The 57671-nt window shown below is 49.9% G+C and carries 56 protein-coding genes, 4 pseudogenes, 1 riboswitch and 1 other annotated feature (1 of these 62 running past the window's edge); of the genes and pseudogenes, 14 read left to right on the forward strand and 46 right to left on the reverse strand.

Annotation, left to right across the window (positions count from 1 at the left end; genetic code table 11):
- Nucleotides 1-175 precede the first annotated feature (175 nt).
- The 7 genes from F560_RS26395 to F560_RS0101330 form a co-directional block, all read right to left on the reverse strand.
- Nucleotides 176-310, reverse strand: a complete 135-nt coding sequence (locus F560_RS26395; protein WP_019003890.1) for a hypothetical protein — start codon at nt 308-310, stop codon at nt 176-178.
- A gap of 107 nt (nt 311-417) precedes the next feature.
- On the reverse strand, nt 418-1290 hold the full coding sequence (locus F560_RS0101305) for a M56 family metallopeptidase (protein ID WP_019003891.1): 873 nt from the start codon (nt 1288-1290) through the stop codon (nt 418-420).
- Nucleotides 1287-1712, reverse strand: coding sequence for a BlaI/MecI/CopY family transcriptional regulator (locus tag F560_RS0101310; protein ID WP_019003892.1), 426 nt, complete (start codon nt 1710-1712; stop codon nt 1287-1289). The genes F560_RS0101305 and F560_RS0101310 overlap by 4 nt, the downstream gene beginning before the upstream one ends.
- Nucleotides 1713-1748: 36 nt before the next feature.
- Nucleotides 1749-2063, reverse strand: a complete 315-nt coding sequence (gene qoxD, locus F560_RS0101315) for a cytochrome aa3 quinol oxidase subunit IV (protein WP_019003893.1) — start codon at nt 2061-2063, stop codon at nt 1749-1751.
- Nucleotides 2056-2679, reverse strand: a complete 624-nt coding sequence (gene qoxC, locus F560_RS0101320; RefSeq protein ID WP_019003894.1) for a cytochrome aa3 quinol oxidase subunit III — start codon at nt 2677-2679, stop codon at nt 2056-2058. The genes qoxD and qoxC overlap by 8 nt, the downstream gene beginning before the upstream one ends.
- A 26-nt stretch (nt 2680-2705) precedes the next feature.
- On the reverse strand, nt 2706-4646 hold the full coding sequence (gene qoxB, locus F560_RS0101325) for a cytochrome aa3 quinol oxidase subunit I (protein ID WP_019003895.1): 1941 nt from the start codon (nt 4644-4646) through the stop codon (nt 2706-2708).
- A gap of 14 nt (nt 4647-4660) precedes the next feature.
- Nucleotides 4661-4969 carry a hypothetical protein gene (locus F560_RS0101330; protein ID WP_019003896.1) on the reverse strand — a complete coding sequence of 103 codons (309 nt, stop codon included), beginning with the start codon at nt 4967-4969 and terminating at the stop codon, nt 4661-4663.
- Between F560_RS0101330 and F560_RS22185 the strand changes: the two are divergent.
- Nucleotides 4960-5691 (forward strand): annotated as a pseudogene (locus tag F560_RS22185) (cation diffusion facilitator family transporter); the annotation flags it as partial. The gene F560_RS0101330 and the pseudogene F560_RS22185 sit on opposite strands and share 10 nt — an antisense overlap.
- Nucleotides 5692-5793: 102 nt before the next feature.
- Here the strand turns inward: F560_RS22185 and F560_RS0101340 are convergent.
- Together F560_RS0101340 and lspA are read right to left on the reverse strand one after the other, a co-directional pair.
- Nucleotides 5794-6459 carry a cytochrome c oxidase assembly protein gene (locus F560_RS0101340; protein ID WP_245554793.1) on the reverse strand — a complete coding sequence of 222 codons (666 nt, stop codon included), beginning with the start codon at nt 6457-6459 and terminating at the stop codon, nt 5794-5796.
- 322 nt (nt 6460-6781) lie between these two features.
- Nucleotides 6782-7237: a signal peptidase II gene (gene lspA / locus F560_RS0101345; RefSeq protein WP_019003899.1), complete on the reverse strand. Its 456-nt coding sequence runs from the start codon at nt 7235-7237 to the stop codon at nt 6782-6784.
- Nucleotides 7238-7636: 399 nt separating this feature from the next.
- On the opposite strand from lspA, the gene F560_RS0101350 reads away from it, so the two are divergent.
- Nucleotides 7637-8824, forward strand: a complete 1188-nt coding sequence (locus tag F560_RS0101350; protein ID WP_019003900.1) for an IS256 family transposase — start codon at nt 7637-7639, stop codon at nt 8822-8824.
- A gap of 167 nt (nt 8825-8991) precedes the next feature.
- Here the strand turns inward: F560_RS0101350 and F560_RS0101355 are convergent, their stop codons facing one another.
- From F560_RS0101355 to F560_RS0101370, 4 genes are all read right to left on the reverse strand, one after another.
- Nucleotides 8992-10221: a D-alanyl-D-alanine carboxypeptidase family protein gene (locus F560_RS0101355; protein ID WP_019003901.1), complete on the reverse strand. Its 1230-nt coding sequence runs from the start codon at nt 10219-10221 to the stop codon at nt 8992-8994.
- Between the two features lie 226 nt (nt 10222-10447).
- Nucleotides 10448-10633, reverse strand: a complete 186-nt coding sequence (gene tatA / locus F560_RS0101360; RefSeq protein WP_019003902.1) for a twin-arginine translocase TatA/TatE family subunit — start codon at nt 10631-10633, stop codon at nt 10448-10450.
- Nucleotides 10634-10660: 27 nt separating this feature from the next.
- Nucleotides 10661-11851 (reverse strand): ZIP family metal transporter, encoded by a 1191-nt coding sequence (locus tag F560_RS0101365; protein WP_019003903.1) that lies wholly within the window; start codon nt 11849-11851, stop codon nt 10661-10663.
- A gap of 17 nt (nt 11852-11868) precedes the next feature.
- Entirely contained in the window at nt 11869-12915 is a 1047-nt protein-coding gene (locus F560_RS0101370) for a multicopper oxidase domain-containing protein (RefSeq protein WP_026298031.1), read from the reverse strand.
- A 197-nt stretch (nt 12916-13112) separates the two neighbouring features.
- Between F560_RS0101370 and mntR the strand changes: the two genes are divergently transcribed.
- Together mntR and F560_RS0101380 are read left to right on the forward strand one after the other, a co-directional pair.
- Nucleotides 13113-13571: a transcriptional regulator MntR gene (gene mntR, locus F560_RS22190; RefSeq protein WP_019003905.1), complete on the forward strand. Its 459-nt coding sequence runs from the start codon at nt 13113-13115 to the stop codon at nt 13569-13571.
- 97 nt (nt 13572-13668) lie between these two features.
- A complete protein-coding gene (locus tag F560_RS0101380; protein ID WP_026298032.1) occupies nt 13669-15774 on the forward strand; it encodes a heavy metal translocating P-type ATPase in 2106 nt (701 codons plus the stop codon).
- A gap of 42 nt (nt 15775-15816) precedes the next feature.
- Here F560_RS0101380 and F560_RS0101385 read toward each other — a convergent pair whose 3' ends face one another.
- The 3 genes from F560_RS0101385 to F560_RS24405 form a co-directional block, all read right to left on the reverse strand.
- Complete coding sequence (locus F560_RS0101385; RefSeq protein WP_019003907.1) at nt 15817-16182, reverse strand: ArsR/SmtB family transcription factor; 366 nt, start codon at nt 16180-16182, stop codon at nt 15817-15819.
- Nucleotides 16183-16263: 81 nt separating this feature from the next.
- Entirely contained in the window at nt 16264-17331 is a 1068-nt protein-coding gene (locus F560_RS0101390; RefSeq protein WP_019003908.1) for a copper resistance D family protein, read from the reverse strand.
- The gene (locus tag F560_RS24405; protein WP_019003909.1) at nt 17331-17912 is read right to left on the reverse strand and encodes a copper resistance CopC family protein; all 582 of its coding nucleotides are present in this window, start codon (nt 17910-17912) and stop codon (nt 17331-17333) included. The genes F560_RS0101390 and F560_RS24405 overlap by 1 nt, the downstream gene beginning before the upstream one ends.
- Nucleotides 17913-18068: 156 nt before the next feature.
- On the opposite strand from F560_RS24405, the gene F560_RS0101400 reads away from it, so the two are divergent.
- Nucleotides 18069-18548: a PCYCGC motif-containing (lipo)protein gene (locus F560_RS0101400; protein WP_019003910.1), complete on the forward strand. Its 480-nt coding sequence runs from the start codon at nt 18069-18071 to the stop codon at nt 18546-18548.
- A 7-nt stretch (nt 18549-18555) separates the two neighbouring features.
- On the opposite strand, the gene F560_RS0101405 is transcribed toward F560_RS0101400, so the two are convergent.
- The 14 genes and pseudogenes from F560_RS0101405 to F560_RS0101455 all read right to left on the reverse strand — a co-directional run bounded on the left by F560_RS0101405 (nt 18556) and on the right by F560_RS0101455 (nt 27507).
- Nucleotides 18556-19599 (reverse strand): flavin-containing monooxygenase, encoded by a 1044-nt coding sequence (locus F560_RS0101405; RefSeq protein ID WP_026298034.1) that lies wholly within the window; start codon nt 19597-19599, stop codon nt 18556-18558.
- 52 nt (nt 19600-19651) lie between these two features.
- Nucleotides 19652-20383, reverse strand: coding sequence for a response regulator (locus tag F560_RS0101410; RefSeq protein ID WP_019003912.1), 732 nt, complete (start codon nt 20381-20383; stop codon nt 19652-19654).
- Nucleotides 20384-20875: 492 nt separating this feature from the next.
- Nucleotides 20876-20983 carry a phosphatase domain-containing protein gene (locus F560_RS26555; protein WP_425393266.1) on the reverse strand — a complete coding sequence of 36 codons (108 nt, stop codon included), beginning with the start codon at nt 20981-20983 and terminating at the stop codon, nt 20876-20878.
- 22 nt (nt 20984-21005) lie between these two features.
- A complete protein-coding gene (locus tag F560_RS26480; protein WP_026298035.1) occupies nt 21006-21188 on the reverse strand; it encodes a hypothetical protein in 183 nt (60 codons plus the stop codon).
- A gap of 19 nt (nt 21189-21207) precedes the next feature.
- Nucleotides 21208-21678: an ArsI/CadI family heavy metal resistance metalloenzyme gene (locus F560_RS22205; RefSeq protein WP_425393267.1), complete on the reverse strand. Its 471-nt coding sequence runs from the start codon at nt 21676-21678 to the stop codon at nt 21208-21210.
- Nucleotides 21679-21702: 24 nt separating this feature from the next.
- Nucleotides 21703-21876, reverse strand: a pseudogene (locus F560_RS26140) (thioredoxin-disulfide reductase); the annotation flags it as partial.
- Between the two features lie 122 nt (nt 21877-21998).
- Nucleotides 21999-22418: an arsenate reductase (thioredoxin) gene (gene arsC / locus F560_RS26145; RefSeq protein WP_026298036.1), complete on the reverse strand. Its 420-nt coding sequence runs from the start codon at nt 22416-22418 to the stop codon at nt 21999-22001.
- 72 nt (nt 22419-22490) lie between these two features.
- Nucleotides 22491-22814 (reverse strand): annotated as a pseudogene (locus F560_RS26150) (response regulator transcription factor); the annotation flags it as partial.
- A 21-nt stretch (nt 22815-22835) separates the two neighbouring features.
- On the reverse strand, nt 22836-23894 hold the full coding sequence (arsB, locus tag F560_RS0101430; protein WP_019003915.1) for an ACR3 family arsenite efflux transporter: 1059 nt from the start codon (nt 23892-23894) through the stop codon (nt 22836-22838).
- An 18-nt stretch (nt 23895-23912) separates the two neighbouring features.
- On the reverse strand, nt 23913-24236 hold the full coding sequence (locus tag F560_RS0101435; RefSeq protein WP_019003916.1) for an ArsR/SmtB family transcription factor: 324 nt from the start codon (nt 24234-24236) through the stop codon (nt 23913-23915).
- 164 nt (nt 24237-24400) lie between these two features.
- The gene (locus F560_RS0101440) at nt 24401-25195 is read right to left on the reverse strand and encodes an arsenite methyltransferase (RefSeq protein WP_019003917.1); all 795 of its coding nucleotides are present in this window, start codon (nt 25193-25195) and stop codon (nt 24401-24403) included.
- A 78-nt stretch (nt 25196-25273) separates the two neighbouring features.
- Nucleotides 25274-25834 (reverse strand): RNA polymerase sigma factor SigZ, encoded by a 561-nt coding sequence (gene sigZ / locus F560_RS0101445; RefSeq protein ID WP_019003918.1) that lies wholly within the window; start codon nt 25832-25834, stop codon nt 25274-25276.
- A 77-nt stretch (nt 25835-25911) separates the two neighbouring features.
- A complete protein-coding gene (locus F560_RS0101450; protein WP_019003919.1) occupies nt 25912-26967 on the reverse strand; it encodes a flavin-containing monooxygenase in 1056 nt (351 codons plus the stop codon).
- A 102-nt stretch (nt 26968-27069) separates the two neighbouring features.
- Nucleotides 27070-27507, reverse strand: a complete 438-nt coding sequence (locus tag F560_RS0101455; protein WP_019003920.1) for a MarR family winged helix-turn-helix transcriptional regulator — start codon at nt 27505-27507, stop codon at nt 27070-27072.
- A 74-nt stretch (nt 27508-27581) separates the two neighbouring features.
- Here F560_RS0101455 and F560_RS26155 point away from each other — a divergent pair.
- Nucleotides 27582-27751, forward strand: a pseudogene (locus F560_RS26155) (IS1595 family transposase); the annotation flags it as partial.
- 1001 nt (nt 27752-28752) lie between these two features.
- Nucleotides 28753-29124 carry an iron chaperone gene (locus F560_RS0101460; RefSeq protein ID WP_019003921.1) on the forward strand — a complete coding sequence of 124 codons (372 nt, stop codon included), beginning with the start codon at nt 28753-28755 and terminating at the stop codon, nt 29122-29124.
- A gap of 342 nt (nt 29125-29466) precedes the next feature.
- On the opposite strand, the gene F560_RS0101465 is transcribed toward F560_RS0101460, so the two are convergent.
- The 4 genes from F560_RS0101465 to F560_RS0101480 form a co-directional block, all read right to left on the reverse strand.
- Nucleotides 29467-30477, reverse strand: a complete 1011-nt coding sequence (locus tag F560_RS0101465; RefSeq protein WP_019003922.1) for a zinc-dependent alcohol dehydrogenase family protein — start codon at nt 30475-30477, stop codon at nt 29467-29469.
- Between the two features lie 12 nt (nt 30478-30489).
- Nucleotides 30490-31494: an alcohol dehydrogenase catalytic domain-containing protein gene (locus F560_RS22210; RefSeq protein WP_169449877.1), complete on the reverse strand. Its 1005-nt coding sequence runs from the start codon at nt 31492-31494 to the stop codon at nt 30490-30492.
- Nucleotides 31495-31703: 209 nt separating this feature from the next.
- Entirely contained in the window at nt 31704-32789 is a 1086-nt protein-coding gene (locus F560_RS0101475; RefSeq protein ID WP_019003924.1) for an NAD(P)H-dependent flavin oxidoreductase, read from the reverse strand.
- Nucleotides 32790-32969: 180 nt separating this feature from the next.
- A complete protein-coding gene (locus F560_RS0101480; RefSeq protein WP_019003925.1) occupies nt 32970-34193 on the reverse strand; it encodes an MFS transporter in 1224 nt (407 codons plus the stop codon).
- Between the two features lie 287 nt (nt 34194-34480).
- On the opposite strand from F560_RS0101480, the gene F560_RS26560 reads away from it, so the two are divergent.
- The 5 genes from F560_RS26560 (at nt 34481) to F560_RS24810 (ending at nt 40717) form a co-directional block, all read left to right on the forward strand.
- Nucleotides 34481-34744, forward strand: a complete 264-nt coding sequence (locus F560_RS26560) for a heterocycloanthracin/sonorensin family bacteriocin (RefSeq protein ID WP_169449878.1) — start codon at nt 34481-34483, stop codon at nt 34742-34744.
- Between the two features lie 188 nt (nt 34745-34932).
- On the forward strand, nt 34933-36903 hold the full coding sequence (locus tag F560_RS0101485) for a putative thiazole-containing bacteriocin maturation protein (protein WP_019003926.1): 1971 nt from the start codon (nt 34933-34935) through the stop codon (nt 36901-36903).
- Nucleotides 36900-38843, forward strand: a complete 1944-nt coding sequence (locus F560_RS0101490; RefSeq protein WP_019003927.1) for a TOMM precursor leader peptide-binding protein — start codon at nt 36900-36902, stop codon at nt 38841-38843. Before F560_RS0101485 ends, F560_RS0101490 begins: the two co-directional genes overlap by 4 nt.
- Nucleotides 38844-38868: 25 nt before the next feature.
- The gene (locus tag F560_RS0101495; RefSeq protein WP_019003928.1) at nt 38869-40449 is read left to right on the forward strand and encodes a SagB family peptide dehydrogenase; all 1581 of its coding nucleotides are present in this window, start codon (nt 38869-38871) and stop codon (nt 40447-40449) included.
- Nucleotides 40450-40603: 154 nt separating this feature from the next.
- Nucleotides 40604-40717, forward strand: a complete 114-nt coding sequence (locus F560_RS24810; protein WP_019003929.1) for a hypothetical protein — start codon at nt 40604-40606, stop codon at nt 40715-40717.
- A 99-nt stretch (nt 40718-40816) separates the two neighbouring features.
- On the opposite strand, the gene F560_RS0101505 is transcribed toward F560_RS24810, so the two are convergent.
- From F560_RS0101505 to F560_RS0101525, 5 genes are all read right to left on the reverse strand, one after another.
- Nucleotides 40817-42961 (reverse strand): MMPL family transporter, encoded by a 2145-nt coding sequence (locus F560_RS0101505; RefSeq protein ID WP_019003930.1) that lies wholly within the window; start codon nt 42959-42961, stop codon nt 40817-40819.
- A gap of 28 nt (nt 42962-42989) precedes the next feature.
- The gene (locus tag F560_RS0101510; protein WP_019003931.1) at nt 42990-44135 is read right to left on the reverse strand and encodes an NAD(P)/FAD-dependent oxidoreductase; all 1146 of its coding nucleotides are present in this window, start codon (nt 44133-44135) and stop codon (nt 42990-42992) included.
- Between the two features lie 5 nt (nt 44136-44140).
- Complete coding sequence (locus tag F560_RS0101515) at nt 44141-44872, reverse strand: methyltransferase domain-containing protein (protein WP_026298038.1); 732 nt, start codon at nt 44870-44872, stop codon at nt 44141-44143.
- Nucleotides 44865-46016, reverse strand: a complete 1152-nt coding sequence (locus F560_RS0101520) for a type III polyketide synthase (protein ID WP_019003933.1) — start codon at nt 46014-46016, stop codon at nt 44865-44867. The genes F560_RS0101515 and F560_RS0101520 overlap by 8 nt, the downstream gene beginning before the upstream one ends.
- Before the next feature lie 148 nt (nt 46017-46164).
- Nucleotides 46165-47673: an FAD-dependent oxidoreductase gene (locus F560_RS0101525; protein WP_019003934.1), complete on the reverse strand. Its 1509-nt coding sequence runs from the start codon at nt 47671-47673 to the stop codon at nt 46165-46167.
- A gap of 361 nt (nt 47674-48034) precedes the next feature.
- Nucleotides 48035-48278: a binding site (T-box leader), on the forward strand.
- A gap of 46 nt (nt 48279-48324) precedes the next feature.
- Between F560_RS0101525 and F560_RS0101530 the strand changes: the two genes are divergently transcribed.
- Nucleotides 48325-49506 (forward strand): aminotransferase class I/II-fold pyridoxal phosphate-dependent enzyme, encoded by a 1182-nt coding sequence (locus F560_RS0101530; protein ID WP_019003935.1) that lies wholly within the window; start codon nt 48325-48327, stop codon nt 49504-49506.
- A 3-nt stretch (nt 49507-49509) separates the two neighbouring features.
- On the opposite strand, the gene F560_RS0101535 is transcribed toward F560_RS0101530, so the two are convergent.
- The 4 genes from F560_RS0101535 to F560_RS0101555 form a co-directional block, all read right to left on the reverse strand.
- The gene (locus tag F560_RS0101535; protein WP_019003936.1) at nt 49510-50676 is read right to left on the reverse strand and encodes a KamA family radical SAM protein; all 1167 of its coding nucleotides are present in this window, start codon (nt 50674-50676) and stop codon (nt 49510-49512) included.
- 173 nt (nt 50677-50849) lie between these two features.
- A riboswitch (cyclic di-AMP (ydaO/yuaA leader) is annotated at nt 50850-50992 on the reverse strand.
- Nucleotides 50993-51031: 39 nt separating this feature from the next.
- Complete coding sequence (locus F560_RS0101540) at nt 51032-51814, reverse strand: DUF6492 family protein (RefSeq protein ID WP_019003937.1); 783 nt, start codon at nt 51812-51814, stop codon at nt 51032-51034.
- A gap of 78 nt (nt 51815-51892) precedes the next feature.
- Complete coding sequence (locus F560_RS0101545) at nt 51893-52294, reverse strand: GNAT family N-acetyltransferase (RefSeq protein WP_019003938.1); 402 nt, start codon at nt 52292-52294, stop codon at nt 51893-51895.
- Between the two features lie 407 nt (nt 52295-52701).
- Nucleotides 52702-53463, reverse strand: coding sequence for a MerR family transcriptional regulator (locus F560_RS0101555; RefSeq protein ID WP_019003940.1), 762 nt, complete (start codon nt 53461-53463; stop codon nt 52702-52704).
- Between the two features lie 140 nt (nt 53464-53603).
- Between F560_RS0101555 and F560_RS22215 the strand changes: the two genes are divergently transcribed.
- On the forward strand, nt 53604-54524 hold the full coding sequence (locus F560_RS22215) for an MFS transporter (RefSeq protein WP_019003941.1): 921 nt from the start codon (nt 53604-53606) through the stop codon (nt 54522-54524).
- Between the two features lie 74 nt (nt 54525-54598).
- Here F560_RS22215 and F560_RS0101565 read toward each other — a convergent pair whose 3' ends face one another.
- The 3 genes from F560_RS0101565 to F560_RS0101575 all read right to left on the reverse strand — a co-directional run.
- Entirely contained in the window at nt 54599-55426 is an 828-nt protein-coding gene (locus F560_RS0101565) for a carbohydrate ABC transporter permease (protein ID WP_019003942.1), read from the reverse strand.
- 13 nt (nt 55427-55439) lie between these two features.
- Nucleotides 55440-56315 (reverse strand): carbohydrate ABC transporter permease, encoded by an 876-nt coding sequence (locus F560_RS0101570; RefSeq protein ID WP_051088281.1) that lies wholly within the window; start codon nt 56313-56315, stop codon nt 55440-55442.
- A gap of 64 nt (nt 56316-56379) precedes the next feature.
- Nucleotides 56380-57671, reverse strand: the 3' portion of a protein-coding gene (locus F560_RS0101575) for an ABC transporter substrate-binding protein (protein WP_019003944.1). 73 nt of this gene lie beyond the right edge of the window; 1292 of the gene's 1365 nt are visible here — the last part of the coding sequence; its start codon lies off the right edge, out of view; the stop codon is at nt 56380-56382.

A 57671-nucleotide genomic window follows, 5' to 3' on the forward strand; every position in this document is an offset into this window, starting at 1 on the left:
GAACTTTGTTATCTCGTCAATAACAATTTCCATTTTGAGGTGCTGAATTCCTTTTAATTATGCTCAAAACACCCTGACTTTTTCAGGGGAAACTAAATAAAAAATGACGGGATCGTAATTGAATTTGCCTCCGCATCGTACCCTCCTGGTCTCATCTTATTGTAATCGCGGCGCTTTATTCCCCCCTATCCGTTTGCATGATTTCGATTCGATCGTTTGATTTTGGCGATTTAACCGATTTTGAAATACCAATCGACAACACGATGACCGCGATAATGACAAAGCCGAAAAATACGGAAGCTTGCAGCACAACAAAACCTCCATTTCTTCTATAAAAACTACAGATTATAGTTTAAATGATGATGCAATCCAACGTCAACGAAGACGGTCCCGTTCCGAAGGACACGTCTTCAACTGCTACACACAACCATAGATGAAGGTAGTTGTCATGATAACCAAAACCACTATGGAGGGTAACAATGTTTTTCTTTCAAAGAACGGAACATTGATTATGGTTTGCGGATCGATTAACTGCTTTAGCCGGTAATTGACGGATTCGTTTGCGAAATGAACTGCATAAGCCTGAGGCTTAGCCGGATCAATCTTCAACATCTTAAGCAGCACATGGGCAAGCTGAATCTCGCTCCCCATGCGAAATATTGCATATCGATCCGCAAGCAGTTCCATCCATACTTTATAATGATGGACCAGACCTTTGATCACCGGAAGAAAAGCAAGACATTCGGCGATAATCGACAATATTAAAATCTGTAAAGGATGGCGGTATTTATAATGGTACATTTCATGGAAAATAACGGATTCCAATTCTTGTTCGTTAAACATCTCAACGCTTCCGGTGGAAAGGAGAATCTTTGGCCGGAAGAATCCTGCGGTCATCGCAATACATGCCGAGTCAGAAACGACCTCAATCCTAAGGTTTTCTTTCTTGTACTTTTCGCTAAAATATTCGGTCATTACAGGGTTGCTATTTGAGTCAACATAGCACTTCCACCTCTTGTACGACCTCACCTGCTGTATAAGTTGCTTACCAAGCACCAACAATGAAAATAGAACAAATCCGTTAAGCAAAAGCTCCCACAGAAGATGATTTGAAAAAGAATCGACAATAACTGCCATGATCAATCGAAACAAATTGGGCTTCAGCGGAACGTCTTGAATTTGATGAACAACGTTATAACCCAATTGAACAATGACCGAAAACCCGAGAATGAAAATCCATAATAAAGCGACCTTGGGTTGTCCTGGAACTCTCCATGCTATACGACTCATGATCTTCTCTTCAATTCATTCAATTTTTGTTCAAGACGTTCAATTAATCCAGGGTCCGCTTTATCCAAATTATCAATCAGATGGCTGACCACGAGAGGGCCAAAGTCTTCAATCAATCCATCGGTTACGACTTTCGTTTGCTCCAAAATAAATTGTTCCTTATTCTGTGTTGGAGAAAACAAGGTTAACCTCGTTCTGCCTTTGCCCCTTGATTCTTTAATCAAGTGTCCTTTGTCTGCCAACCGAATCATGACAGTCATGACGGCATTCAAGGATATCGGGTTTTCACTATTCAATATTTCATGAACTTGCTTGATCGTAAGTTTCCCTTTTTCCCAGAGCACTTCCATAATTTTCGCTTCCAACGAGCCGAAAAAACGATGAAGTCCTTCCTCATTCAAGTGGATCGTCTTTACTTTCAATGCTTGTACCTCCTATCTCCGCCTTCATTCATTTTATCATGAATGTCCCGCAGACATAACCCATACCGAACCCGCCGCCACGGTGATGGCAATGAAAACAGCGAAGAGAATCGTACCGGTCTGAATCCTTCCGTTTGAGGTCTCAGTGATATGCATAAACATGAGAAGCTGCAAGGCTGCTTGCAAGAACGCAAAAATATAAATGACGTTCATGATCACTTTTGCAGGCAGTTCGGATTCAAATGCTACCCACACAGCGAGCAGCGTCAACACGATGGAGAACAGATAACCCACAAAATGCTTGAAAGGAAAAGTTCGTTTATTTTGGACAGCAGCTTGCGGTTTAGCCATGACTCATCACCATCCCTGACAAATAAACGCTAGTGAAAATAAAAATCCAAACGACATCAAGGAAATGCCAGTACAAGCTAGATATAAACACTTTGGCGGATGTTTCGGGAGTTAACCCTCTCTTCGCCAATTGAAGCATAATAAGCCCGATCCAGCCAATGCCGAAAGCGACATGAACACCATGCGTTCCGGCCAGCACAAAAAAAGCAGACCAAAACGCGCTCGTTCCGATAGTTGCCCCTTCATGCACATACTGCATGAATTCATAAATCTCAAAGCCAAGGAACCCTGCTCCAAGCGCTAGCGTTAACCCAAGCCAAACGTAAATGCCCTTTAAATTTCCGAGGCGCATTTGATGAATGGCTAATCCGCAAGTGAAGCTGCTGGTCAGCAGCAAAAAAGTCTGAGTCAACACGCCCTTCATTTCAAATAACTCTTGAGGAGTCGGGCCGCCGGCCGTTCTTCCTGTCAGAACCATATATGTGGCAAACAATGTGGAGAATAACGCGATCTCAGCACCGAGAAAAATCCAGAAACCGAGAATGTTCAATTTACCCGTTTCAGACCTGTACTCCAAAGGAAGCCCTTCATGTGTCTGTTGATGCGCATTTCCCATTTTTACAAACCTCCCTTGCTTTGAAATCATTGTTTTATGCTTGATAGATCCCTCTTGATCTCTTCCACACTGACGTAATACCCTTTGTCACATTCCAAAGAACGAAGAATCATGATAACGAGAACGCCAACAGCTCCAACGATGCCCATCCAGAACCATTCGAAGACAAGACCAAATCCGCTGATAAAGAAAAAGACGGACATCATAAACGGTTTACCCGAATGGCTTGGCATATGGATCGGCAAAATTGCATCATCTATCCTTTCTCTTTGTTTCTCTTTTTTCAATCTCCAAAAAGCATCTAATCCCGTTACTTTCGGAATTACAGCAAAATTGTAATGAGGCGGTATCGCACCGTCGGTAGCCCACTCCAAAGTCCGACCATCCCATGGATCCCCCGACACTTCTGGCTTTTGACGACGGATGCTGTAATAAATGTTGTAGACCAACAAGATGAAAGCGGCCCCCATCAAAAATGCGCCAATCGTTGCAACAAAGTTCAAGCTGAACCAGCCGCTCTCCGGATCATAGGTATAAATTCTTCTCGGCATACCGGCAAGCCCAAGGAAGTACATCGGCATGAAGCAAACGTTAAACCCAATCATGAACAACCAGAAGCACCATTTGCCGATTTTTTCGTTCAACTTATGCCCGAACATCTTCGGATACCAGTAATGAAACCCGGCAAAGCAGGCGAATACGGTACCCGCAATCAAAACATAATGGAAGTGCGCGACCAAAAAGTAAGTATTATGGTACTGATAATCCGCCGCAGCCATGGCCAGCATGACACCGGTCACGCCGCCAATGACAAAGTTTACGATAAAACCGAGCGACCAGAGCATCGGGGTGGTAAACTGGATCCTCCCTTTATACATCGTAAACAGCCAGTTGAATATTTTGACTCCGGTCGGTATTCCTATCGCCATCGTCGTAATTGAAAACACCGAGTTAACCAATGCGCCGGTACCCATCGTAAAGAAATGATGCACCCACACAAGAAAGCTCAATGCCGCGATTATGATCATTGAATATACCATGGCTTTATATCCGAACAGAGTTTTCCGTGAAAATGTACTAATGATTTCCGAGAAAATGCCGAACGCCGGGAGAATAACGATGTACACTTCCGGATGGCCCCACAACCAGAACAGGTTCGCCCAAAGCATGTCCAATCCTTCTCCGGACAAAGTGAAGAAATGGCTGCCGAAGAGACGGTCGAACGTCATTAGCGCAAGAGCAACTGTCAGGATAGGAAAGGCAAACACGATAATGATACTGGTTACCAGCGTAGACCAAGTAAAAATGGGCATCCGGAGCAAAGTCATTCCCGGTGCACGCATTTTTAAGATGGTAACAATGAAATTAATGCCGGTCAGCAAAGTCCCGATACCGGAAATTTGCAAACCAAGAAGATAATAGTTTTGTCCCGGTCCAGGACTAAGCTCATTGCTGGCAAGAGGCATGTAACTAGTCCATCCGGCAGATGGAGAGCCGCCGATGACAAAGGAAATATTAAACAACATGGCTCCCATGAAGAAGGTCCAGAAGCTGACGGCATTTAAATAGGGATAAGCGACATCTCGTGCCCCAATTTGCAGCGGAACAACAACGTTCATTAGTCCGATCAGAAACGGCATCGCCATAAAAATAATCATGATCGTTCCATGCGTCGTAAAGATTTCGTTGTAATGCTGAGAGTTTAGAAATCCTGCGTTCGGAACTGCCAACTGGGTTCGCATTATAAGTGCGTCTACGCCGCCACGGAAAAGCATCAAGATGGCAGAGATCAAATACATTATCCCGATTTTCTTATGATCGACAGTGGTAAGCCATTCCCTCCACAGCCAGCCCCACCTTTTGAAGTATGTCAATACGGACACGATCGCCAGCACCGTAACGGCTATCGCCACATCCGCTCCGTAAATAAGCGGATCGCCGGTGACAAAAAACTCATCCCACTTCATATGTCTTCCCCTCCTTAATGTGAACCCGTATGATTTTTCATGCTTTTGTCCATGCTGTTTTCATCCGGCAATTTGCCATTGGAATCGACTGTTCCTTTTGGTAGCTGCCCCAACCGTTCCCTTACGCGAATTGCATATTCGGGATCATTGACATGATTTACCCATTCCAAGTGAGTCGATGAAAAGGTCATCTCGGCGGCATGTCCTTGCAGCATCAACTGGTCATATTGTTCTTTGGTTAGTTTGGGCGATGTTTTTTGAGTTTCCTGAACCCATTTGTTGAAATCCTCTTTTGAAACCGACTGGACTTTAAGCCCTTGCATTAAGTTTGGTCGCCATGTGGATCGCCGCCAAACCGGCATCTCCGAACAAAACTTATGGTTTCTATCGGTTTGAAATATTGTCAGCCCTCTTCAATGGGATCACCTTGTTTGTCATTTCGGGATTCATTATCTGGGAAGCATATCAACGATTTTCCGAACCGCCGACCGTCGCCAGCGGCTCCATGATGTTGATTGCCTCGATTGGTCTTCTGGCAAACTTCATTAGTGCATGGGTATTGCTGAAGAAAAGCGATACCAAAGGAAATATCAACGTTCGCAGTGCATATTTACACATTATCGGCGATGCGCTTGGTTCTGTCGGCGCTATTATTGCCGGATTGCTGATGCTACTCTTCTCATGGTACATAGCAGACCCGATTATTAGTGTTATCGTTGCTCTTCTGATTCTGAAAAGCGCTTGGCGTGTCATTAAGGACGCCATTCACATCCTGATGGAAGGATCCCCCATGGCCGTAGATTCATCGGAGGTTAAAAAAGCGATGCAACAAATCGATGGTGTACTTGACGTTCATGATATGCATATTTGGTCCATTACATCCGGCCTGGACTCACTCAGCTGCCACTTGTTGATCGAGGAATCAAAAGATCACGAAGCAATATTGCGGCAAGCCGTTCACCTGATTGAGGAGCGTTTCAAAATTCTTCACTGTACCATCCAAGTGGAGAAGTCCGATTTGCATCACGGGAAACTGAAGGTATAGTCTTCCAATCCATCCAACGATAAAATCAATGCAAATGCCAAATGCCCTTGGCGACCCTATCAGAGATGCCAAGGGCATTTTTTTCGGTATCTTTGATTCGATTCAGACAGCCCCCGCGGTATCGTTGAAACCGGGGTCATCTTCCCGGGCGCGCTCGTGCCGGTACCAGCGCATGAAAACAATGAAAAGTGCGCTAATGTTGATGAACTCCTGAAGCAGCTTCATCGCGATTGCGCCAAGTTGCTGATCCGCCTGTGCACTCATTAAGTTGAAGAACGCCGGCCCCCCTTGAAATTCTGCCAAAATAGCTGCGGTATCTCCGGAAACGCAAAATTGCATGGCCTGTGCCCATACGATGGGATTGATGTAAATCGCGAAAAGCGGTTCATTTGCAAAAATGATCAATACGCACGCCGGTGTCAGCAGCAAACCGTTCGCAAAAATGTACCCCAACCGACGAAGCGGTGTCAGAAAGTCCCATTCCTGCACGGGACATTGAATGTGCCACCAATTTAACATTGCAGAAACGAGGAGCACGAATGAAAAGACAGAATTCATTTTGTAATTGATCATGAACCAGTCATGAATGCTTGGCATGTGATAAAACGAGAAAAGCAGATTAAAAAGAAACAGTCCGATCAGAGGGTTCATCAACACGCGGAAAGGGCGCCAGAACGTCCTGCTAAACGCCCATCTCCACAGCCAATCGGGAATGCCGTAAATCAACATCGTCGGAACAATAAAATAAGATATTGCCATATTGACCATATGGAACGTAAACATGAGGTGACCAAGGAGACTGAGCGGCCCCCCCCATTGTCAAATATAATAGAACAACCGCGAGAAGAAATGAGATCTGTCTCTTCATCGATACCGGCGTGTTTCCCCTGAATCGCGATCTCCACGGACCAACTACAAATGTATATAAAATGCCAATAGCCATCATCAGAACCAAAAACACTGGACTCCATAATTCGGTGAAGGAGAAATATTCCAATCCCAGCAATTTAGCAAGCCTCCTCCATAATCGAAAGAGGAGCATAGCCCCTCCCTTCTTTGTTCCCTACTTTTCGCTTGACGTTGATATACTCTACGTAACTTCCTTTTTCACCTTTCTCCATGAGCCTGCGAACAGGATGATACATCCGATGAAAATAAAGGAGTCCGCCATATTGAATATGGGATAGTCAATAAAATTGACTTCGATCATATCCACCACTTCTCCTCTTGCGAGGCGATCAGTAAAATTTCCGAATGCTCCTCCTAAGACGAGCGATAAGCCGTACGCAGCCGTTTTGTTGCTCCGATGCACTTTTTGAAGGTAATAAATTAGGAACACAATCGCAACAACAGTGAATAAAACAAGAAACCATGTTTGGTTTTGTAGAATGCCAAAGGCAGCACCTCGATTACGATGGGAAGTCAAAGAAATAATTCCATCTATCATTGAAATCGACTCGCCAACCCTCATGTTGCGAACGACGGCCCATTTAATCAATTGATCAATGATATAAACAAACAATGACAGGAGATAAAAATACAGCAAAGTTCCTCCTCCTTCTTCCCATTCTCGCTGAATACTTGGTGCATCATGTACTTCTTTTCCATCCTCTCCCAGCGTTGACTTGCCAATATCGATCCGATGGTGGGAAAGATAAATAATCTCCCTATAAAATAGGGAATTGAAATTGTACCGTTAAATAAAAAATCTGCCAATGAGAATAAAACGGTAAGAGACATGCCGATATAGATGACCCCATACCGAAGAACATATTTTTGCTTGCCTATTTTACGCTGTTGTTCCCATTTTTGCACAAATCTTTCACGTCTTTCACCCCAACGGATGATGTACAATAGTTTGTGTAACCAGAATTTGTGACCTGCAGGCGCAAAAAAAGTAGGGTATCTTGGAGTGTGCGTAAACCACAAGAAAGGAACCCTACTCATGACTACTATACACCAAGATATGCTCGCAGATCTATTTGAAAAACTTGTCACGCAGTTTATTAAAGAGAACCTGGAGTCCATCATGAAAGCTGAAATCAAAAGCTTCATGGAGAATGAACAAGAAAAGCCTAATAGTCGGAACGGATACTACCAGCGCTCTCTTCAGACCAAGTTCGGCACGATCGAGGATCTCCGTGTACCACGGGATCGGAACAGCGAGTTTCAAACGCATGTATTCGAACCTTACCAACGCCGAGATGGCTGGCTGGAAGAGGCGGTGATCCAAATGTACAAAGCCGGCATGGGCACGCGAGACGTCGCTCGCTTCATCGAGAGCATGTTTGGCAGCCACTATTCACCCACGACCGTCAGCAACATTACCGTGACCGTGCTGGAGGATATCCAGCAATGGCAATCCAGGCCGCTGCAGAAGCGCTATGCTGTCCTCTACTTAGATGGCCTGTATGTGAAGCTGCGACGCAGCCGTGTCAGCGGTGAGGTCGTCTATTTTGCCATGGGCATTGATGAGGATGGCCACCGACAGATTCTCGGATTTTACGTGGGCGGTCAGGAGAGCGCCAACGGCTGGCGAGATGTCCTCAAAGACCTGTACAAGCGCGGTGCCCAAGAAGTCCTTCTCGGCGTGTTTGACGGCCTGCCCGGACTCGATGATGCGTTTCGAGAGGTGTACCCGAAAGCCGACGTCCAACACTGCATTGTACACAAGGTGCGCTCGACGTTCCCCAAGATTCGCGTGCAGGATAAGACGGAGTTTCTGGATGATCTGAAAACGGTCTACCATGCACTCGATCATGAACTTGCCCTAGCTGCCTTCGACACGTTCAAGGACAAGTGGGGCAAGAAGTATCCGAAAGAAATTCAATCCTGGGAGGAGCAATTGGATACGCTGCTGACGTTTTACAAGTACCCGCCGCAAATTAAAAATGCCATCTATACATCAAATCCAATCGAGCGAATGAACAAAGAATTTCGTAAGCGACTGAAGCCGATGAACAGCTTAACCAATATCGACGCGGTGGAGAAGATCATTTACCTCGACATCATGGACTACAACGAGCGTTATGCTAACCGCGTCACTACTGGTTTCGGTCAGCCGGGTGTCAAGGAAAAGCTGGTACAGATGTTCGAGGAGCGTTATCCCACGACTGCAACATCGGTGGAATAAAAAACCAGCGCCCCGCCTACGCTTGGGCTATGTTCGCCAAGGTGTCAGAACATTCAAACACTATGCGTTCACGCAACCACTCCTGGATATATCTACTACGTTACACAAACTTCTTGACACTACCCCCCAACGTTTTCTACAGGAAATAAGAATTACAGATTAAATTATTATTCGTAATAACGGTTTCGTTTCAGGGACTTCTTTTTCCTTCTGATGGCCAAAATCAGCATAAACATGAATGCAAGTTGCAAAAACCATACCCCTGTTATTGCTATTGTCCAGGGAGATTTCCTGTCAGGTGCAGACGTCTCCATAATTTTCATCGGAAGTTCCGACAAATCTGGAACCTGTTCCTGTTCCTGCTTAACCGGATACAATGTGGCGATTGCTTCACTGGAAGAGATGAGCGGCGAGTTTTGAACATATAAACTTCCTTCATCGTCAACGGTTAAGACGGGATCAATTCCCTTATGAAGGGTAAGCCATATCGGCTCCTGTGAATAAAAAACCCTCTCTTTTTGGTTAATATTGAACGACTTCTGTTCACCCTTGGCCATAACGAGGCGAGATTCGAAATTTTCAAACCCATAATCCAATAACTCGGTCATATCGGCGTAAAGTTCATTATTGGACGATGCTTTCAGAATGACGCCTATCAACTCGGTATCTCCTCTTCGAGCGGATGAAACCAATGTAAAACCAGCCGCGTTCGTATATCCATTCTTGATTCCGTTGGCCCCTTCATAACTCCAAAGCAACTTGTTGTGATTGACGAGCTCCGATTTCCATTCCTTCCCGGTCCATGGTTTCGTTTTGGTCGAGACGATTTGCCGGAACAGATCGTTTTTCATCGCATATTTTGCTATAAATGCCATGTCCCTTGCCGTCGTATAATGGTTAGGATCAGGCAAACCATGAGGATTTGTAAAATGGGTTTGCGTTACACCGACCTTGTCTCTAACAAACTCGTTCATCCGAATTGCAAATTGTTCTTTAGAACCATCGATGTACTCCGCTATTGCAGTGGCAGCATCATTGCCGGAATTGACAAGAAGCCCGTAGAGCAAATTCTCTAGCGTCACCTCTTCCCCTTCCGCCAAGAACACTCTTGTTCCTTCTTCATATCGAGCTTCTTTCGAAACTTTCACAGTATCTTTAATATTCGATGACTCAATCGCCACTATTCCCGTGGCGATTTTGGTGATGCTTGCTGGATATAACCGTGTATCCGCATTTTTCTCATAAAGTATAGTTCCAGTCTTTGCGTCAATCAGTACGGCAGCTTCCCCTCGAACCCTGGGTTTTTCCTCACTCGCCGACACGGGTTCTATCAGAAAGAAAACGATCAAAATCGGAATGATAAACCGCCAAATTGCCATCATGTCTAGTCTGGTCAATAAAAGTCACCTTTTCATGGTGAAATCGAATTGTTGCTATCGCAAATATACTACAGATAATAGTTTAATATGCGTCATGATTTAGCGTCAATCATCGTTACATTATTTCATCAATTGTTCATACGAGATAAAAAAGCGAAGATCACCGACAATCGGAAATCTTCGCTTTGCGGCTCCACATTCAATATACCGCCGAGGCGTGGTGTTTTATTCGACAGTTATTGTTTCATTCAGCAGTTTCTTTCTTTGCAGGCAATTCATCTGGTTCCACAAGTTCTTTCGCGCCCGTTCTGAACTCACGGATTGTCGTTCCGATCGCCTTTCCCAATTGCGGCAACTTGGACGGACCAAAGAGCAACAACGCAATCAACACAAGCAGCAAGATTCCGGTCCAGCCTATATTTAAAGGCATTGAGAACACCTCCATCCATAAGTTTCATTAATTCACCAGCAGCGCGGTTACATACATCAGCACAATTCCTAAGCTCAGGCTTGCGAAATTCAGCCAGGACACTGACGGCGCACGTGATTTGATCGCTTCCCTTACGATCATTTTACAAATGACATAGATTACTTGAGCGATCGCCCCGGCTCCGATACCGAAGAATAATGCCGCAAGCGTATCGTTAAATACGAATCCGCCCGTCCATGTTCCGATAATGGCAGGAGCTCCTCCGAGTACGGCCAGACTCAAAAATGTCTTCCAGGTAGGACGATCTTTGAGCAAAGGCGCTGCAATCCCGATCCCTTCCGTGATATTATGAAGCGTGAAACCGATGATCAAGAAGGTTCCGAGCGCTGCTTCACCTGCAGCAAAGGCGGCTCCGATCGCCAATCCTTCCCCTAAGTTGTGAAGGCCAATCCCTCCGGCAATTTTATAAGCGACTTGTTTCCCCGTTCCGCCACCCTTCCGTTCATTGGCCTGGTCGACGGCCAGCAGGAACAAGAAACTTAAAAGCGCCCCAAACCATACCAAACCAGTGCCTTGAAATACGCCCGGCGCTTCCGCCCCCAATTCGAATCCTTCTTCGAAAGTATCGACCACCAGGAAGAACAACAGCCCGACTGTAAAAGCCAAAATCGCTTGAATGCCCCGATCTGAAAATCGTCGCATAAAGGGGAACCAAAGAAGCCCTAGTCCTACAGGGACGACACCGACATAAAAACCAATCAGCGCATATTGAGCAAATCGGGCCGCGTCCGGTTCCGGCGTCTTGGCTGCCACGGGGACTTCACCTGAGAAGATTAATCCATTCGTTGTAATCAGCTTGATTTCATAAGGATCGCCTTCAACCCAACCATAGGGGATCGTAATTTCCGTTTGACCCAACCGTCCTATGGTCGGGCTCGGATGGAAGGCGGCATCCCAGAAAGAGTCATTGACAAGGACTTGGGCTATGGTGACTTCCTCGGGCCCCGAGTTAAGGACTTTGACTGTAAAACCTTCGTCGGTCAGAATGATTTTTTGAACATCGAGCGTTTCAATGGGTGCAACCGGTTCATCTTTTATACCGGTTCCCAGGTTCGAAATTAAATAAATAATAACTGCAAGAAGCACCAATGGGACGATGCCCCATACCCAACCTGCTCTCAACGGTTTCTTCGTCGATGAAATGACTTCCGTACGCATTCCTCAATCCCCCTTTCTTATCGTTTCGCTTCAAAAAAGCCCATCCAACCGAGTTCCGCAAATTCGCTTTGATGCGCGTGGAACATGTACTTGCCCGGCTCCGGGAACACCATTTCCAAAATGCCCCGTTGGCCCTGACATTGCATAATGGTATCCGTTATTACGGGTCTTGCTTCAGGATCCGCTCCAACTTCATAATATTTGAAAATATTCGCGTGAAGATGAAAGGAGTTTATCAGGTCGAATTCGGTGAAATTGCTTAAATAGATCCTAACGAGTTCGCCGACTTTGACTTCAATCGGCCATGCCTGATAGGCAAATGCGTAACCATTGACGGTATACACTTCGTTTTCGCCGTCTAAGTCCAAATCATAACCATTCATGACCATATTCAACTCGCGCGCCGGTTTTCTGGGTGTTTTCGGATCGATGATGAAGTTGCCGTACAGTCCCTTATGAATGTGTTTGGCAAGCGGCGGAATGTGGCAATGATAAACGTGCATCCCTGCCGGCTTCGCTTCAAATTCGTAAATAAATTCTGTTCCGGACGGAACCGGTTCAATCCCGTCCATGTTGGTCGGGTGAATCCCATGGAAATGGATGGAGTGCGGATGAACGGACCCGTTCCAAAATTTCACCCGAACGATATCTCCTTCCGTACAACGAATTGTAGGACCCGGGATCGTTCCGTTATAGGCCCATCCCGCAAACTTGATCCCTTTGGCAATTTCCACTTCGGTATCCATGGCGACAAGTTCATACTCCCGGACCGTTTTCCCGTCTGCCCGTGTACTCACTTTTCCATAATCGAATTGTGTGAGGGCCTTCATGGCCGCTTCCAGCCCCCGGGTTTTCTCCGTGCCCGGATTATAACCGTGTGCCATCGTCTGGTGCTTTTGTTGCTGCAGCGCAGAATGAACCTCATGTTTCTCCATGGCGCTTGCGGTTCTCCCAAACCAGGTTCCGGGGTTCAGCAGGCTGCTTCCCAATATTCCCAGAGCTCCAGCCGCTCCCCATTTTAATACTTCCCTCCGGGAAACAAGACGTTTCGGACCAAGTGCCATTACCTTCACCTTCCATTATTGTCTTAAGGAAATAAAGTTTGCCTTGCGCAAGTTTTTCGAGAAAAAAATATGGTGTGGTCAAAGGACAAAATGTTGCACTTGTGCAAAACATTGTTCATAATAAATATATGATACCCTTTCTTTTTTGTAAACCACTTTTTTAATACCACTTTTTTAATACCGAAGGATGGTTGAAAATGCGGAAACCGAACATGGAAGATCTTTTGGAAAAAATCCATCTGCTAACGGAGACGAAAGGCTATGCCAGAGTCGTTGATATCGCGGATCGACTAAAAGTCAGCCCATCTAATGTAACCCGCATGATTCAAAAACTGGATGAGCGCGGGTATGCCAAATACGAAAAATACCGCGGCATCACCCTGACTTCCAGAGGAAGTGCCATCGCCAAGGAAATGATCCGCAAACATCAATTGTTAGAGGAGTTTCTTCGAGTGATCGGCGTAGCCGAGGAATATATTTACGCGGATGTGGAAGGATTGGAACACCATATAAGCGGAAATACAGCATTTTGCATTTCGACTGTCGTCCGTTTTTTCGAACAGCATCCGGAAATAAGAAAAACGTTTCATCAGTACCGTCTCGCGCAACAATTGCGCCAAATTCCTCATCATAATCATTCTGCGCCTAACATATGAATAAATGCTCATTCAATAAATGATATTTGACAAAATCGACCTGTCAGGATTATTATATGAACAAACATTCATATATTTCCGAAGCGGGGAATGAAAGATGAAGGAATATCGGGTAAAGGGGCTTTCTTGCGGAAATTGCGCTCAAATGTTGGAACACCAGATTCAGCAGTTGGAAAACGGAGAAACAGCCAAGCTAAGTTTTAACTCGGGCAAGCTTCTGGTGGATGAAAGGGTTCCCCTATCCGAAGTTAAAGAAATTTTAAAGACCGACGGCGCATATCTCGTAGATGAAAGCGATCATCATGATGAGCACACAGAGCATGATCATGACGCACATGACCACAGTCATGGCAATAAAAAAATGTACCTTATGCTTGGCACATCGGCGTTATTGTATGCGCTGGCTCTTACATTGGACGTTCAAGTCGCTGCGTCAACCTTGATATTATTATATCTGACCGCAACAGCGATCAGCGGTTACACCACCTTTATCCGTGGTTTGAAAAACTTGTTGCGATTGAAATTCAACATCGATACGTTGATGACTATTGCCTTGATTGGCGCCATTTCCATCGGCGAGTGGAAGGAAGCAACTCTTGTCGCGATTTTGTTCGGTCTGAATGAATTGCTCGAAGGATTGGGCATGGAAAAGGCCCGCCGTTCTATGGAGTCCTTGTTGAAGGTAGCCCCGAAAGAAGCCACCAAACTGGAGAACGGCAATGAAATCACCGTTCCCATCGCAAAATTGGCGGTTAACGATATTGTAATCGTGAAACCGGGAGAAAAGATTCCTTCCGACGGTCAAGTCATCAGCGGCAAAAGCTCCGTAAACGAGGCTGCCATTACCGGCGAGTCCCTTCCCGTCGACAAATCTGAAGGCGATCCTGTATTCGGCGGCAGCATCAATAATGAAGGCGTTCTGCACATACGTATTGAAAAAGCGTACGAAGACTCTTCCCTTGCCAAAATTCTTCATTTAGTCGAGGAAGCGCAAGAGACCAAGACACCGACGGAGCTTTTTATCAATAAATTCGCCAAGTATTATACACCGCTTATCATGATTGTAGCTGCCTTGGTCATGGTGGTTCCTCCCCTGCTGTTTGACGGTGATTGGAGCTCATGGCTGTATCAAGGACTTGCGGTTCTGATCGTAGGATGTCCTTGCGCTTTGATCCTCTCCTCCCCGATCGCAATCGTATCGGGTATTGCCCGAAACGCGCGAAACGGAATCTTGATCAAAGGCGGCGTGTTTTTGGAGCAGTTGGGAAAACTCGATACGCTTGCTTTTGACAAAACGGGGACACTAACAAAAGGCGAGCCGTATGTCGAACAAACGATCGTGTACGATGAATCCAAGTTTTTTGAAGTCGCTGCGGCTATCGAGAAGTCTTCTTCCCATCCGCTCGCCAAGGCAATCATGAAGGAGATGTCCCGCAGGGGAATCGAAGCCAAGAGCGCGGATCAGATCGAAACGGTATCCGGGCGCGGTATAGTCGCCACCTATGAAGGAGCAAAATATTGGTTAGGCAATGAAAAAAGCATGGGGCACCTAAACATTCCCGAAACGGTTCAATCCTCCATTCAACAGTTGAAAGAGCAAGGCCTTACCCTCGTTCTTGTCGCCGATGATAATCAAGTGCTCGGAATGTTTGGAATCGCGGATGAAATTCGTGAAGAAAGCCGAAGCGTCATCACCCAGCTTCATCGCATCGGGATTAAACGTACCGTCATGCTGACCGGCGACCACCATAAAACGGCCGAGAAGGTCGCAAATGCTGTGGGCGTCTCAGAATATTACAGCGATTTGCTGCCGGAAGATAAAGTTGCCAAGGTGAAAGAACTGGCGGATCAAGGCGTTGTGGGCATGATTGGCGACGGAATCAACGATGCTCCTGCCCTCGCGACTGCGCAACTCGGAATTGCCATGGGCAAGGGAACGGATAGCGCTATTGAAACAGCAGATATCGTACTGATGCAGGATCATTTGGGTAAACTTCCCGAAGCCGTCACTGTCGGCCGCAGAGTGAATCGCATTATCCGGTTCAACATTGCGGTATCTTTGGGATTAAAACTTTTGGCGCTGCTCTTGACCATCCCCGGCTGGCTTACGTTATGGATAGCTATCCTTTCGGATATGGGGGCTACGATTTTCGTAACCCTGGTCAGTTTAACGATTCTGATCCAAAAGAAAAACCAACCGTGAAGAAGGAAAAGGAGCCGCTTGAAACGGCTCCTTCTTCTTGATTTATTGATGTTTCAGATGTTGCAACGTCTGAACGAATATTTCCTCGATATGCGAATCGTCCAACGAATAATACACGGTTTTTCCGGATTTTCTTCTTTTTACGATTCTAAGATTTCGAAGGTAGCGCAACTGATGGGAGATGGCCGATTGCCCCATTTCCAGAAGAACGGACAAATCGTGCACACATAATTCCTTTTGCAATAGAGCTCCGATCAGTTGAACCCGTGTTGGATCGCTTAGCGCCTTATAAAGCTCCGCAAGCTCCAAAGCGGTTGGTTTGTCCACCATCCTTTCTTTTATCGATGTCAAATCAACCTCCGATCCCACACAATATTCATCACATTCCTCAGCGGTTATTTTCTCCATTTGCCATCACCCTTCATTCATTTCCGTACTCTTATTGTCACCCATTATAACAAAGAATGCATTTTTTCGGAAAGATAACGATTAAGAGACCGAAATGAGGGCTGCTGCAAACGCCGCAATGACAAATAATATACCGCTTAGAAAAGCTCCAAACCCGGTGTGCCTTCTAAAACTTTGGACCATCAACAGCAAGGAAAGTAGCGCAAACGCCAGAAATAACCAAGACATCGGCTGGATCGTAAACTGCAACATATGATCAGGTTCAAAATTACCCGGATGCAAGAAACGAAAGACTGGAGAAACGGGGTTTTCCCTTAAAGTTTCCGATACATTATGAGGCGCGGCTTGTTGATTCATAAATCCGGTAACTGAATAAATCAAAAGGACCAGCGCACCTTCTTTTTTCGCCCAACCTCTTGGCTCGAAAGTACGATCATTTGCTATTTTCCTCTTCATCCACCAACCATTAAAGAAAGCGAAGCAGAGCAACGGAATGATCAACAGATGCTTGATGAGCAGCGCTTGTCCATACGGCAGCATCCAGGATTGAACATATTCAGGCGCAACCGAAACGGTCAGTATAAAACCGGACGCAAAGATCACAGACATCGAAAGTATGGCCATGGGATGAAACCAAGATAAAAAGGAAGCCCATCGTGATGATGGCAAAAACCAGCCTGCAACGAGAAGTGTTCCCGCCCATACGGAAACGGCATAAAAATGCAGCGTGTGCGATGCAAATCCAATCCATTCATACAAGGACGCTACGTGACTGGACCAACCCTGAGCAGCCATCAACGCCGTGATCAGGATGACGCTGGAGATCCAAGCTTTGTCGTTTTTTTCGGGTTCTCCAAAACAAATGATCAGGATCAGCAAAACGCCGAACAGAAGAGTCCATAAGTAAGCCTTTCCTTCTGTAAATTGCATCATTACATTCCGAAACGTCAATCCGAATCCGATGTCTTCCGCAAAAAACATGACAATGCGTAAAACCGGAAAAAAAGCCAGTACACTAATCCCGATTGCAGATAACAACAATACTTTTCGAGGAATCGCGATGGATGGAACGAATCGAACAAGAAGCAACCATCCGGTGATGATTGCAAAGCACAAGTACAGAGGCGGTTCGGCCAGCCAGTACCACATTACGATTTTTTCCTCCGGGCTATCGCGATGGATACTATGATCAGTCCGGCCACGATAGCGCTCGCAATAATCCAAGAATTGTTGTTTGCCTTCGGTTTTTCTGGTTGTGATTCTGTCACTGAGGCGCTTTTTTCCTCGGATGGACTCGCTGAAGGAGGAATGGCCGATGTAGCCGGTGAAGGCGAAACGGATGGAACAGGTTCCGGTTTTTCTGTTGGAGATTGCATTTCCACGTTAAAAGTATAAGAACCGTTAATGGGATGTCCGTCGCGCCCGACGATTTTCCAGTTCACGGTGTAAGAGCCCGAAGATAGCGGCTTTTTGAGCTTCCCTTTCATTTGTTCCTTCTCGATTTGAATGTCCGACACAGCGTATGAATTCCCATCTTGGTCTTTGACCTCAAAGGAACTGAGCGGTTCCACTTCTGTGTTAAAGACCATCAAAATTTCGGACACTTCGTCTCGAACGACTTCATTTGCAGCCGGTGAAGATGATGTTAATTTAGTATGCGCAAATACGCTATTGGGAAAACCAACAATAGACAACAGCAATATAACAGGTATGAGTTCTTTTCTTTTCAAAGCGATCCGCCTTTCGCCAATTATTCAACATTAATTATAACAGCAGCTTTAATTATTAATGGGTACGACTTTGTGAACAATGCACATATGTTCATCCCATCATATGAAAGTGGTGATATAATAAGACTAAAATATGTTTAAGGAGTGGCTGTTGCGGTGAAAAACCGTTCTCTTTTGTTTGGCGTCATCATAGTCACATTATTTGTTTTATCTGCTTGCGGTAATAACAAATCGGAACATGCTCAGCATCGGGCGGAAAATGGGGATTTGCAGGAAACAACCGCTTCCCTCAAAGATCTCCCCAGCTTCTTGGATGATTTGCCTAAACAAATCCAGACCGCTTATCAAACAGCAGCCGACGTTAAAGATGTACTTCCTTGGATCCCATGTTATTGCGGATGCGGTGAAAGCGCCGGGCATAAAAGCAATTTAAATTGCTTTATTAAGGAAATCAAAGAAGATGGTTCTGTCATTTGGGATGATCACGGAACCCGTTGCGGCGTTTGTATGGAAACCGCCATGATTACTTCGCAAATGGTGAATGAGAAGAAATCAACAAAAGAAATCCGGACTTATATCGATCAACTTTATCAAACCGGTTACGCTAAACCGACGCCAACTCCATTCCCGGCATAAATGGCTGCTATCTCAATATATGCTTAACAATGTAGGCTGCATCTTCCCCGACTCCGCCAATTAGTGCAGAGCCTCTTCGGTATTGCCATGGCAGTCCCAAAAAGAATAGTCCGGGAACAGGACTTACTCCGCGATCATGCACTGGCATACTTTTGTGATCCAATACATGTGGTATGTGAATCCAACTATAATCTCGAATAAAACCAGTTGCCCAAATGACATTTTTTATTTGCAATCGGGTATGATCCCGAAAGATGGCGATGTCAGAGGCAATGTTCTCTGTTCTTGCTCTTAAACGGACTTTACCTTGACGAAACCTATCCCGCAGTTCATAACCGAAGATCGGATCGCCCATCTTTTTGAGCCGTTTGCCAATGGCAGAGTTTACTCTGGCCCTAAGTATACCTGTTTTTTGAAACCACCAAAAAATGCTCTTCCCGAACAACTCCAATGGCATGAACTTCAGCTGATGCCCAAGTGATAATGCAACTTCCGTTTGATCCGATAATTCAACTGCAATTTGTGCCCCGGAGTTGCCAGCTCCCACAATCAGTACCTGCCCCTCTTGAAGTTGCAGTGGATTGCGATATTCCGATGTATGGAGTTGTCGAACTTCTTGCGAAATATTTGTTGAAAAATAAGGAATAAAAGGTTTTTGGAACGGACCTGTCGCAATAATGACCTTTTGAGCCAAATAGTCGCCTTTATTCGTAGTAACTTTGAACCCAAAAGCACTTTTCTTGAGCATTAAGATTTCTGTATTCACTTGGATTGGCAGACTAAAATGGATCGAGTATTGTTCTAAATAATCAGCAATCTCGTCCTTGGAAGCATAACCGTCAGGATCTCCTTTTAGTAATAATCCAGGCAGTGAACTATACCATCTTGGTGTAAACAGAACGAGCGAATCGTACCGTTTTCTCCAGCTATCTCCCACTGCTTTCCCTTTTTCAAGGATAAGAAAAGAAACCTTTGCCTGCTTTAAGTAATACCCGGCAGCCAGCCCGGCTTGTCCGCCTCCAATAATGATAACTTCAAATTCTTGCTGCAACATAAACACCCGCTTTGCTTAAACGTAATATTTACAGTGCAAAAGTCCGTGATCAAATAAACAAATCCTTTTGCACTTCGAGCTTATATCCGATCCCCCACACAGTCGTAATCATGGCGGCAGCTTCCGGCGATATCCGGTTCAGTTTCTCTCTGACGCGTTTAATATGAGTATCAACCGTACGAATATCGCCGAAAAAATCATATTTCCATACGTCTCTTAAGAGTTCTTCGCGTGAGAACACTTTATCCGGCGAGCTAGCCAAAAAATGTAACAGATCGTATTCTTTAGGCGTAAAATTGACCTCTTGGCCCCTGGCTGTAACCCGACGGGCGTCATGTTCGATAATCAGATGGGGGAAAACGATTTTGTTATTGCCGAAAAAGAAATCCTTAGATACAAACGCTGTGGCAGAAGATCGCCTCAAAATCGCTTTTATCCGGGAAACCACTTCGCGCGGACTAAACGGCTTGACGACGTAATCGTCCGCCCCTGCCTCAAAGCCTTGTACGCGATTCACTTCATCGCCTTTGGCTGTAAGTATAAGGACCGGTGTCGCTTTTTGTTGACGCAGACGCGCACATACCTCGATCCCGTCGATCCTTGAAAGCAAGAGGTCAAGTATGATTAAATCATAATCATATTGAATTGCTTTTTGAAGAGCAGTCCCCCCGTCTTCGGCTTCTTCAATGGAGTAACCCTCCTTCTCCAGATACAATCGCAAAAGACGGCGAATACGCTCTTCGTCATCAACAACCAAAATACGATTTCCGAACTCACTCATATGAAGTCCGCTCCTCCTTGAAGAGATGACCCCTTTTTCCCTCTGGTGCAGTACATCTTTTGAGTAAATTCCCTTCGGATACCTATGCTTTAATTCTATATTCATAAAAAACTATGAGCCATAGTTTAATTTGACAATATAATGACATGTTTAGTCTCTTAGAATGAAGCGAAACACTAGAATTCGGAATACTGACGCAATCTGTGAATTACATCGACCGAGGACGATCCCTTCCTTTCGTCATGTTTCAGAAAAACAAAAAAAGACACTACCCCGAACTCGTAGTATCTTCTGGATGACTGTAAGTAACCCGGCTTTCATTGTATAAATTCATGCAGAAGAGTCGCTCAGAAACTAAGACTCGGAGTCCTCTCCAAACAATTTCTTCAATGCTTCTTTTTGCACCGGCTGGAGATTGATGACCGGGCGAATACTCTTTGCTTTAGACTCGGCTTCTTCAATAGAGTCACATACCCCTAAAGCAAGCAACGTTCAAACAGCCACTGTCCCCGTTCTTCCTTTTCCTCCGCCGCAGTGGAATGCCACTTTTTTCCCTTGTCTATATGCATGTACGACTTTATCGATTGCCTGTTTGAACAAAACTTCTTGGGTCTGAGGATCATTATCGCCTAATGAAATTTGGATCCACTCCGCATTTGCAGACGGGTATGCATTCTGTCGCTTCTCCGCGCAAGTCGACGATAAAATCGACATTTTCCTGCTTTACCATGGCTTCGACATCTGCAGCTCCACCGAAAAATATTTTGTTTTCATGTAAAGACTGGTAGGTTTTTTCTAGTGTCATGAACGATTTCATCCTTTGGTCAGCATTTATTTTTCTGAAAAGAACCAAACTCAATAAATGTCGGTTCAGTAGGCGGAGTGCAGCAAAGGGATAAATCGCGCGGCTCGCTGGCAGATTCGAATTCCGAATCCTCTTTCGTGTAAAAAATCTCCCAGGCGTTCCCGTCCGGATCATAGACCCATACTTTATCCTGCACCGCGTAGCAGCACGTAGTGTTCATTTCGTCGATGAGCAACAAACCGGACTGCCGCAGCCGTTTCCCCATCGCCAGCACTTCTTCGGTATTGTCGACTTGAAAGCCGAGGTGATTAAGCACGCCCTTTTTCTCGAAAGGACGGACATTCAAAGAGAAATGCAGGGCCGGATAATCCAGCTCAAATTTCGCATAATTGTCTTTAACTTTCGTCGGTTCCGCCCCAAAAAAGCTACGGTAAAAAGCCAATGATTTCTGTAAATCGGTACAGTTGACAGCAACATGCATACGTTTAATCATTTTTGTTCCCTCCTGCTTGTTTTAAGACGATAGACTCCAGTCATGCACCCGACTGCCTTCAAGAAACTTCTCGTAATCCAGCGCCGCCATGCAACCCGATCCCGCCGCGGTGATCGCTTGCCGATACTTAGGATCTTGAACATCTCCGCAGGCAAATACGCCTTCTACATTCGTTTCCGTTGTGCCAGGCTTCACGGTTCCGGACCTTCAATGACAAGAGGTTCTAGATTAACAACGGGCTAAATAAATGGCTGCCTTTAAACCTGCCGGACCCGTTCCGATAATGACCGATTTATATATGCTTCACTCCCCTTAACTTATTTACCTTCGACTGCAAACTGCTTAATTCTTTCTTCGATCTGATCCCGCACACGCTGAAATACTTTCCATTTTTCTTCATCTGTGCCTATGGCCTTAGCCGGATCATCAAATCCCCAATGAAACCGGGTAACGTGCGGCGGTGTGATCGGGCATTTATCGTTGGCGTCCCCGCAAAGCGTTATGACGTAATCCGCTTTGTTCAAAATCTCCGGATTAATCACATCCGACGTTTGTTTGGAGATGTCAACCCCTTTTTCCGCCATTGCTTTGACGGCGTTGGGATTCAGACCATGCGCTTCAATGCCCGCGCTGTACACTTCGTACTTGTCACCGAGATATTTTTTTCCAAATCCTTCTGCCATCTGGCTGCGGCATGAATTACCGGTACATAAAAAGTAAACAATTTTTTTTGCCATGACATGAGCACTCCCCTGTTTGTTTGAAATTGGACTTCCGTTTATTTTTACCATATCCTCGACTTTCTGGAATAACTCCGGAAGAGAGAAGGGTTTTCTAAGAAACTGAATGTTCTCGATGCACGAGCAATCTTCTTCCTTCATGCTGGTTGTGACAAATAAAATCGGAGTGAGAATTACCTTTTGCCCGATCGTTTGACATAAGCCAAGACCGTTTTCTCCCCATAACTGGACACTTATAATCAGCAAATCATATTCAACGTCATGGACGTACTTCAAAAACAGTTGGTGGTTCTCAAAGCAATCGATTCTATACTCTCGTTGTTCCAGATTGTAACAGAGCAAGATCGCATGCGACGGCTCATCTTCTATAAGAGCAATGCGTTGGGTCACCATAAAAACTCACCTGACTCTCCGTCAGGATATTGTTTTAGGTTGGAAATACTTCCGCTGAAACCACAAAGCTACGTTGACCAAGGCAATCATGACTGGCACTTCCACCAAGGGACCAATGACAGCTGCGAAAGCTGCGTCCGAATGAATACCGAAAACCCCTACTGCTACGGCAATAGCCAGCTCGAAGTTATTGCTTGCAGCCGTGAAGGCGAGTGTCGACGTGACCGGATAATTCGCTCCCGATTTTTTTCCCATATAGAAAGAAATCAAAAACATCACCACAAAGTAAATCAACAGCGGGATCGCGATCCGGACCACATCGAGCGGCAATTGAACAATGGTATCGCCTTTTAACGAGAACATGACGATAATGGTAAATAATAAGGCAATCAGGGTAATGGGGCTGATTTTCGGAATAAAGACTTTTTCATACCAGGAACGTCCCTTTGCTTTCACTAATGTGAAACGGGTGATCATGCCCGCCAGGAACGGAATGCCTAAATAAATAAACACGCTTTTTGCCACTTCGGACATCGTAATGTCGACAACCATACCTTGCAGGCCGAACCACCCCGGTAAGATCGTCACAAAAATATACGTGTAAACGGAGTAAAACAACACTTGAAAAATCGAGTTGAAAGCGACCAACCCCGCGGCGTATTCGGTATCTCCTTTACACAAATCGTTCCAAACAATGACCATCGCAATACAACGAGCCAACCCGATCATAATGAGCCCGACCATATATTCGGGATATCCCCGCAAAAAGACGATCGCAAGGACGAACATGAAAATCGGGCCGATGACCCAGTTTTGCACAAGGGAAAGCCTTAATATTTTTCCGTTCCGGAACACGCGCCCCAACTCTTCGTAACGCACCTTCGCTAGAGGAGGATACATCATCAGAATCAGACCGATCGCAATGGGAATGGACGTCGTTCCCACTTGAAACTGATCAAGAAACGAAACGAAATTCGGAAACAGAGAGCCTGTTCCAATTCCGACAGCCATCGCGGCAAAAATCCACAAAGTCAAATACCGGTCCAGAAAGGATAATTGTTTTCCAGCCTTTTCACTCATTTCTTTTACCCCTTTTGTTTACTCGCATCTGACCAACAGCCCCTGCTTTTCCAATTCCTTTAACTTCTCGGACAAATCGGGCAAATGGTTTAAAGCAAAACCGGTTTCCTCCAATTTCTTCTCATTCAACGAATAAAACACCCATTGACTTTTGCGCGTCTCATGGACCAGTTCGGCCGTTTTAAGACGACTCAAATGCCTGGATATGGCCGGTTGGGAAATATTAAATATGGGAACCAGTTCACAGACGCAGCAATCGCGCGTACGCAATAACGAGATGATTTTCAACCGGGTCGGATCAGCAAGAGCTTTCAGCGTATCGGCCAATTTGTCGAATTCCATGGCCGCCTGTTCACCTCAAAATGAAATAGTTATATAACCATATTGTTATTTATATATGCAAAAAAGTCAATGCCTTCACTTAAAATGATATCCGGCGGGATCAGATTTTTTAGAACGATTGAACAAAAATGAAGCCGGCGCATTACTGCCGGCTCCTATATACTTTAGGCTTTTACCCCTTTAATGATCGCAGATGCGATGTAGTCTTCAATTTTAGCTCCGGGCAACCAATCTTTAATAAATGCTCTCGACTCGTCCTTCGTTTCAATCGTAACCTGGGTAAAACCGCTTTGTTCCAAGATCATCTTCAACTCATCAATAGGTGAGGCTCCCGAAATGCAACCGGAGTACAATGCATCCAGATCATTTTTGATTTCAGCCGGCAGCTCTGCATTCAACACAACATCGGATATGGCGAGCCGACCCCCTGATTTCAGCACACGAAATGCTTCCCTAAACACCTGCGGCTTATCCGGTGACAAATTGATTACACAATTTGAAATGATGACATCAACTGACTGATCGGCTACCGGCAAGTGTTCGATTTCCCCTAACCGAAACTCTGTATTGGAAAAACCGCCCTTTGACGCATTTGCACGGGCTTTGCTAATCATTTCCGGAGTCATATCCACGCCAATGACCCGGCCTGTTTCTCCAACCTGACGAGAAGCCAAAAAACAGTCGAAACCGCCGCCGCTTCCCAAGTCCAATACGACTTCACCAGGCTTTAACTCCGCGATAGCCTGCGGATTTCCACAACCAAGGCCGAGATTCGAACCCTCGGGAACGACGGACAACTCTTCGGTTGAGTACCCCAGTTTGGATGAAATCTCGGTTGGTGAGTCACAACATGCAGAAGACGTCGAACAGCAAGTCCCCGAATTCGATTCCTGCAGAGCAATTTGCTTATAACGGCTTCGGACATTTTGTCGGATTTGGTCTTTTGTAAGATCGCTCATCGTTTATACCTCCAGAGTAATATTAAAGTTCGTTGCGTAAAGGAAGACGATGAATTGTTCAAAGAGACGCAAAACATTCTAATTTCTTTCACAGGAATTGCATGTGCAGGTTGGATTTTTTTCTCTGTAGTCCAGAATATTCCCGTAACGATCTAACTCCAGGTGACAACAAGCAGAAATGAGCTCTTTTAATTTTTGTCTCCCCCGTTGAACCCTTGATTTGGCACCTGAAAATGAAATGCCCAATTTCTCGCTCAGGTCCTTTTGCGATAGACCTTCAAGCTCGGTTAATTCGATGGCCTCTCGGTATTTTTCCGGCAATTGACGAATCATCGGCCGCAAGCAATTGGCAAGCTCCTTGTTTAAATTCATATTGTCCGGCTCATTTGATTCAGGTAGTTCTTCAGGCAACTCTACGATCGGTTTATCTTTACGATAATAATCGATAATGGAATGTCTGGTGATTTGATAAATCCACGGTTGAAGTTTTTGTTCGTCTCGAAGACTATCCATCTTGGTGTATATTTTCAGAAAAACATCCTGCAATATATCTTCGACCTCATGCGCCCGATGGGTTCGGCGGAATATAAATGTTTTGAGCGGCTCGCGAAATGTACTCCATAAAGCCTCGATTTCCATACAATGCAACCTCCAATTGTGTGTTTCTTCCTAAGTACAAGGACGTGGCCATTCAAAAAAGGACGCAAAGACATCGTTTATCTCAAATGACGGATCAATTTTCGCACCACAAATTTTGCGTCAGGACCGACTCCCCTTAAGGTTGCGGAAGCAATCGACCGTTGACCTTCGAGACCTACGTAATAAAGTCCGGGAACTGTCGTACTTATCCCTGCCGACTGTAAAGGCCTCCCTTCAGAGTCTAGTGCACCAATATTTCTTAAAAAGGCAAGATTAGGACGGTATCCAGTAGCAAAAATGACTGTGTCTACCTGCTCTTTTGTCCCATTCGGCCAAATCACGCCTTCCGTATAAAAAGAAGTGAACATTTGCTTTTGATCCGGCTTGCCTGCCGCTAGACGCTCTTTGTATTGACCTAAATCAATGACCGAACTCGAACTTGGCGCATTTTTGCCAAATCGCCAGAATGGAAACGTGTCTAAACCAATCACTCTAATCCAAAAATGCAAATCTTGACCCCATACCCTTTGTCTCTTTAACTGAACGGGCCGCAGTACTGCTAGAGACGTCTTACTCACCTCAGCCAATTCGATGGCAATTTGAACGGCAGAATTTCCACGCCCGACAACCACCACCCTTTGATTCCTAAACCGTTCCGGATTGCGGTATTCGGAGGAATGGAGGATATTGCCCTGAAACTCCTCTTGTCCCTTTATCGCGGGCGTAAATGGATGATGAAAGGACCCCGTAGCGTTAATGACTGTTCTGCTTTGATACTTTTCACCGGAAATTGTTCGAATCATGAATGCTTCGCCGGTTTTCTCAACAGACTCTACACGCTGATTTGTAATGACCGGCAATCTAAATTGTTTGACGTACTCCTGCAAATAACGAATGACTTCATCTCTCAGCGGATAACGATCGCCATCCCCTGGGATCTTCATGCCAGGCAACGATGAAAACCGCGCTGGAGAAAACAATTTAAGACTGTCATAATATTTGGGCCATGATCCGAGGGCTTGCTCGTTCGCTTCCAAAATTAAAAACCGCAGCCCTTTCTTTTGTAAGTGATACCCTGAGGCAAGACCAGCCTGACCTCCCCCGATGACGATTGTATCCCATACATCCTCCATACCAATTCCTCCTTGACTTTACTTGCAAATTGCAAGTATAAGATATTTTATTTGCAAACTGCAAATATATTACAAAACAACAGGGTAATGATTCTCCCGTTGTTAACTGCAACAAACCCCTGTTTTCTCCATACTCGCATTCAGTAACTTTAAGGAACGAATGACGGTTTCTTTCTCAAACTCATTCATATGAAAAAAAATTTGAGTCAAGTAATCTTGAACCTGCTGCTCAATCGCTGCCGCAACAAATTTACCTTCTGTGGTCAGTTCCAATATATATACCCTTCGATCTTGATCGGAAGGCGATTTCTTCACGAGCTTTTTCCGGATCAACGATTGAACTTGTCGGCTGAATGTTGTAATGTCCATTCCTAAAGTTTCCGCAATTTGTTGCATAGACGGATGATGCTGTCGATCAATCTCATAAAGAATGTGGCTCTGAATTAAGGAGACGTCCACTCCGCCAACCGAGCAACAATTTTTGTTCAAAAAACCAAAACGTCGAGTAATCAATTGGAGTACATGGCGTACATCTTCCATCGCATTCACCTCCATATTATCGTTATACAATTTTTATTTGCATTTTGCAACTATATTTTATATAAGTTAACACTAGTTGCCAGTATCAAATTTCGGCAACAGCTGGTACGATCACACATCAAACCCACACGACTTTGCCCACCTTGTTTTGGGGAGCTCTTTCTGGTTGCGCACGACAAGCGCGACGTTTCTGTACCTTGCGAGGAAACTCGAATTGACTTACCCGACCGCGTGGCTGTTGCTTGCACCGGCCCCCCGAAAAATAAAGCTATTATGACAAAGGGAGCTCTGTGTGAGAGTTAATCCGCCCCAAATAATTGATCAGAACACAACGCGGACAAGGCATCTAGAAACCCTTATATTTGTCTATTGCATTGATTAGTTTCCGTCAGTGTCCGACCCTCCAGCACGGACCGCCGTAAGCTTAAACGGAGCCGTATGGGTGATGTTCTTCTCCGATTCATGCTGCACATTCGGGTTTGCTTCAAGTTTCCTCATGTCTTCTTCAGTAAATAAAGTTCATCATGACGCTTGACTGTTGATTTCACGAACGTTATGATCGACCTGTCAGCCTCGTATATCTCGTAAAAATCAGGTGCATATATCTTTTTCCGCGCATAACCTTTAAGTGCCTGGTTCGTATATCTTGGCTGAAAAAATCCAAGTTATGCGAGGACAAAGCGACAAAAGCGAAGTGGGGAAATCGCGAAAAGCCTTATGGGACAAGGGTTTCAAGCATTTCTGAAGGGATAAAAAATGGCTCGCATAATGCAGTGTTAGCAGTAGTAACTGACTTCTTGAATTCTCCCAAGCAACCAAACGAATTACCTAATGAAAAGGATCCTTTCATTGCTCTTTTACCTTCAAGTCGTTTTTCGGACTCACTTGAGTCTACTTTTTTCTCGGTTATTTCTGCTAACGTTTCCGTATTTACGAGCTCGAGAGGCTTAAGGCGACAACGTCGCCGGGTGGCTTCGCCAAAATAGGATTTATGCTATGTAGCATAGATGACATGGAGTTATATACTTTTAGACAGACCGGCTATCGCTTGCGATACAAGTCAGATACTTTTTAAAGCCTCTAATTTGCATTTTAAGCCATTTTGACTATCCAAGTTGTAAAATATATAGTTGGAGATAGGTGTTGTTTAAGAACGTGTCTGAGCGGTTCTGTGAGAGTTTTAACGCCGAATGGGTTTGAAGAACTTCTCTGAACGACATAAATTTTATTTTAGGAGGGAACAACATGGAAGTTTTTGCGAAATATTTAGCAGGTATCGATAACCCCGACCACCGCGACCGAACAGAGGAAATTTTGGCGTGGGTTGTAAATAAATTCCCGAATTTGGAACCGCAAATCAAGTGGAATACGCCAATGTTTTCCGATCACGGCACATTTATCATCGGCTTTTCCACAGCGAAGCATCATTTGAGCGTTTCACCCGAAGAAGTAGGCATTGCGCACTTTGCCGATGACATTGCACAAGCTGGCTACAGCGCTACCAAAGGCTTGTTTCGAATTCCGTGGAATGAGCCGGTAAATTACGAATTGCTTGAGAAAATAATTGAATTTAATATTCAGGATAAAGCAAACTGTTCAACTTTTTGGCGGAAATAAAAAAATAGGATAGCCCTTAGAAAGCCTGTGAGGGCTTCTTAGGGATTGAGATCATGTTTTAGTTATTCCGTTATAGAGCGCGATTGTAGAGTAACAAAAAGCCCAATTTCTCAGTATTGAATTTGAGAAATCGGGCTTTTAATTATTGGCATTTTCTAAGCGTTGTAAATCTGCATGTTCCTGACCTTACGCTACCCCTATTAAAGTTTGTATATAATGAATATTGCCGACAAGTTTCTTCATTTCACCTTTTTGATAATAGGTGAATTGTAGAGTAATGTTATCGCTTGATTAGAGTTGGTCCTGCGTACATATGGAATTTGTCCAGATGGCGGAAAGGATTTATTCGAAGCTGATTTGCACTTTCATTAGATCGGCCGCTTTGCCGCGCGCGAAAAACGCCGGGACGTCTTCCAACCGAATCACCTCGGAAATGAGCGGCGCCGTGTTGAAGCGTCCCGCCGCCATCCAATTCAAAGCCGGCTTGTACGTATGATTGATGGCCATCGAGCCTACCAATTTCCAATCCATGTGGTAAATGTCGAACGGGCTGATGTTGATGGTGGCCCCTCGCGGTGCGACGCCGAATTGAAGATGGGTTCCTTTGGGCGCCAAATATTGAAACTGGGATTCGATAACCGAAGGGATTCCCGTCGCATCGATCACGGCATCGAATCCGTTATGCCCTTTACGGCTTGCAAGCCGCTCCGCGATTTCCGCGCTCAGGTACGTATGGGTGGCCCCGTTTTGCTTGGCTAAATCCAGCTTGTTCTGGGCAACGTCGACGACGGCGAGCTCGCCCGCGCCAGCGTGAGAGAGAGCTTGAATCAGAAGCTGGCCCATGCTTCCGGCCCCGAACAGCAGCACGCTTTGCCCCACCTTTAGTTCCAGCTGGTTCATGCCGTGCACGACGCAAGCGATCGGCTCGATAAAGGCCCCCTCGGAGAACGGCATGCCTTCCGGCATCAAAAACACCGTTTCCTCCGGAACCTTGACATACTCGGCCATTGCCCCGTTCTCCGTATCGCCGGTCGCTTTCCAGTCCACGCAGTGGTTGCCTCTGCCGCTCAGGCAATAGTCGCATTTTCCGCAGAAAATCGAAGGATCCACGGCAACTCGGTCGCCCGCTTTAAACCGGGTGACGCCTTCTCCGACTTCGTGAACGACACCGGAAAATTCATGACCGGGAATTAACGGATATTTCGGCAAAAATGTCCCTTGGTAAATATGCAAATCCGTCCCGCAAATGCCGCACCGTTTCACTTGAATCGTGACCTCGCGTGGTCCCGGCTTCGGATAGGGAACGTCCTTCACGACCGCGTTTCTGGGCGATTCGATGACAAGCGCTTTCATTTTTCCTCCTCCTTAGTCCAAAAAGCTGTCGTCAAAGATAACATGAGCTTTGGCTTTTCTTCTGGGCCCTTGCTTAAGCACCCACTGACAGGCTTCCTCTAATGTCAGCCGGTCGCCCAACAGCAGCCTCGCATCCACCGCTCCCGATTTCAGCAGCGCCAGAGCGCGATCCAGCGTTTTCGGACCGACGTAGCTCGCCACAATTTGCAATTCTTTTCGAAACATCGTTTCGGGCTTCAACGTTACCGTATCCCAGGGGTTCATGACGCCGTACAGCAGCAGCTTGCCGCCGGGCGCCAGCGCGTTGAACGCGGGTTCGAAAGCCGTCTTCGACCCGGAAGCTTCGATGGCCAGATCCACTTCCAACCCGTCCATCGCTTCTTCCTGCGTCATAATGCGGGTGGCTCCGGCCCTTAGCGCCAGTTCGCGATGATCCGCATGGTGGCTGATGCCGACGATCGTTTCCTGCCCCATTGCTTTCAGGCACTGAATCATCATAATGCCTGCGGTGCCCAGCCCCCATACCGCCGCTCTCGTGCCAAGCTGAAGATTGACCCGATCAAGCGCATGCACGACGCAGGACAACGGCTCGCCCAGGATGGCGTGTACCGGAGACAATCCCGATGGCAGCGGCGTCGCCAGCTCTGCGGGAACCGCCACATAAGGAGCCAGCCCGCCATCCCTCGTGACGCCGACCGCCTGGGCGTTAACGCACAGGTTGGGTCTTCCGGCGCGGCACTGCGCGCAACTGTGGCAGGCCAGATTCGGATCGACGCAAACGGCTGTGCCGACTGCCACATGAGCAACGCCTTCCCCCACTGCCTCGACCACACCCGCCAGTTCGTGGCCCAACACAATGCCGGGCGTGCCGTGATAGCTTCCGTCCGCAATGTGACGGTCCGTCCCGCACAGTCCGGCGGCGGCAACCTTGATCAGAACTTCTCCCGGCTTCGCCTCCGGTACGGGTCGATCGGCTACCCGAACCTCGCCCGGCCGCTCATAGACCAATGCTCTCAAGCGCATCTCCTCCAACCGGAATATCGTCAAATCCCATCCCCAAGCCTGTAAAGCGATTACAATTTTTCGTTTTTAAAGGAAATCTCCTCCTTGAAACGCCTCAATATGTTTTAATATAACATTTTATTTTTATTTCCAACAAAATTATACCGCCCGGCGAATGCAAAGTCTACACCGGAATAAACGCCGATTAATCTTGCAAACCATATTCAGGAAGGATCCGCATTCGGGATACGATTTCGAATCGCCTCAACCGCCTTGCGCACGGTTTCCTCCACCACGACAGCCGCCGGCACAGGCTTCACCAAGCGCAATCCCTGCCCGGCCCAGAGGGACATGTACTCCGGACGGTTTGCTTTGGCGGCCGCCTGGCGAATGTCGCGCGTGAGCGCGTTTTGAATCGGATAGGGCGGCACGTTCCCTGGGTAAGAAGACATTCTCTTCATGAAGGTTGTCATCAGTCCGCGGGCGGCTTTGCCGGAATACATGGCGGTAATGGCCGTCTGTTCTTCTGTTGCGGCCTCCAGCGCTTTTTTGTAGGCGGGATGCGCGCCGCTCTCCGGGCTCGCGATAAACGCGGTGCCCATCTGCACGCCGTCCGCGCCGAGCATGAGGCAGGCGGCGAGTCCTCTCCCGTCCATGGTGCCTCCGGCTGCGATGACGGGAATAGAGATCGCATCCGCCACCTGCGGAACCAGGGCCAAGGTGCCGATGAGCGCGGTTTCCGCCTTGTCCGCGAACGTCCCCCGATGCCCGCCGGCTTCGCTGCCCTGCGCCACAACAGCGTCAACGCCCGCATCCTCCAAAGCCAATGCCTCTTTCACCGTGGTCGCCGTTCCGATCGTATAGATGCCTGCCTGCTTGAGCCGCCGCATGACAGCCGAGTCCGGAATGCCGAACGTAAAACTGAATACAGGCACCTTCAGCTCGATGACGGCGTCGAGTTGCTCATGAAAAGGCTCCGCCGCTTTCGCGATTTCGGGGGAGTTCGGGATGCCGAGCTCATTGCGAAACGTGTCGAGGGTTCGATTCATCGCTTGAATATCTTCAACGTTCTCCTGATAGCTTTCGGGGATAAACAAGTTTACGGCAAACGGCCGATCGGTATGGCGGCGAATGGTTTCCACCGCGAACCGGATTTGCTCTGCGCTCATGTAGCCCGCGCCGAGTGTGCCAAGTCCGCCCGCGTTCGATACCGCGGCTACCAGCTCAGGCGTGGTGACGCCCCCGGCCATACCGGCCTGTATAATGGGATATGCGATCTTCAACCGTTCGGTCAGACGCGTACGCAACATGTTGCCGCAACCCCTTCCAAATGATTTCTGGCGTATTGAGAAAATAACACCTTCGGTTCCGATAGGGTCAAAAGAGCCGTGATTCCTAACCAATAACCCAATGTCGCAAAACCATTCCAACTTGTCACGGCAAAGCGTCGGGAAAGGACTGCCGCGTGGAGATAAACGGCCTGTTCCTCCTCATCCGGAATGAACGTGAGGCCTGCCTCCTTTGGATTTCAGGGCCGAGCCGATTTTGACGGACAACCCCATCGTCAGCAGGCTTCCCGCGCATGCGAACAACCAGTTGTAGCGGTACCCGAAGCTGTCGGCAATATAGCCTGCGGCTAGAGGGATCAAGAAACCAAACAGCGAGCCGACGGCGTACATGGCGGAAATATACGTCGCTCTTCTCTCGCTTGGGATGACGTCGTGCACCCATACGGACGCTGCGCTGCTATCGAGGCCGAGACCGAATTCGATCAGGCAAGCCCCGATATAAAAAGCGATTACCGTCGTGCTGAATGCCATCGTTAGCGAACCCAATGCAATAAAGGTTTGACTGATAATGGAAACGCTGACGCCATCCAAACGCTGCAGGATTATCCCCGCCAGAAAGTTCCCTCCTGCTAACACAAGCATAAAAACAGCCATCGTGACGCCAAGATAGGCCGCGGGCAATTGCAACTCCTTGATCATGTATAGTTGCCAAATGATAACGAACGTTTGAAAGGCAATTCGTGCCGCAGCGGCGCGGAACATCAGCATCCGGAGAAAAGGCTCCTTCATCAGATCAACGGTATTGCGAACGACGGCCCTGCCAAACGAAATATGCTTGTCGCCATAGTTTTCTTGCAGCCAGAATAGCAGCACGGCACCTGCGGCCATGGCGAGAGATCCGGCGAGCAGCAAGGGAAACGAAGGGTGGTCGGCCACAAGCTTGGAGCATAATAAGGCGACCGCCGCCCCGATCATCAGGGAAGCGGCATCGGCTCTCGGGAAAACTTTGGCTTTTAGATCCGGCTTCCCCTCTTTGGACAACTCGTCGACCAGCCACGCTTGCGGCGTTCCGCTGATCAGGGAAATACCGGCAGCCCAAAACACAATACTGACGACAAACCAAGCCTGAATATCGGCTTGAACGAAGGCCAGCAAGCCGATTGCCCAGATCGCGAAGCCGAATACCATCGCTCGCTTTCGCCCGAATTTATCGGCTAGGTTGCCGGTCGGATAGTCGAATAAACTTAATGCCAGCGATGCAGCCGCCAATACTTGTCCGACCTGAAAGGAAGTAAGCCCCTTTTCGCTCATATGAGCGACGTATACGGTGCCGTATAGCTTATCAATACAGGTATAGAGCAAAATAATGAAATAATATTTTAGAACCGTTGCATTCGGCCTCTTCCTCCCAACGATACGCCCCATCGGTTTGCTCCCCCTTCACGCTTCGTTCCTCCATGCGATTATTTTAGCCAAACTCTTTCTATGCTTCCATCCTATTCTACCAAATGGTTCGGCAACCGGCGCCGGACGAGGGCCGGCAAGGGTTCCCGCAGCAACGGCCGCCTCATCCGCTTTACGAAAATCCTGTTGTAGGTATTTGGAGGAGTAACAAGAGCGGATGGGTTTTCATAAATTGAATGTGTAGTTTGTCGAAATGAGTGGTGATTTCCCCAGCGTAATTTCATTAAATAAGCGGAGGTTATAAACAATTGGATCATTTCAAAAAAGAACTGAAAAAGCTGAAAGTCTCTGAATTTCATGCGGGAGAGGCGACGCCTTGGGATCATCAAGCCCCGCATGAATCCGATCCGGCCCGGTTATGCGTTGGCCTTTGCGTCGGTTCTTGCTTTGTCCAATGTTTCAACTGCTTCCGATGTCAGAACTGTTTCCGGTGCCAAAACTGTTTCCGGTGCCAAAACTGTTTCCAATGCCAAAATTGCTTTCAATGCCAAAATTGTGCCCGCTGCCGGTAGTGATGCCGCAAACGAGAAAAAACCGATTGCAAAAGTCATAGCTCGGCATGCAACCGGGCTATTTCTTTTTTATGGGCTATCTGAGCCCTTCTCTACAAGATCAGGCAAAAGGGACAAATAGCCGTACATAGGATTACAGTGGAAAGCAATGCGCAGATTGGAGAACGGCCCACGTAAGGAGGAGTATCATGACGAATTTGCATCCTTCCATGCGTTTGAAGGTGAAAAGCGACACGTTTTTTCTCCCGGATCCCAACGGCAGCGTTTATTTTCGGAACAATCGGGTCTCTTTCCGCATGGAGGGCGATTCGATCGACCAGTGGATTGAAACCTTGATACCGGCGTTCAATGGAGAGCACACGCTGGAAGAGCTGACCGACGGATTGCCGGACGAATATCGGGTCCGGGTGTACGAAATCGCGCAAGCCTTGTACCGAAACGGCTTTGTCCGGGACGTGAGCCGGGATCGTCCGCATCGGCTGCGAGATGACGTTCTCCAAAAATACGCATCACAAATTGAATTTCTGGACAGCTTCGGGGATTCGGGCGCGTACCGCTTTCAATCCTATCGTCAGGCGAACGTGTTGGCGGTCGGCTCCGGCCCGTTTTTTGTCTCGTTGGCGGCGGCGCTGCTGGAATCCGGATTGCCGAAGTTCCGCATGCTGATTACGGATGCGGTGCCGACCAACCGGCAGCGGTTGGCGGAACTGGCGATGCATGCCCGGCAAACGGACCCCGAGGTGGCTGTGGAAGAGATCGTCCTGCGGAAGAACGGAGCGGAATCTTGGCGGGAGACGGTGCAGCCGTATGATGCGATTTTATATGTGTCGCAGAAGGACGACGTTGAGGAACTGCGGGTGCTGAACGCGGTTTGCCGGGAGGAGAAAAAGCTGCTGCTCCCCGCCCTTTGTCTGCGGCAGGCGGGGCTGGCGGGCCCGCTGGTCCATCCGGACGATGAGGGATGCTGGGAATCGGCGCTGCGCCGCATACACTCGTCCGCGCTGAACAAAGACCCGCAGCTGCACGCCTTCTCTCCCGCAGCCGGGGCGATGCTGGCGAACGTGATCGTGTTCGAATTGTTGAAAACGGTCGCGGGAGTGAACGAATCCGAACGAAAGAACAAATTCTTTCTGCTTGATCTGGAGACGCTGGAAGGAACCTGGCATTCATTCTTCCCCCATCCGCTGGCGGGCGGACGTGCGGCGGCCGAATGGGTCGAAGATGTCGAGCAGCGGCTGGAGCGGAGTTCGGGCCAAAGAGAGCCCCATGGATTGCTTCCCTTCTTCAGTAGGCTGACATCGGCCGAATCGGGGATCTTCCACCTTTGGGAAGAGGGGGAATTGAAGCAGCTTCCGTTGGCCCAATGCCGCGTTCAGCCGACCGACCCGCTGTCGGAAGGGCCTGCCGAGCTGCTGCCGGAGGAGATCCGCGCAGGTTTGACGCACGAGGAGGCGCGGCGGGAAGCGGGGTTGGCCGGAATTGAAGCGTACGTGTCGCGGATGGCCGGTCTGCTCATGACGCCTCTCCCCTCCCGCCCGGGCGAAAAGGGAAATCCGGTCGAAATCCGGGAATTTGTCGGCGTCGGAGCGGGCGAGACGGTGGCGGAAGGCATTGGCCGCGCCCTGCTGGCATGCTTGGCCGAAGAGCTGCGCAAGCGGCTGGCGGATCGGCCGCCTTCCGTCCTTCCGGTGCGGCTGGACGAGGTGGAAGACGAACGCTGCCGGTTTTATTTGCAGGCATTGACCACGCTGCGGGGCTCGCCGCCTTTGATCGGCTGGGGAACGGAAGTGAACGGCTTTCCGGTGGCGTGGGTCGGTTCGAACGGGAGCTGGCATGGCAGCGTGGGCTTGAATCGGACATTGGCGCTCAGGGAGGCGCTGCTGCAAGCGCTGCTGAAAGCGCAGAACGAAGCGGCTGGACCCGCAACGCATACGCTGGAGGTTTCGTCCGTGCGGACGGAAGAACCAGAGGCTCTGCCAAGCCCTGCGATCCCCTCGCATGAAGAGGCGTTCGGCACGGAAGATCTGCTGACCGCCCTGCAGATCCTGAAGCGGAGCGGCAAGCGACTTCGGGTCCTCGATCTGGCGCAGGAACCGTTCTTGAAAGAGGGACTGGCGGGCGTGTTTGGCGTGCTGCTGCGAGAGGAGGAAGCCCGATGAACGCGGTTGTGCTGGTTGTCGGAGAAGGGCTGCTGGCGGACTTCGTGTGCACGGAGCTGTCCGCCCTGTATCGGGTAATTCATCAACCCGATTTTAAGGAACAGGGACCGGCAACGGCGGATTTGGCTTTGGTGCTGCACGATTCCTGGCAGCCCTCCGTTCCTCGCATGGCGGAGGAGGTTTTTCAGCCAAGCGGAATCCCGTGGCTGCGCGGCTTTGTCTCATTGGGCGAAGGCGTTGTCGGGCCGTTGGTGCGCCCGGGCGCGCCGGGATGCTCGCGCTGTGCGGATATGCGGCGCCTGATGGCGGGACGCGACCGCAGGGAGATGCGGGAGCTGCAACAGCGGCTGGCGGCGCGCGGGGAAACGCCGCGCGACGCCTGGGCGTCGCGTACGGCGCTTTGGCAGATGGCCCATTTGCTTGTGGAGGAGGCGCAGCGGATCTTGCAAGGCGGCCGGGCCCGCACGGAAGAACGGGTGTTCTTGATCAACCTGAATACGCTGAAGAGCTCGCTTCACTTCTTTTTGCCGGATCCGCTGTGTCCGGTCTGCGGCCGATTGCCCGAAGATTCGCCGGCAGCCGCGCGAATTTCATTGCAGCCAAGTCCGAAGATCAACGCCGACAGTTACCGCTGCCGTCCCATGGATGATCTGAAGAACGTTCTGGCCGCGTCTTATCTGGATTACCGGACGGGCTTATTGAACGGGAAAATGCACGACCTTGTGTCGCCGTTTGCCGATGTGAGCGTGAATTTGCCGTTGTTTGCGGGGGACGAATCGTCCGCAGGCCGGACCCATTCCTATGCGGAAAGCGAGTCGACCGCCATTTTGGAAGCTTTGGAACGGTACTGCGGTTTGGCTCCCCGCGGCAAGCGGACGGTAGTCCGCGACAGTTACCGCAATCTGGAAGATCAAGCGCTCAACCCCGTCAAGGTCGGCTTGTACGCCAAGGAACAGTATGCGCGGCCGGGATTTCCGTTCGCGCCGTTTGACCCCGACCGCCCGATCGATTGGGTATGGGGCTACTCGTTTTTGCAGGAGCGCCCGATTCTCGTTCCGGAGTTGCTCGCCTATTACAGCCTGAGCTGCGGGGAGGGCTTTGTCTATGAAACGTCCAACGGATGCGCGTTGGGCGGAAGCCTGGAGGAAGCGATTTTTTACGGCATATTGGAAGTGGTGGAGCGCGATGCGTTCCTGATGACCTGGTACGCGCGGCTGCCTCTCCCCCGCCTCGACCTCGATTCCGCCGGCGACCGCGAGCTGCGGCTGATGGCCGAACGGTTGCAGGCGGTGACGGGATACGAAGTCCATTTGTTTAATGCGACGATGGAGAACGGAATTCCAAGCGTTTGGACCATCGCGAAAAACCGAAAAACGAAAGGGGTCAATCTCATCTGTGCGGCCGGATCCCATCCGGACCCGGTACGGGCGGTCAAAAGCTCGCTTCACGAATTGGCCGCCATGCTGCTGACGTTCGAAGAGAAATTCGAGTCAAACCGCAAGACGTATGAGCAAATGCTCCACGATCCGTTCCGGGTACGTCAAATGGAAGACCATTCGATGCTGTACGGGTTGCCGCAAGCGGAGGAACGCCTGCAATTTTTGCTGGAAAACAATCGTCCGTTGCGGACGTTTGCCGAGGAATTCGGATCGAAAGCGCGGCATGCCGACCTGACCGATGATCTGAGAGACCTTCTCCGGGCGTTCCGCCGGCTGAACCTTGAAGTCATCGTCGTGGACCAGACGACGCCGGAAACCCGGCGAAACGGTCTGTATTGCGTGAAAGTGCTGATTCCGGGGATGCTGCCGATGACGTTCGGATATCACCTTACCCGCTTGACAGGGCTGGAAAGGGTATTGCGGGTACCGGCGCAGCTTGGGTATGCGAAGGAGCAGCTGACGCCGGAACAGCTCAATCCGCATCCGCATCCGTTTCCGTAAGCCGCGTCAAGGAGGAGGCAGAAAGATGAATCTGGAGGCATTTCTGCACGATCTGCATTTTGAAGCCGACAGGGCCAGACCGCCGGACTGGGAGGTGGATTGGACGGATGCGCCGCTCCCGTATAAGCTTTACCGCGGCTTGCCTGCGGTCCCGCTTTCGTTGGAGGTGCCGCTGTCGCTGGAAGAACGGAAAGCGCCCGCCGCCCCCGGCCTGCGCGGAATCGGTCATTTTCTCTGGTACGTGTTCGGGTACACTCAATTCTACCAGTCGGTGTTCGCCGGGGACGCCGCGGAACAAGAAGCGGCTGCAATGCAGATGTGCCGGCGCTTTGTTCCCTCCGGCGGGGCGTTGTATCCGAACGAATTGTACGTGTATCTGAAGATAGAGGATTTGCCTGCGGGCGTGTATCATTATGATGCGGCCCGCCACCGCTTGGTGCTGTTGCGCGAAGGCCATTTCGATTCCTATCTGGCACGCGCGCTCGGCAACCGATGCGACGTGTCGGCTTGGTTCGGCGCGGTGTTTGTGTCAACCCTGTTTTGGAAAAATTTCTTTAAGTACCATAACTTCGCCTACCGGCTGCAAGGGCTGGACGCCGGCGTGCTGATCGGGCAGCTGTTGGAAACGGCGAAACGGTTTGGTTTCGCGTCGGGCGTTTACTTCCAATTTCTCGACCGGGCCGTCAACCATCTGCTCGGGCTATCCGAACGGGAGGAGAGCGTGTATGCGGTGATTCCGCTGTCGGCGGAGCCTTCGACCGCTTGGTTTGCCGACAGGCCGGACGATGCGAGGGAGATCGACGACGCCGAATTGTGCCGGGAGCTGTCAGCGGTTCGGCACGAGCACTACGTCCGGTCGCGCAAGGTCGCAGCGTATCCGATGCTGATCCGGATGAACGAAGCGTCCATGCTGGCCTCGACGCGATCGTTCCGGCAGCTCCGGGAGGAAAAAAACGTTGACGAGGAAGGCCGGGCGGTAGCTCTGCCCCGCGTGAAGCGGTTGTCGTACGATCTGGCGTCGGCCTGCCGCAAGCGGTTTTCACCGGAAGCGGATTTTGTCCGGGGCCATGTAAGCCAATCGCAGCTAGCCGCTCTGTTGCAGGAGGCGACGGCTTCCTTTTGGTATCGGAACGATTTGGATGGAGCGCATGAGCAGCCGGGCTGCCGCGTCTCGCTGTATGGCTGTCTGCACGGCGTGGAAGGTATTCCGGACGGCGCCTACCATTATGACAGCGACGCCAATGCCTTGCGGCGGATACGTCCCGGCGATCACCGGTTCCGGCTGCAACAAGCCATGTCTTTGCACAATATCAATTTGTTTCAAATACCGCTTTGCCTGCATGTGGCGGGGGACCGAAATCACCTGATCACGGAACTGGGGTACCGAGGCTATCGCATCCAGCAGATGGAAGCGGGCATGCTCGTGCAACGTTTGCTGTTGGCGGCGTCCGCCATCGGGATGGGGGGACATCCGCTCCTCGGATTTGACACGAACTCGTGCGACGAGATCTACAATCTGGCTCCGCAAGGGAAAACCAGCCTGATCCAAATCCCGGTCGGGCCCTATCGTCCTCGCCCCCGGCTGGGGGGAAGCTTGCATGGCTAGGCGCGAAAAAGGCGAAAAGCGTCCGCCCCTCCCCCGTTATTTGCGGAATCTTCCTTGATCTATGCTCATGCACAGACCGTACGATGATCCATTCATACTCTAATCATGTGATGAACAATCACACAACACCGAAAAGAAAACAGGAGGTGATTCCATGAGCTATCCTGTTGGCGGTTACGGAGGCGGCGGCCTCCGTGCCGCTGCATTCGTTCTCGTGCTTTTCATTCTGCTGGTCATTATCCTGAGAGCGGGAATCGGTATTTTCTAAGCCATCCAAATCTTTATTTTATTCCCATCAGCTCAATCGAGCGCGATGGGCTTTTTTTATTTCGGCTCCGGCATCCCCTGCCGGCACGGCGCCGGCCGCTTATTGGAGCCATCGCGGCGCCCACCAATTCCATTTGCCAAGCCATTTCATCAAGGCTGGAACCAGCACCATCCGGATGACGGTGGCATCGATGAAGATCGCCGCGGCAATGCCGATCCCCAACTGCTTGACCCCGGCTACTTCGCCGAAGGCAAACGGCCCGGTGACCGCAATCATGATCGCCGCTGCCGAGGTGATGATTCTGCCGGTCGAGGACAGGCCGGCCCGAATCGCATGGTCGTTATCGTGTGTCTGCCTGTAGGCCTCATAAATCCGCGAGACAAGGAACACGCCATAATCCATGCTGATGCCCCAAACAAGCCCGAAAATAAAGACAGGGATCATAATGGCGATGCTGCCCGGCTCCATTCCCAAGCGTCCCTCTTCGAAGATCCAGGACAGAATCCCGAACGCCGCCCCCAGGCTCAGCAGATTCATCGCCATGAGTTTGACCGGGAGGAGAACGGATCGGAAGGCGGCAATCAGCACCATGAATTGGGTGGCGAAGATGAACAGAAGAACATCCTTGAGGTTTGGAAAAATGGCGTCGAATACTTCCTGCTGGTACTTCGCTTCTCCTCCCAACAGGAAACGGATCCGGGAGGACTCCCCCTCCTGCTCCAAGCGCCTGAGCCAATCCGTCGCTTCCTTCGATGACGGGCTTCCTTTTATCGTCACCTGAAGGAGCATCCGATTTTCGTTCACAAATGGTTTAATCGCCGGTTCATCCTTCTCTCTTAATACCGGACTTGGAAGCAAAAGGCTTGCCTGTTCGGGCGGCATTCGCAAGCCGGAAAAAACGGAATCCACCCGCAGCACGTTCGGGTCGCGCTCCAATCGCTGCGTGAACGCATACGCCTGCAACCAGTCCTCTTTATGCCAACGATGCGAATTTCCCTGGATGACGATGTACACTAGCGAAGCCGAAGGGGAAACGAAATGGGCCTGATAGGCCTCTGCAGCTACTCGGGAAGCGTAGCCGGGCGGCAACGAAGCGGCATCCGGAATGGCTACTTTCATTTTGCTTAAGGGCAGAAAACAACCGATTAACAAGAACGATGCCAACAGCCCCATGCGGACGGGTCTCTTCATCACATAGCGCGCCCAGGCGTGCCACACCGTCGTTTTCCCGTTTGCGGACACCGGCTTGCTTTCCGCTTGAATGGACGGCCACAACACCGTCAACAGAGCCGGAACCAACGTTAAAGCCGTAAGCGCCGAGACCGTCAAGACCGCCATCGCTCCCATCGCGACCGTACGAAAGATAGGCAGCGGAATGAACAGCGTCCCCAGCAAGCCGAGAAAAACGCAAGCAGCGGAAAATAAAACGGCTCTTCCGGCCGTCTGCATGGTTGTCTCCAATGCTTGTTCTACGGCGGCATGCGCCGATTCTTCGCGAAACCGGCTGACCAGCATTAAGGCAAAATCGATGCTCAAAGCCAGTCCCACCATGGGAATGACATTCAGCACAAAGTTCGACAGCTCGACCTTCGTCCCCAGCCAAGCCATGATTCCCATCGTTCCGATCACCCCGATCACGCCAACGGCAATGGGAATCAGAGCGGAAACGAATCCGCCGAAAGCCAGCCATAAAATAAGAAAAGCAACCGGGATGCCCAGCCGTTCCGCCTTTCTCAGATCATGTCCGCTGGCTCGGTTCACGTCCGCTTGGACGGCGGATTTCCCGGTGATGTTCACCGAAATGCCGCCGCTCTTCGGCAGCCGTCTTTGCATTTCATCAAGCACCGGCTCCATCTCATAAGGGCGTTGCTCGAACCCCAGAAGCGCATAGGCGTAATTCTGTCGCATCATCCCTTCCCGTTCGAGCGGAGAGACGACTTCGCTCAGCCCGCCGATTCCTTGCAGCCGAAACAGCGTTTGGCCGATAAAGCGCCGAAATTGCGCCTCGGTTACGGGCTGCTTTTTTTCAAAAACAAGAATGACGGGGTCCTCGGGGATGTGAAAATCGGCAGACAGCATTTGTTGGACTTTGGCATAGGCTCCGTCCGGGGTTAAACCGTGATCCTTAAGAACGCCGGGCAGCTTCGGGGCGTAAAAGCCGAAGAAGAGCAGGAACAAGACCCAAAACAAGATGATGGTTTTCGGGTATCGCAAAGAGATGACGGCAAGCTTGCGGTAGCCCATGACCATGCTCCTCTGTACGGCGGTTTGATTACAAATCGGATTCTTTTAACCGGGTCGCTTGAACCAATCGGAACGCCCATTCCGGTGCGAGGCGCCCGATGGCCGGAAGAAGCCGGGGCATGACCGGCACGCCGACCAGCCATTGCAGAAATCGTCCCCACCGCAAGGGACCCTTGAATTCCCGCCGAATGGATCGGGCGTATTCGTGCTCCCACCGGGAAAGCGAAATCTCCCCGCGCAAATAGCTGTCGGCCAAGGACCCGCACAATTGGGCCGAACGCAGCGCCATCGACATGCCGTCGCCGCAAAGCGGCGGAATCAGGAGCGCCGCATCTCCCGCATGGGGAATCGAATCCCAAACGACCGGCTTGCGGTGGAAATCGATCGGGGCGACTGCCGCCTGCGTGCCGGGAACCGGAACGGCAAACGCCAGCTTTTGCCCAAGCTTCGGATTGCGGCGGACCGCGGCCTCGATCATGTCCAAGATCGTTTTTTCCGCATGGGAAAAAGCGTTCCGCGCCAGCAGCGCCGCAACGTTGACGAGTCCGCCTTCAATGGGGGAAACGCCCAAGTATCCGCCGGGAAAAAAATAGAGCTCGACGACCGGCTCCGGCGCTACCCCTGCAAAATGGGATTTCACGCCCACATACCGGTTCCTTGCGGCCCCCTTGCGGCGATGGCCCGGAAGCCCGGAGCGGCGGTTGGCTCCCCACGCGGCAATGACGGCTCGCGCATGATAGATTTGACTTTCCTTCCCCTGCCTCGTCTCGATGACATATCCCTCTCCATCGGGATAAACGGACGTTGCCGTCGCCGCGGTCTGCACGTGTACGCCTGATTTTTGCGCCGCGCGGTGGAGAGCCAAGTCCAGCGCGTAACGGCTTACCCCCAAAGCAATCCCGGGCAAAGGAATTTCCAGAGGCCGTTCTTGGCCGAAGAACAGGCGCGCCCGTTCGATCAAGCTGGGCTGAAGCGACGCCACCGTCTCTTGCAAGCCCAGCGCATGCAGCATCCGTTGGGATTCCGGGGAAAGAAATTCTCCGCAAACCTTATGGCGGGGGAACGTTTGGCGGTCGATCAACACCGTCTCCCATCCTTTATCCGCCAACGCTTTGGCCACACTGCTGCCGGCGACTCCCGCCCCTAGAACCGCCACATCCCGCAAGCGCCCCATCGTCCTCAACTCCGCTGTTTGAATTCGGCCCCGTTTTTCCGAATGACGACGACATACCGAAACAAAGGTCTCCAATTATAGAATTTTCCGGATAGGCCCAGCGACTTCCCGAGAGCGTTCCAATCCTCCGCGCGAAAACCCTTCGCCACCGACAAAGGGCCGTCGTTTCGAATATACCGGTTGTTTGAAACGATTCGCGTCGCAAGCCATACCGCGGCCCAAGGCATCCAATGCCGGTGAATGTCGTTGATCACAACGCCTAACCGGGATGCGTTGAGCATGCGTTCGACCGCGCCGGGCAGCTCGTCCGCGGCAAAATGATGGACAAACTGCGTCCCCGTGATCACATCCGCGCAAGCTTCCGGCAGCGCGAACAAATCGCTTCTCATCACCCGTACTCGCGGTTCGCGGCGATAGAACCGTCTCGCCTCTTCGCAAGCTTCTTCCGTAATGTCCGCCAAGGTAAGGCTAAGCTCGATCCGGTTCGCATCCGCCCACCGCAGAAGACGCCGGTTCACGTCCCCGGACCCCGATCCGATATCCAGAACGGAGAAGCGCTTCGGCTTGCCCGCTTCCGTCCACAATCGCCGCACTCCGTAAAGAGTAGGCGCGGCGGCCCCGAAGATCCGGTTCAGCCTGCGGAGATGCCGCAAAGCCTTGCGAAGCTCGGGTCCCCCCTTCGAGAAGTCATCCATCATTTCGGGCTCTTCGGCCCGCTGCCGCAGGCTTCTAAACACATACGCCACCTGCCGGCTCCTCCAGCAAAACGACGGATGGAAGATAGGCGATCTTGGCCATTTCAACGGTTAAGCCGGGGCCGAACGCCAAGGAGATGCCGTTCACCGGTCCGGAGCCGGAGGCGCTTAATTCCCGCTTCATCTCGTTAAGCACGAATAGGATCGTAGCCGAGGATACGTTGCCGTAATGACGAAGGATGGCCCGGCTGGGACGGGTTTGCTCGTCGGTAAGCCCCAACGCGTCTTGCAGCGCATCGACAATTCCCCGGCCTCCGGGATGAATCGCCCATAGATCCGGCTTCGCGCCGCCGTTTAAGATCCGCTCGATTTCTTCGGGAACCCATCTGCCGATCAGCTTCGGAATATCCGGGGAAAGATAGAGATCGAAGCCGTGATTGCCGACTTCCCAGACCATCTCTTCGGCATAGTCCGGCAGGAGAACGGAATAGTCCTGGTCCAACCGAAAGATTTCCTTATCGTGCGGCCTGGCGGAACCCACAACGCAGGCGGAGGCTCCGTCGCCGAAGAAAGAAGCGGCAAACAGGGCCTCGCGCCCGCCGGAAGGTTGAATATGAAGCGTGCACAACTCCACGCAGACCACCAATACTTTGGCGTCCGGATTAGCCGACACGATCTGCCGCGACAGGCAGATGGCCTTCAACCCGGCAGCGCATCCCAGGAAGTTCAGCGGAATCCGATTCACATCGGCAGCCAGCCCCAATTGTCGGACCAAAGCCGCATCCATCCCCGGAAGAAATTGCCCCGTACAGCTAACGGTGATCAGGTGCGTAATGTCGGCAGCATCCGTTGCTCCATCCCGTAAAGCTTTTCTCGCGGCTTGAAGCCCTAATGGAACAGACTCCCGTTTATACGTCGCCATCCGTTCGGCGGTTGTCGGAACGTCTTCCCTCGGCAGGCTCGGAAAATAGCGGCATTCGGAGGCGGATTCAAGCAGGTTCGGTTCACAGGTATAGCGCGTCTCCACTCCGCATTGCTTGAATATTCGCCTGGCCCAGCGCGCGGAGTCGGGATTTCCCTGCAAGGCTTCCGTCAATCTTCGTGAGGTATCCTCCTGATCGATCCGAAAACGCGGAACGGCCGTCCCTATTCCCAGGATTGCGATGATTGGCGCCGCATGTTCCATTCCCTGCATCCTTCCTCTCGTACCCTATTTAAACATCCATCATATCGGACATGTATCCGGCCTTTAATCATGTTTATGGGTACAAGCTGCGCAATATGACAGCAAAAAAGCAGCCCCTGCGGCCTGAGCCGCTTAGGCTGCTTATGGGTCACAAGATTTTTAAAGGCTTTTTGGCCGGTCCTTCAAGCACTTCCCCTTTGTATGAAAATCTTGATCCGTGGCATGGGCAGTCCCACGTTCGTTCTCCATCGTTCCATTCGACTTCGCATCCCATGTGCGTGCAGGTCGTATCGACGATATGCAGCCCGCCTTGCGGATCGCGGTACGCGCCCGCTCTTTTTCCATTGACGCTGACGACCGCTCCTTCATCGTTGCCCAATTCCTCGGGTTTCTTGCGAACCATTTCCAGCTTTCCGGCAATCAAATGTTTCGCCACATCCGCATTTTGCACGAGGAGCGTTTTCAGGCCCGGATCGGCATGGAATCGGGACGGCGTAAAGAGCGATTGGTAGGGGCTTTCTTGCCCTGCGATCAGCTTTTCGATCAACAGCGCCGCTGCCGTTCCGGTGGTCATGCCCCATTTCTTATATCCGGTAGCCACCAGAACCTGCGGCGCATCGGCGGCGATGGGCCCGATGAACGGGAGCTTGTCCAACGTAGTCAAGTCTTGAGCGGACCAGCGGTAACGAATTTCCTTCAGGCCGAAATGTTCCTCCCCGAACGCTTGCAGCGCTTCATAATGCTTGATCGTGGGAATCCCTTGTCCCGTCTTGTGGTTCTCGCCCCCGATCAAAACGAGGGTTTCTCCATTTGCCGTCACCGACCGAAGCGAACGTTTCGGGTCTTCGGCGCTTATATACATGCCGCCGGGATAGGCTTTTTCGGTTTTGACCCCGAGCACGTAAGACCGTTCGGCGTACATTCTGGCAAAGTAAAAGCCCCATCCGTCCTGAAAGGGAAAATGGGAGCAGGACACGATATGGCTGCAGACGATCTTATGCCCCTCGCTTGTCACGACAGCCGGGGGGTTCCCTTTTTCCACGCTTACGGCTGTTGTGTGTTCATAGATTTGACCGCCTTGTCCGGTTACCTGTCGGATCAACGTCTTCAGATAGGGAACCGGATTGAACCGGGCCTGGTCATGCATGACAATGGCGGCTTGGGTCCGAAACGGCAAAGGCGTCTGTTCCACGTACGCTCCGGGGATCCCCAGCTTCTCATACGCTGCAAGTTCGGCGGTCAATTTGGCCGCATATTTGTCGGAATTCGTGTAAATATACGCGTCTTCCTCGGCAAAATCGCAATCGATTCGAAGCTCCCGCACCGTTTGCTTAATGAATTGCATGGCCTCCCGGTTGGCTTCGTAATAGAGCCTTGTTTGTTCCCGGCCGAAGTGCGAAAGAAATTCGTCATAAATCAGGTCGTGCTGCGCGGTAATCTTGGCCGTTGTATGGCCTGTCGTTCCGTTCAGGATGTTTCCGGCTTCGACGATCGCGACCTTGAGTCCTTGCTTGGAAAGCAGATAAGCGGTCGTGATTCCGGATATTCCCGCTCCGACGATCGCTACATCCGCCTTGATGTCTTGCGTAAGCTTCGGAAAATTCGGAAGGCTCTCAGACGTAAGCCAATACGATTCCGGAAATGGTGGAAGGACCATTGCGCGATCTCTTTCCCTTCAGACGTTTTTATGGATAATATAACCATTCCGGCTTTTTTCTATACGGGAACGAAGGATTTGGCGAGAAGGCGCAGCGGGAATGACATTGGCGGATTGCGGATTTACTTTCCTTCCCCAGCTTTAAAAGAGTCTTATTGCCGATACGGTGATCTCTATCTTTAACAATATAACCTTAATTCTGATTTTCTTGATTCCCGTTATCGTTTTACCTTTGCCTCGGCTCTGCGAATTACCGCCGCCGATACAGCATGGGTCGGCAATGCAAACGCGGGCGGAACAAATTTAGGCTTGTAAAATATGCCTTATGGATATACAATTACCCTTAAAACCGCCATAAATGATAAATTCGATGAAGAGAACCAGTACGTCAAACCGCCCGTTCCGACAGAGAGTTGGGGTTGCTGAGAGCCAACGTTCGGGCCTTGACCGAAAGCCGTCTCCGAGAAGCAGACCGAAACCGCTTAGGGAGTAGACTCTGCCGCATGTCCGGCGTTAACAGGACCGCGTATTGATGGATACGTAGCGAGTGTCACCTTCTGCAGGTGAAACTAGGGTGGTAACACGGGTATCAACTCGTCCCTTATTGGGGCGAGTTTTTTATTTTCACGGCACTTTGGGAGGGATCGAAACATGAGGAAGAGCTTTTCTTTAAACGATCTGATGAATCCGGAAGTAAAAGCCATTCCCCCTTCGGGTATCCGCAAATTTTTCGATATGGCGAGCGCGGGACAGGATGTGATCTCCCTCGGCGTCGGGGAACCCGACTTCGTTACGCCGGAGCCCATTCGCGCAGCATGTATCCGCGCTTTGGAACAAGGACGGACGACGTACACTTCGAATGCGGGACTGTTGGAGCTGCGGGAAGCCATCTCGGCGTATTTGCAGTCGAGTTTTCAACTGAACTATTCGCCGGAACATGAAATCTTGGTAACCGTAGGCGGCAGCGAAGCGATCGATCTCGTGCTGCGGGCGCTGTTGACGCCGGGAGACGAGGTGCTCGTTACGGTTCCCACCTATATCGCGTATTCGCCGATCGTCCGGCTTAACGGCGGCCATGCGGTGGAGGTGGAAACGTTCGCCGAAGACGGCTTCAAGCTTAGGGCGGATGTGCTGAAGAGCAAAATCACGCCGCGATCCAAGGTGCTGGTCGTCAACTTCCCCAACAACCCCACCGGCGCAGTCATGACCGAGGAGGATTGGCGGCCGATCGCCGAGTTGGTTGAACGGCACAATCTGATTGTGGTCTCGGATGAGATTTATGCTGAAATGACCTACAACGGAAAACACAAAAGCGTCGCTTCCTTGCCGGGCATGATCGGCAGAACGGTGCTGATCAGCGGATTTTCCAAGGCGTTCGCCATGACCGGCTGGAGGGTCGGGTACGTTTGCGCGGGACGCGAACTGATTGCGGCGATGCTGAAAATTCACCAGTACACGGTATTGTGCGCCCCGACCCTCAGCCAGTTTGCCGCAGTGCAGGCGCTCCGGAGCTGCATGCAGGAAAAAGACGCCATGGTCGACTCCTTTGCGCAGCGCCGCCGTTTCTTTGTCCAGGGGCTGCGCGAACTCGGCTTGGCCTGTCACGAACCGCTCGGCGCTTTTTACGCTTTTCCGTCCGTTGCGTCCACCGGCCTGTCCTCGGAAGCCTTCGCCCAGAGACTGCTTCATGAAGCGAAGGTCGCGGTCGTTCCCGGCCATGTGTTCGGTCAAGGTGGAGAAGGCTACATCCGGTGCTCCTACGCCGCATCCGTTCAACAGCTAACCGAAGCGCTGAACCGCATGGAACGATTTTTAAAGACCTTGCCGTTGTAAAGATTATCGGCTGGTGACCGGGACTTCGGAAATTTCGTTGACGGAGACGACGGCGTCCGTTTTCTTGGCCGGTTTGCTCCAGTATTTCTCGTTGCCCGGCAAATCGTCGAACCAGGCGGCGTCGTCCGGGCAATCGAGAATCATAAACCGGCCGTACCGCTCTTCGTCCCGCGATTGATGATATTTCAGGTAGGCTTTGCCGTTTTCGACGGCTAAAATTTCGATTTTGCCGGACGTATGGCTCATCGCCAGCCGCACGCGCTTGCCGAGACCGGACGTGCGGGCTTTCGCCTCTTCGACGATGCGATACACTTGAGCAAGCGGCAGCACGAATTCCCGGTTTCCGGCGACGGGCCGGTTCACGAAGAAATAGTACGGCGTAACGCCAGCCCAGGACAAGCGGTCCAGCAGCTCGCCAAGCGCGGCGGGATCGTCGTTGATCCCTCTTAAGATCGGCGTCTGGTTGACGACGATCGCTCCCGCGTCTTGCAGCGCCTTCAGGGCGCGCAGCGCTTCCTTTGTCAACTCGCGCGGATGGTTGATATGCGCCATGACGTACACTCTTTTTTCCGGAACGGACACTTCCCGGATCGTCTCAAGCAGCGCCTCGTCTTCGTAAATGCGCATGGGGTTGAATACGGGGATTTTGGAACCGAGCCGAATGATCTGCACATGCTCGATGTCCCGCAATTTGAGCAAAATGGAGCGAAGCTTGGGCGTGCCCAGAATCAGGCTGTCTCCGCCCGTCAGCAAGACGTTGTTGATTTCCGGATGCTCCGCAATATAAGCGAGCCCGGGCTCGACGTTGGAGACCGCTTCCTTCACGTCGTTGCGGAACAAGCGCTTGCGGAAGCAATAGCGGCAATACGCGCCGCATACTTCCGATACGATCAGCAAAGCGGTCGTCTTGTATTTGTGCTGGCAGCCCGGCACGACGTAATTCGTGTCTTCGTCCGAAGCGTCCCACCGGCCGTATTCGAGCAGCTCACCTTCGTTCGGAATCACCAGCTTGCGGATCGGATCGTTCGGGTCGTTCCAATCGATCAGTCCAAGGTAATAGTCGTTGACGCGAAAAACGAATTTGTCGGTAATCGGTTTGAGTTTTTCCCGTTCCTCCGCCGGAATGTCCGCAATTTTGCCGATATCGGTAATATACTTGGGTTGTGCCATCGTTTACCTCCTCAAGATATGATGACGATCGGTTTGCGCCGCCGGGAAGCGAACCTCTCCCCTCCTTTCGATTTGAACGCAAAAAAGACCCGGCGCACGCCTTAAGCGTGTCGGCAGGGCCCCTGCAACAAAAAAGACCCTGCAACGGGTCAAAGAGAAACCGATGATTTATCCGTTGACCCATCCAAAGCTGACGAGGTTAGCTGACGGACTCGGGATAGATGGTTCCCTTCGCGCCGCATAAACGGCACGATTCGCCCCAAAAGATGGTTCCCCCGCTTCCCGGACAAGACCGGGAATTAAGCTTGTTATAATACTATTCCAATAATATAGAATTGTCAAATAATTTTGTGCTTTAGAGCCGCGAATAGGCTTTGCGCTTGTGAAGCGAGACCGAACGGTACGAAGCCGCCAGCCGCTTGCGCCTTGCGTCCGTCAACGCGGAGGCGGCTGTGTGCAGGCTTTTGTTCAGCGTTTTGCGCAGCGTGTAGCTGCCCGGATAGCGGGAGGCGATGAAATTGCCGTAGGTCTCGAACTCGGAGAATGCGAACTGCCGCTTTTTGTTCATGCTGCGGAGAATGGCTTTATACCAGCGGATGCCGTGCTTTTGTTCGATCGTCCGTTTCAAATGGGCGACCTTCGCTTTTTCGAACAGCATATAATGCGCCACGAACGAGACGCGCGCGACCGGCCTGCTCCCCATCAATTTGCGGTACGTGCGGAAATATTCGGGCTGGCTCCAGCTTCTGCAGTAGAAAACCGTCTTGCGGTCCGGCGTCCGGAAAACATGCGGGCGGATCAGCACGGTATCCGCGTCGATCACGAGGTAGTATTGGCCGGAAGCCAACTTGTCTCCGCCCAGCTTGAGCAATTGCTGAAACAGCCAGCCGGAACGTTCCCAACGGGCCGAGCGGTAGCGGATATGCTTTTTGGCGATGGGCAGGACGGCGTTCTCGTTAACGAAGACGCATTTTTTGCGCGAACAAAGCGCTCGCATCCGCTTCGTGTCCGGGGCGACGATCATGATCTTGCGGATCGGATGTTTGACCATGCGCCGAACGCTGTCGATGACATGCGGAAGCGTACCGAGATCCTTCTCGATCGCGGGTATGATCACATCGATTGCAGGAAGGGCCATCTCTTCATCTCCGTCGTCAGGAATTTTTGCAATATTCTATGGCCCTGCCCGAAGATCGGTTCGCCCCTCTGCAGCTTTCTATCCCTTTCTGGACATGCCGTATCGATCAGGATAGACAAGCTTAAACCCATGTTTTTGATAAAAATGAACGTTTGCTACATCTGCCATCACGATCACATCGGCATCTTTGGGCGCGTTTTGATCCAGATATCCCAAAAGCTCGCGCATAATTATCTCGTCGATTCCATTATCCTGATGCTGCGGATCGACCATGAGATCAACGATTTGAAAGCAGCAGCCCCCATCGCCGACGATTCTGCCCATTCCCACAAGCTTTGAAGCTTCGTCTTGTACGGATACGGAAAAAATCGAATTCCCCAAAGCCGTTTCCGCCGCCGAACCGTCGATGGAAGGAAGGCCCGCGGCGGTTCTCAAATCCAAGTATTCCTTTGTTTCCGGTGCTTTGTGCGCTAGGTTCATCTTGATCTCCTTTTTAGGCAAAATGAAATGGCGCAAGACCCTCTCGGCCGGGAGGAAGATCCTGCACCATCCAGTCGTTCCGGCGCCCGCTCGCGCTGCGAATGGCTACCGCCTTTATACCCTTCTTAAAACTAGCTCTGTAAACGGATTGATTTCCGGTATCGGTTCGTCGAGCGGAAAATATCGAAGTTCAAGTCCTTCATCGTCATGGATGGTTGGCGTTCCTTCGACATCGACGGCTTCGTAAACGGCCATGGTTCCCCAATCCAGACTGTCCGTCCGCTTTTGCAGCAACAGATGGTCATGTTCGTTAAAAAACAAGCACGCACGCGCCGACCAGGATCAAGGGCCGCGAACCGACGAGCTTTCTCAAGTCCATGATCTATCCCATGGGATTCTCCTCGATTTTAGGATGCGAATCCGTTTTTCTCTAAATAGGACTCGGCCGCCGCGCACAAATAATAAGCCAAGCCCGTTTGCCGTTCTTCGAGCATGCGAAGATGGAAATCGTCATGAAGGAAAAAACGGGTTTGCGCCGCAAAATCGGCGACGGATATCCGATGTCCGTGCTCGTTCAAAAATTCAAGGTGGCTGCGAATGAGTTCCCGGACTTGCTCGTCACAATGCTTTACACCCGTTTTCAAAGCCTTTGCCATTTGGGTCATGAACGTTATGGCTTCCGCTGCCTGTTCGTTCATTTCCGGAACCTGAATCCGGGCATCCTCCAGAAGGTCGTAATCATACGTTTCTTTCAAATACTCATTCTGCTCCCGCAGCGCTTCTTTCCACTCTTCCTCGCTTTCGAAACCTTTGAACATCTCCTTATGATTCATCGGTTCTCCTTTCTCCATGCAATCCATGGATTTCTTCAATGTCTCCATGATTTGTTCCAATCTTTGCTTGCGCGCAAGCAACAGCTCGGCTTGCTGCGATAAAATGGACAAGCGATCCGGTTCGCCGCTCAACAGTTCCTTAATCTTTTCCAACGGAAAATCCAATTCCCGATAGAACCGAATTTGCTGCAAACGTTCCAACTCTTTTTCGCCATACAACCGATATCCGGCTTCGCTGATCGCGTATGGCACAAGGAGACCGATTTTGTGGTAATGATGGAGCGTTTTGATCGTTACCTTGGACATTGACGCGACCTCTTTCACCGTATAAAGCATTGGAACATCACTCCCTTCGACAGCAAGCGTAACCCCTCCCCTTAGGGGAGACTCAAGACATGCGTTCCAAAGATTTGACTCTCCCCTTACAGGAGGGACTACGATGAGTCCGAACTAAATTTGGGGAGGAATCCAAATCGATGCCGCGTTTCATTCTGCTGCTCAAAAACCGCTTCGTGTACACGATCCTGCTTTCCAATTTGTTTTCGCAATTGGGAATATGGATTCGCAATTTTGCCGTTCTCTTGTACGTGATGGAAAAGTCAAATGCCGACGCGTTTGCCGTTTCCATGATTTCCGTTGCCGAGTATGCTCCTATTTTTGTTCTTTCTTTCATCGGCGGCGTGTTCGCGGACCGATGGCGTCCAAAAAGAACGATCGTTTGGTGTGAATGCTTAAGCACATTTTCGGTTTTTATCGTTTTTCTCCTGCTTGATGCCGGTTCGTGGACGGCCGTTTTTTTCGCAACCTTGAGTTCCTCGATTTTTTCGCAGTTTGCTCAGCCTTCCGGAATGAAGCTGTTTAAGATCCATGTTTCGGATGAAGATGCTCCGATCTGCATGTCTGTTTTGCAAACCCTTTTTTCCATCTTTATGCTTGCAGGCCCGGTGCTCGGAACGTTTGTTTATCGGCAGTTCGGAATTGAACTCGCGATATTATGGACCGGCGCCTCTTTTCTGTTATCCGCTCTTGCCATGCTTTTTCTGCCGGCCGATCGGCAGCAAGTTTCGGACAAGACGCAGGATCAAACCTCATTGCTTCACGAAATGGCAGAGGGCATTCGTTATGTCATGGCGGGATTGGTCGTCAATGGCTGCGGCATCCTGATCGCCGGCTTTTCCACCAACCTGTGGCTGTTGATGCCTGTTCAATTTATCATTGCGCTTCTTCAGCCAGCCATTTTTATCGGAAACCATGCATTGGTCATGAAACATACCGAACAGGAATATGTCGGCCGGGTTACAGGGATTCGCACCCCGGTTATGACGGGAGCCATGCTCTTGGCGATGAGTTCGGCCGGTGTGTTAAAAAATATTCTTTCACTTCTTTATCGAAGATAAAGTAAAAAACGCAGCCTTCATCGGGCTGCGTCACTTTGGAAATCTGAAAATAAAAAGGTCTTTGGCAAACGGACTTATTCACCTTTCAAACCGGAAAGGGTTACGCCCCGAACAAACAAGTCTTGCGCCAGCAAGAACAAAATGATGATTGGAGCGATACTGATCGTGGTACCGGCCATCAATACCGGCCAATCCGTTGAGTAAAGACCTTGCATGGTTGCCAAACCGAGGGTCAAAGTCATTTTTTCTGTCGTATTCAGAAAAATAAGCGGATTATAAAAATCGTTCCACACCCCTATGCATATGAAGATGCCGAGCGTCGCCATCGCGGGTTTGGAAAGCGGAACAAATATTCGCCAATAAATGCCGAACGGATTGCATCCGTCGATTTTTGCCGCTTCTTCAAGCGCAGCGGGGATCGTTAAGAAGAATTGTCTCATCAGGAAGGTTCCAAATGCCGAAACCATGCCGGGCAATATCAGCGACCAATGTGTGTCGATCAACCCATAAGTTCTCATCATGAAAAAGTTCGGGATAATCGTCACTTGGGCAGGAATGATAATGGTGGCTAAATACAACGCAAATAAGGAATCGCGGGCTCTAAACCGAAGACGCGCAAACACGTATCCGGCCATCGAACTGGTCACTAGTTGACAAACCACAGTGATCGCCGTAATTTTTAGCGTATTAAGAAAAAATTGAAAGAACGGATAGCGATCCGATACTTTCAAATAGTTCGTCCAAAGGATTTTCTCACCGAATAATTTAGGAGGGAAAGTAAAGACTTCATGAATGGCTTTTAAAGAAGTGGAAACCGTCCAAATAAACGGGAATAGCATGATTGCCGATCCAATGATTAAGACCATATGGGAAGCGACCCTGAACCCGACATGCTGTTTCACTGAATTGACCTCCCTAATACATACTCCATTTTTTCTGACGGGCGAACTGAATCAAGGTAACGATTAATACCAGGAAGAATAAAATATATGCCATAGCGCTAGCATATCCTATGTCAAGATATTGGAATGCGGTCTGATAGATGTAGTGTACGAGTACAGAAGTTGCTCTTGCCGGTCCGCCTTGTGTCATCAGATAAACGGCATCGAATACTTGGAACGATCCGATAATGGACGTTACCGTAACGAAGAATGTCGTCGGTGACAGCAACGGGACCGTAATATGCCAAAATTTCGTATACCATTTAGCCCCGTCAATATCGGCTGCTTCATAATAACTTTCCGATATTCCTTGCAAACCGGCTAAAAAAATCAACATATTGTAACCGAGATTCTTCCAAACACTGGTCAAGATGATCGCCGGCATCGCCCAAACCGAACTTGTTAGCCAGGACGGTCCGTCGATGCCAAACCAGCTTAGAAAATAATTTAACAAACCAAAATCGGGATTATATATCCACTGCCAAATCACGGCAACCGCTACGAAAGAAGAGATGACCGGCATGAAGAACGCGGCCCGATAAAATCGCATGAATTTCAGCTTCTGGTTTAAAAAAACGGCCAATAACAAGGACATCATAATACCGAGAGGAACGCTTACCACACTGTAATACAGGGTATTCCACAAAACCTTACGAAAAATATCATCCTGAAACAAGGTCTTATAATTAGCTAATCCTACCCATTTCATATCGCCGGCCATATCCCAATCCGTAAAACTGATGTAGAAAGTACCCAGAACCGGGAACATAATAAAAATAAAAAAACCTAATAAGTTGGGGAGCAGCAAAAGGAATGCCCAGGTTCCATCTTTGTGTAATAACCGCTTCATGTCATCACCTCGGAGATACAGCCCCCGGGATACCCAGGGGCCCGTTTTTTTTTTCATTGCAACGTTATTTCTGTTCCGCCAACACTTCATTTGTCATCTTTTCGATATTTTGCACGGTCGTCTTTACATCCTGGTTGATCAGGAAGTACTTATCGAGTTCCGCAGTCGTGTTCTCGTTGATTTTTTGCGCCCCTGCACCAAGCGTAGCGTAGGGGTACACTTTTGCGTTCATAAAGTAAGGTACCAAATCTTTGAAGCCTTCCGGATGAACACCTTCGGTCAGCCATTTATTAATGCCCTCTTCGCTGTAGAGTGAAACTCGGTTCGGCATCCAAAGCCCGGCTTTAACGTTCTGCAATTGATAGTCCTCGGAAGACAGGAATTTGATCAGTTTCCACGCTTCATCCGGATGCTTCGTATGAGCCGACGCTACATGCAAATGCGCTTGACCATGCGTGACGGCCTCTTTAAATTTCGGCAAGACAGCGACCCCGACGGGGAACTTCAAATTGGACAGTTCTTGCAACGCCCAAGAACCGTCGATCAACATCGCGATTTTTCCCGTTTGGAGCATCTGAGCCGGACTCATGCCGGCATTGGACAGCAATTTCGCTTCCGGGCTGACTCCTTCCTTCACACGTAAATCTTTGATCGCTTCCAACACTTCAATTACTTCCGGCGTATTGATTGCGGATTTCGTTCCGTCTTCGTTGAACCAATTTCCACCATTAGACATGACCAAAGCCAATGTCATGTAGTAGTTCTCGGCACCATACACACCATGTTGAATGACTTTATCTCCGTCTTTTATCGTCAGCTTTTTCGCCGCATCGACAAATTCCTGCCAAGTCCATGCTTGATTCGGATCGCTTGGCGGGTAGGCAAGATTGGCTTTATCGAACAATTCTTTGTTATAAAAGAGTACAGGCGATACCGTGCAGGATTCGATGCCGTAGAACTTTCCATCCACCTGGCTGATTTCCACTGCGGACGGAATCATATCATCCATACTGAAATCCGATTCGACATAGGAGGTAATATCCAATAGTTGATTGCGTTTCACGAAGTCGCGATAGTAATCGCTCTGCAGGAAGAAGACGTCCGGCGCTTCATTGGCCGTAAGCAGCGTCTGCATCTTCGTTACATAGTTCGTACCGTTTGGCAGGGTCGTGTATTCGACTTTGATGTTTGGATTTTGCTGCATGAACAATTCGAGGCCCTTCTTCACGCTTTCTGTTTCAAGAGGGCTAACTTCCCAACCCATGAATTTGAGCGTCACCTGTTCGCCAGAACTGCTGTCTGAGGCGGGATTGTTTGAAGAGCTTGACGTCCCCGAATGGCTTGCGTTGTTGTTTC

The organism is Cohnella laeviribosi DSM 21336, from assembly GCF_000378425.1.
In the GTDB taxonomy this organism is placed as follows: Bacteria; Bacillota; Bacilli; order Paenibacillales; family Paenibacillaceae; genus Cohnella; species Cohnella laeviribosi.

Coding starts and splice junctions, on each gene's coding strand:
- F560_RS0101475 (WP_019003924.1), bottom strand. CDS start 32,789: ATGTTGCGTACGCGTCTGACCGAACGGTTGAAGATCGCATATCCCATT.
- F560_RS0101480 (WP_019003925.1), bottom strand. CDS start 34,193: ATGGGGCGTATCGTTGGGAGGAAGAGGCCGAATGCAACGGTTCTAAAA.
- F560_RS0101490 (WP_019003927.1), top strand. CDS start 36,900: ATGAACGCGGTTGTGCTGGTTGTCGGAGAAGGGCTGCTGGCGGACTTC.
- F560_RS0101305 (WP_019003891.1), bottom strand. CDS start 1,290: ATGAGTCGTATAGCATGGAGAGTTCCAGGACAACCCAAGGTCGCTTTA.
- F560_RS22215 (WP_019003941.1), top strand. CDS start 53,604: ATGCCGCGTTTCATTCTGCTGCTCAAAAACCGCTTCGTGTACACGATC.
- F560_RS0101540 (WP_019003937.1), bottom strand. CDS start 51,814: ATGGCCCTTCCTGCAATCGATGTGATCATACCCGCGATCGAGAAGGAT.
- sigZ (WP_019003918.1), bottom strand. CDS start 25,834: ATGGAAATCGAGGCTTTATGGAGTACATTTCGCGAGCCGCTCAAAACA.
- F560_RS0101535 (WP_019003936.1), bottom strand. CDS start 50,676: ATGGCACAACCCAAGTATATTACCGATATCGGCAAAATTGCGGACATT.
- qoxC (WP_019003894.1), bottom strand. CDS start 2,679: ATGGGAAATGCGCATCAACAGACACATGAAGGGCTTCCTTTGGAGTAC.
- F560_RS0101435 (WP_019003916.1), bottom strand. CDS start 24,236: ATGGAATTCGACAAATTGGCCGATACGCTGAAAGCTCTTGCTGATCCG.
- arsB (WP_019003915.1), bottom strand. CDS start 23,894: ATGAGTGAAAAGGCTGGAAAACAATTATCCTTTCTGGACCGGTATTTG.
- qoxD (WP_019003893.1), bottom strand. CDS start 2,063: ATGGCTAAACCGCAAGCTGCTGTCCAAAATAAACGAACTTTTCCTTTC.
- F560_RS0101570 (WP_051088281.1), bottom strand. CDS start 56,315: ATGAAGCGGTTATTACACAAAGATGGAACCTGGGCATTCCTTTTGCTG.
- F560_RS0101370 (WP_026298031.1), bottom strand. CDS start 12,915: ATGGCACTTGGTCCGAAACGTCTTGTTTCCCGGAGGGAAGTATTAAAA.
- F560_RS0101390 (WP_019003908.1), bottom strand. CDS start 17,331: ATGTGGTACTGGCTGGCCGAACCGCCTCTGTACTTGTGCTTTGCAATC.
- F560_RS0101410 (WP_019003912.1), bottom strand. CDS start 20,383: ATGAGTGAGTTCGGAAATCGTATTTTGGTTGTTGATGACGAAGAGCGT.
- F560_RS0101455 (WP_019003920.1), bottom strand. CDS start 27,507: ATGGAAGATGTACGCCATGTACTCCAATTGATTACTCGACGTTTTGGT.
- F560_RS0101545 (WP_019003938.1), bottom strand. CDS start 52,294: ATGAACCTAGCGCACAAAGCACCGGAAACAAAGGAATACTTGGATTTG.
- arsC (WP_026298036.1), bottom strand. CDS start 22,418: ATGGCAAAAAAAATTGTTTACTTTTTATGTACCGGTAATTCATGCCGC.
- F560_RS0101555 (WP_019003940.1), bottom strand. CDS start 53,463: ATGCTTTATACGGTGAAAGAGGTCGCGTCAATGTCCAAGGTAACGATC.
- F560_RS0101460 (WP_019003921.1), top strand. CDS start 28,753: ATGGAAGTTTTTGCGAAATATTTAGCAGGTATCGATAACCCCGACCAC.
- F560_RS0101505 (WP_019003930.1), bottom strand. CDS start 42,961: ATGGGCTACCGCAAGCTTGCCGTCATCTCTTTGCGATACCCGAAAACC.
- F560_RS0101340 (WP_245554793.1), bottom strand. CDS start 6,459: ATGGTCAATATGGCAATATCTTATTTTATTGTTCCGACGATGTTGATT.
- F560_RS0101350 (WP_019003900.1), top strand. CDS start 7,637: ATGACTACTATACACCAAGATATGCTCGCAGATCTATTTGAAAAACTT.
- F560_RS0101485 (WP_019003926.1), top strand. CDS start 34,933: ATGACGAATTTGCATCCTTCCATGCGTTTGAAGGTGAAAAGCGACACG.
- F560_RS24810 (WP_019003929.1), top strand. CDS start 40,604: ATGAGCTATCCTGTTGGCGGTTACGGAGGCGGCGGCCTCCGTGCCGCT.
- F560_RS0101465 (WP_019003922.1), bottom strand. CDS start 30,477: ATGAAAGCGCTTGTCATCGAATCGCCCAGAAACGCGGTCGTGAAGGAC.
- F560_RS0101330 (WP_019003896.1), bottom strand. CDS start 4,969: ATGCAAGGGCTTAAAGTCCAGTCGGTTTCAAAAGAGGATTTCAACAAA.
- qoxB (WP_019003895.1), bottom strand. CDS start 4,646: ATGAAGTGGGATGAGTTTTTTGTCACCGGCGATCCGCTTATTTACGGA.
- mntR (WP_019003905.1), top strand. CDS start 13,113: ATGCGGAAACCGAACATGGAAGATCTTTTGGAAAAAATCCATCTGCTA.
- F560_RS0101365 (WP_019003903.1), bottom strand. CDS start 11,851: ATGCGTACGGAAGTCATTTCATCGACGAAGAAACCGTTGAGAGCAGGT.
- F560_RS0101530 (WP_019003935.1), top strand. CDS start 48,325: ATGAGGAAGAGCTTTTCTTTAAACGATCTGATGAATCCGGAAGTAAAA.
- F560_RS0101380 (WP_026298032.1), top strand. CDS start 13,669: ATGAAGGAATATCGGGTAAAGGGGCTTTCTTGCGGAAATTGCGCTCAA.
- F560_RS26480 (WP_026298035.1), bottom strand. CDS start 21,188: ATGACACTAGAAAAAACCTACCAGTCTTTACATGAAAACAAAATATTT.
- F560_RS0101520 (WP_019003933.1), bottom strand. CDS start 46,016: ATGGAACATGCGGCGCCAATCATCGCAATCCTGGGAATAGGGACGGCC.
- F560_RS0101385 (WP_019003907.1), bottom strand. CDS start 16,182: ATGGAGAAAATAACCGCTGAGGAATGTGATGAATATTGTGTGGGATCG.
- F560_RS0101495 (WP_019003928.1), top strand. CDS start 38,869: ATGAATCTGGAGGCATTTCTGCACGATCTGCATTTTGAAGCCGACAGG.
- F560_RS0101525 (WP_019003934.1), bottom strand. CDS start 47,673: ATGGTCCTTCCACCATTTCCGGAATCGTATTGGCTTACGTCTGAGAGC.
- tatA (WP_019003902.1), bottom strand. CDS start 10,633: ATGCCTTTAAATATAGGCTGGACCGGAATCTTGCTGCTTGTGTTGATT.
- F560_RS0101440 (WP_019003917.1), bottom strand. CDS start 25,195: ATGAGCGATCTTACAAAAGACCAAATCCGACAAAATGTCCGAAGCCGT.
- F560_RS0101450 (WP_019003919.1), bottom strand. CDS start 26,967: ATGGAGGATGTATGGGATACAATCGTCATCGGGGGAGGTCAGGCTGGT.
- F560_RS0101510 (WP_019003931.1), bottom strand. CDS start 44,135: ATGGGGCGCTTGCGGGATGTGGCGGTTCTAGGGGCGGGAGTCGCCGGC.